Origin of the sequence: Streptomyces sp. NPDC005820 (genome assembly GCF_040630255.1) — a bacterium.
GTDB lineage: Bacteria > Actinomycetota > Actinomycetes > Streptomycetales > Streptomycetaceae > Streptomyces.
The window spans coordinates 1-57,275 of sequence record NZ_JBEXXE010000062.1; the positions used below are offsets into that span (position 1 = coordinate 1).

The 57,275-nt window shown below is 70.1% G+C and carries 41 protein-coding genes and 9 pseudogenes; 22 read left to right on the forward strand and 28 right to left on the reverse strand.

Annotated elements, in window-relative coordinates; genetic code table 11:
* Positions 1 to 89 precede the first annotated feature (89 nt).
* Together ABZ464_RS46330 and istA are read right to left on the reverse strand one after the other, a co-directional pair.
* Positions 90 to 626, reverse strand: a pseudogene (locus tag ABZ464_RS46330) (ATP-binding protein); the annotation flags it as partial.
* A gap of 12 nt (positions 627 to 638) precedes the next feature.
* Positions 639 to 2,276 carry an IS21 family transposase gene (istA, locus tag ABZ464_RS46335; protein ID WP_359287984.1) on the reverse strand — a complete coding sequence of 546 codons (1,638 nt, stop codon included), beginning with the start codon at positions 2,274 to 2,276 and terminating at the stop codon, positions 639 to 641.
* 172 nt (positions 2,277 to 2,448) lie between these two features.
* Here istA and ABZ464_RS46340 point away from each other — a divergent pair, with 172 nt between their 5' ends.
* The gene (locus ABZ464_RS46340) at positions 2,449 to 2,646 is read left to right on the forward strand and encodes a hypothetical protein (RefSeq protein ID WP_359287985.1); all 198 of its coding nucleotides are present in this window, start codon (positions 2,449 to 2,451) and stop codon (positions 2,644 to 2,646) included.
* 283 nt (positions 2,647 to 2,929) lie between these two features.
* Here the strand turns inward: ABZ464_RS46340 and ABZ464_RS46345 are convergent, their stop codons facing one another.
* Positions 2,930 to 3,670 carry a hypothetical protein gene (locus ABZ464_RS46345; RefSeq protein ID WP_359287986.1) on the reverse strand — a complete coding sequence of 247 codons (741 nt, stop codon included), beginning with the start codon at positions 3,668 to 3,670 and terminating at the stop codon, positions 2,930 to 2,932.
* Positions 3,671 to 3,809: 139 nt separating this feature from the next.
* Between ABZ464_RS46345 and ABZ464_RS46350 the strand changes: the two genes are divergently transcribed.
* Positions 3,810 to 4,373: a hypothetical protein gene (locus ABZ464_RS46350; RefSeq protein ID WP_359287987.1), complete on the forward strand. Its 564-nt coding sequence runs from the start codon at positions 3,810 to 3,812 to the stop codon at positions 4,371 to 4,373.
* A gap of 12 nt (positions 4,374 to 4,385) precedes the next feature.
* Here the strand turns inward: ABZ464_RS46350 and ABZ464_RS46355 are convergent.
* Both ABZ464_RS46355 and ABZ464_RS46360 read right to left on the reverse strand, forming a co-directional pair.
* Positions 4,386 to 5,000 (reverse strand): annotated as a pseudogene (locus ABZ464_RS46355) (transposase); the annotation flags it as partial.
* Positions 5,001 to 5,050: 50 nt separating this feature from the next.
* Complete coding sequence (locus tag ABZ464_RS46360) at positions 5,051 to 5,653, reverse strand: hypothetical protein (protein WP_359287988.1); 603 nt, start codon at positions 5,651 to 5,653, stop codon at positions 5,051 to 5,053.
* A 387-nt stretch (positions 5,654 to 6,040) separates the two neighbouring features.
* On the opposite strand from ABZ464_RS46360, the gene ABZ464_RS46365 reads away from it, so the two are divergent.
* Both ABZ464_RS46365 and ABZ464_RS46370 read left to right on the forward strand, forming a co-directional pair.
* On the forward strand, positions 6,041 to 7,033 hold the full coding sequence (locus ABZ464_RS46365; RefSeq protein ID WP_359287989.1) for a WD40 repeat domain-containing protein: 993 nt from the start codon (positions 6,041 to 6,043) through the stop codon (positions 7,031 to 7,033).
* Positions 7,034 to 7,073: 40 nt separating this feature from the next.
* Positions 7,074 to 7,317 (forward strand): annotated as a pseudogene (locus ABZ464_RS46370) (transposase); the annotation flags it as partial.
* A gap of 199 nt (positions 7,318 to 7,516) precedes the next feature.
* On the opposite strand, the gene ABZ464_RS46375 reads toward ABZ464_RS46370, so the two are convergent.
* Positions 7,517 to 8,371, reverse strand: a complete 855-nt coding sequence (locus ABZ464_RS46375) for a YwqG family protein (RefSeq protein WP_359287990.1) — start codon at positions 8,369 to 8,371, stop codon at positions 7,517 to 7,519.
* 126 nt (positions 8,372 to 8,497) lie between these two features.
* Between ABZ464_RS46375 and ABZ464_RS46380 the strand changes: the two are divergent.
* Positions 8,498 to 8,635: pseudogene (locus ABZ464_RS46380) on the forward strand (IS630 family transposase); the annotation flags it as partial.
* Between the two features lie 78 nt (positions 8,636 to 8,713).
* On the opposite strand, the gene ABZ464_RS46385 reads toward ABZ464_RS46380, so the two are convergent.
* The 6 genes and pseudogenes from ABZ464_RS46385 to ABZ464_RS46410 all read right to left on the reverse strand — a co-directional run.
* Complete coding sequence (locus tag ABZ464_RS46385) at positions 8,714 to 9,196, reverse strand: NADAR family protein (RefSeq protein WP_359287991.1); 483 nt, start codon at positions 9,194 to 9,196, stop codon at positions 8,714 to 8,716.
* 151 nt (positions 9,197 to 9,347) lie between these two features.
* On the reverse strand, positions 9,348 to 10,007 hold the full coding sequence (locus tag ABZ464_RS46390; RefSeq protein WP_359287992.1) for an SMI1/KNR4 family protein: 660 nt from the start codon (positions 10,005 to 10,007) through the stop codon (positions 9,348 to 9,350).
* Between the two features lie 781 nt (positions 10,008 to 10,788).
* Positions 10,789 to 10,932 (reverse strand): hypothetical protein, encoded by a 144-nt coding sequence (locus ABZ464_RS46395; RefSeq protein ID WP_359287993.1) that lies wholly within the window; start codon positions 10,930 to 10,932, stop codon positions 10,789 to 10,791.
* A 666-nt stretch (positions 10,933 to 11,598) separates the two neighbouring features.
* Positions 11,599 to 12,543: a hypothetical protein gene (locus ABZ464_RS46400; RefSeq protein WP_359287994.1), complete on the reverse strand. Its 945-nt coding sequence runs from the start codon at positions 12,541 to 12,543 to the stop codon at positions 11,599 to 11,601.
* A gap of 11 nt (positions 12,544 to 12,554) precedes the next feature.
* Complete coding sequence (locus ABZ464_RS46405) at positions 12,555 to 14,018, reverse strand: APC family permease (protein WP_359287995.1); 1,464 nt, start codon at positions 14,016 to 14,018, stop codon at positions 12,555 to 12,557.
* A 540-nt stretch (positions 14,019 to 14,558) separates the two neighbouring features.
* Positions 14,559 to 14,807, reverse strand: a pseudogene (locus ABZ464_RS46410) (hypothetical protein); the annotation flags it as partial.
* 76 nt (positions 14,808 to 14,883) lie between these two features.
* Between ABZ464_RS46410 and ABZ464_RS46415 the strand changes: the two are divergent.
* On the forward strand, positions 14,884 to 15,627 hold the full coding sequence (locus ABZ464_RS46415) for a hypothetical protein (protein ID WP_359287996.1): 744 nt from the start codon (positions 14,884 to 14,886) through the stop codon (positions 15,625 to 15,627).
* Here the strand turns inward: ABZ464_RS46415 and ABZ464_RS46420 are convergent.
* Positions 15,624 to 15,958, reverse strand: a pseudogene (locus ABZ464_RS46420) (hypothetical protein); the annotation flags it as partial. The gene ABZ464_RS46415 and the pseudogene ABZ464_RS46420 overlap by 4 nt on opposite strands.
* A 688-nt stretch (positions 15,959 to 16,646) precedes the next feature.
* On the opposite strand from ABZ464_RS46420, the gene ABZ464_RS46425 reads away from it, so the two are divergent.
* From ABZ464_RS46425 to ABZ464_RS46440, 4 genes and pseudogenes are all read left to right on the forward strand, one after another.
* The gene (locus tag ABZ464_RS46425; protein WP_359287997.1) at positions 16,647 to 17,360 is read left to right on the forward strand and encodes a hypothetical protein; all 714 of its coding nucleotides are present in this window, start codon (positions 16,647 to 16,649) and stop codon (positions 17,358 to 17,360) included.
* Between the two features lie 265 nt (positions 17,361 to 17,625).
* Positions 17,626 to 18,432, forward strand: coding sequence for a hypothetical protein (locus ABZ464_RS46430; protein ID WP_359287998.1), 807 nt, complete (start codon positions 17,626 to 17,628; stop codon positions 18,430 to 18,432).
* A 23-nt stretch (positions 18,433 to 18,455) separates the two neighbouring features.
* A pseudogene (locus ABZ464_RS46435) lies at positions 18,456 to 18,837 on the forward strand (hypothetical protein); the annotation flags it as partial.
* A 159-nt stretch (positions 18,838 to 18,996) separates the two neighbouring features.
* Positions 18,997 to 20,247, forward strand: coding sequence for a WD40 repeat domain-containing protein (locus ABZ464_RS46440; protein ID WP_359287999.1), 1,251 nt, complete (start codon positions 18,997 to 18,999; stop codon positions 20,245 to 20,247).
* A gap of 78 nt (positions 20,248 to 20,325) precedes the next feature.
* Here ABZ464_RS46440 and ABZ464_RS46445 read toward each other — a convergent pair.
* Positions 20,326 to 21,160 (reverse strand): annotated as a pseudogene (locus ABZ464_RS46445) (IS5 family transposase).
* Between the two features lie 143 nt (positions 21,161 to 21,303).
* On the opposite strand from ABZ464_RS46445, the gene ABZ464_RS46450 reads away from it, so the two are divergent.
* The 3 genes from ABZ464_RS46450 to ABZ464_RS46460 all read left to right on the forward strand — a co-directional run bounded on the left by ABZ464_RS46450 (position 21,304) and on the right by ABZ464_RS46460 (position 24,334).
* Positions 21,304 to 22,121 (forward strand): IS5 family transposase gene (locus ABZ464_RS46450; RefSeq protein WP_359288000.1). Its coding sequence is split into 2 segments (ribosomal slippage): positions 21,304 to 21,646 and positions 21,646 to 22,121, totalling 819 coding nucleotides; the frame shifts between segments, so codons are not numbered across the junction.
* Between the two features lie 65 nt (positions 22,122 to 22,186).
* Positions 22,187 to 23,371, forward strand: coding sequence for an IS701 family transposase (locus ABZ464_RS46455; protein ID WP_359288001.1), 1,185 nt, complete (start codon positions 22,187 to 22,189; stop codon positions 23,369 to 23,371).
* A gap of 384 nt (positions 23,372 to 23,755) precedes the next feature.
* Entirely contained in the window at positions 23,756 to 24,334 is a 579-nt protein-coding gene (locus tag ABZ464_RS46460) for a DUF4240 domain-containing protein (RefSeq protein WP_359288002.1), read from the forward strand.
* A gap of 515 nt (positions 24,335 to 24,849) precedes the next feature.
* Here ABZ464_RS46460 and ABZ464_RS46465 read toward each other — a convergent pair.
* Positions 24,850 to 25,323: a hypothetical protein gene (locus ABZ464_RS46465; RefSeq protein ID WP_359288003.1), complete on the reverse strand. Its 474-nt coding sequence runs from the start codon at positions 25,321 to 25,323 to the stop codon at positions 24,850 to 24,852.
* Between the two features lie 106 nt (positions 25,324 to 25,429).
* Positions 25,430 to 25,909 carry a hypothetical protein gene (locus tag ABZ464_RS46470; protein ID WP_359288004.1) on the reverse strand — a complete coding sequence of 160 codons (480 nt, stop codon included), beginning with the start codon at positions 25,907 to 25,909 and terminating at the stop codon, positions 25,430 to 25,432.
* A 184-nt stretch (positions 25,910 to 26,093) separates the two neighbouring features.
* Here ABZ464_RS46470 and ABZ464_RS46475 point away from each other — a divergent pair, with 184 nt between their 5' ends.
* The gene (locus ABZ464_RS46475) at positions 26,094 to 26,681 is read left to right on the forward strand and encodes a 3'-5' exonuclease (RefSeq protein ID WP_359288005.1); all 588 of its coding nucleotides are present in this window, start codon (positions 26,094 to 26,096) and stop codon (positions 26,679 to 26,681) included.
* A 467-nt stretch (positions 26,682 to 27,148) separates the two neighbouring features.
* Positions 27,149 to 28,111, forward strand: a complete 963-nt coding sequence (locus tag ABZ464_RS46480) for a hypothetical protein (protein WP_359288006.1) — start codon at positions 27,149 to 27,151, stop codon at positions 28,109 to 28,111.
* Between the two features lie 69 nt (positions 28,112 to 28,180).
* Here ABZ464_RS46480 and ABZ464_RS46485 read toward each other — a convergent pair whose 3' ends face one another.
* The 8 genes and pseudogenes from ABZ464_RS46485 to ABZ464_RS46520 form a co-directional block, all read right to left on the reverse strand.
* Entirely contained in the window at positions 28,181 to 30,004 is a 1,824-nt protein-coding gene (locus ABZ464_RS46485) for a hypothetical protein (RefSeq protein WP_359288022.1), read from the reverse strand.
* Between the two features lie 5 nt (positions 30,005 to 30,009).
* Positions 30,010 to 33,735: a DUF5682 family protein gene (locus ABZ464_RS46490; protein ID WP_359288007.1), complete on the reverse strand. Its 3,726-nt coding sequence runs from the start codon at positions 33,733 to 33,735 to the stop codon at positions 30,010 to 30,012.
* Positions 33,732 to 34,871: an AAA family ATPase gene (locus tag ABZ464_RS46495; protein ID WP_359288008.1), complete on the reverse strand. Its 1,140-nt coding sequence runs from the start codon at positions 34,869 to 34,871 to the stop codon at positions 33,732 to 33,734. Before ABZ464_RS46495 ends, ABZ464_RS46490 begins: the two co-directional genes overlap by 4 nt.
* Positions 34,872 to 34,914: 43 nt before the next feature.
* Positions 34,915 to 39,870: a DNA-binding protein gene (locus tag ABZ464_RS46500; protein ID WP_359288009.1), complete on the reverse strand. Its 4,956-nt coding sequence runs from the start codon at positions 39,868 to 39,870 to the stop codon at positions 34,915 to 34,917.
* The gene (locus tag ABZ464_RS46505) at positions 39,867 to 40,730 is read right to left on the reverse strand and encodes a DUF4132 domain-containing protein (RefSeq protein ID WP_359288010.1); all 864 of its coding nucleotides are present in this window, start codon (positions 40,728 to 40,730) and stop codon (positions 39,867 to 39,869) included. Before ABZ464_RS46505 ends, ABZ464_RS46500 begins: the two co-directional genes overlap by 4 nt.
* A 286-nt stretch (positions 40,731 to 41,016) precedes the next feature.
* The gene (locus tag ABZ464_RS46510; RefSeq protein WP_359288011.1) at positions 41,017 to 42,069 is read right to left on the reverse strand and encodes a Fic family protein; all 1,053 of its coding nucleotides are present in this window, start codon (positions 42,067 to 42,069) and stop codon (positions 41,017 to 41,019) included.
* A 40-nt stretch (positions 42,070 to 42,109) separates the two neighbouring features.
* A complete protein-coding gene (locus ABZ464_RS46515; protein ID WP_359288012.1) occupies positions 42,110 to 42,877 on the reverse strand; it encodes a DUF6426 family protein in 768 nt (255 codons plus the stop codon).
* A gap of 556 nt (positions 42,878 to 43,433) precedes the next feature.
* Positions 43,434 to 43,793, reverse strand: a pseudogene (locus ABZ464_RS46520) (IS110 family transposase); the annotation flags it as partial.
* A gap of 234 nt (positions 43,794 to 44,027) precedes the next feature.
* Between ABZ464_RS46520 and ABZ464_RS46525 the strand changes: the two are divergent.
* Positions 44,028 to 45,830 (forward strand): BTAD domain-containing putative transcriptional regulator, encoded by a 1,803-nt coding sequence (locus tag ABZ464_RS46525; RefSeq protein WP_359288013.1) that lies wholly within the window; start codon positions 44,028 to 44,030, stop codon positions 45,828 to 45,830.
* 73 nt (positions 45,831 to 45,903) lie between these two features.
* Here ABZ464_RS46525 and ABZ464_RS46530 read toward each other — a convergent pair whose 3' ends face one another.
* From ABZ464_RS46530 to ABZ464_RS46545, 4 genes are all read right to left on the reverse strand, one after another.
* Positions 45,904 to 47,163 (reverse strand): MFS transporter, encoded by a 1,260-nt coding sequence (locus ABZ464_RS46530; protein WP_359288014.1) that lies wholly within the window; start codon positions 47,161 to 47,163, stop codon positions 45,904 to 45,906.
* A gap of 72 nt (positions 47,164 to 47,235) precedes the next feature.
* Positions 47,236 to 49,833: a class III lanthionine synthetase LanKC gene (lanKC, locus tag ABZ464_RS46535; protein ID WP_359288015.1), complete on the reverse strand. Its 2,598-nt coding sequence runs from the start codon at positions 49,831 to 49,833 to the stop codon at positions 47,236 to 47,238.
* Positions 49,834 to 50,049: 216 nt separating this feature from the next.
* Positions 50,050 to 50,202 carry a hypothetical protein gene (locus ABZ464_RS46540; protein WP_359288016.1) on the reverse strand — a complete coding sequence of 51 codons (153 nt, stop codon included), beginning with the start codon at positions 50,200 to 50,202 and terminating at the stop codon, positions 50,050 to 50,052.
* 54 nt (positions 50,203 to 50,256) lie between these two features.
* Positions 50,257 to 50,409, reverse strand: a complete 153-nt coding sequence (locus tag ABZ464_RS46545; protein ID WP_359288017.1) for a hypothetical protein — start codon at positions 50,407 to 50,409, stop codon at positions 50,257 to 50,259.
* 344 nt (positions 50,410 to 50,753) lie between these two features.
* Between ABZ464_RS46545 and ABZ464_RS46550 the strand changes: the two genes are divergently transcribed.
* From ABZ464_RS46550 to ABZ464_RS46575, 6 genes are read left to right on the forward strand one after another with little or no spacing between them, the layout of a single operon-like run.
* On the forward strand, positions 50,754 to 51,833 hold the full coding sequence (locus ABZ464_RS46550) for a radical SAM protein (RefSeq protein WP_359288018.1): 1,080 nt from the start codon (positions 50,754 to 50,756) through the stop codon (positions 51,831 to 51,833).
* 56 nt (positions 51,834 to 51,889) lie between these two features.
* Positions 51,890 to 52,519 (forward strand): iron-containing redox enzyme family protein, encoded by a 630-nt coding sequence (locus ABZ464_RS46555; protein WP_359288023.1) that lies wholly within the window; start codon positions 51,890 to 51,892, stop codon positions 52,517 to 52,519.
* Positions 52,516 to 52,716, forward strand: a complete 201-nt coding sequence (locus ABZ464_RS46560) for an aroma-sacti cluster domain-containing protein (protein ID WP_359288019.1) — start codon at positions 52,516 to 52,518, stop codon at positions 52,714 to 52,716. Before ABZ464_RS46555 ends, ABZ464_RS46560 begins: the two co-directional genes overlap by 4 nt.
* Before the next feature lie 32 nt (positions 52,717 to 52,748).
* On the forward strand, positions 52,749 to 55,787 hold the full coding sequence (locus ABZ464_RS46565) for an adenylate/guanylate cyclase domain-containing protein (protein WP_359288020.1): 3,039 nt from the start codon (positions 52,749 to 52,751) through the stop codon (positions 55,785 to 55,787).
* Positions 55,784 to 56,590: a S8 family serine peptidase gene (locus ABZ464_RS46570; RefSeq protein ID WP_359288021.1), complete on the forward strand. Its 807-nt coding sequence runs from the start codon at positions 55,784 to 55,786 to the stop codon at positions 56,588 to 56,590. The genes ABZ464_RS46565 and ABZ464_RS46570 overlap by 4 nt, the downstream gene beginning before the upstream one ends.
* 55 nt (positions 56,591 to 56,645) lie before the next feature.
* Entirely contained in the window at positions 56,646 to 57,179 is a 534-nt protein-coding gene (locus ABZ464_RS46575) for a GAF domain-containing protein (protein WP_359288024.1), read from the forward strand.
* Positions 57,180 to 57,275 lie beyond the last annotated feature (96 nt).

A 57,275-nucleotide genomic window follows, 5' to 3' on the forward strand; every position in this document is an offset into this window, starting at 1 on the left:
GGAAACTATGCAGAGCCACACACAGCCGAAACCCCACGAAGGAGCGGAACTACACGCACCGCTTCCGCATAGTCGCGGTCTCGGCATAGGTCAATACAGAGAAGATCGACCCGTCCGTAGCGGGCGATGGTCTTGGTCAGCAGCTTCTCGTCGGCGGCCTCCACGAGTTCGTTGACGAGTTTGGTGGCCAGGACGTACTTGACCCGGAAGCCGGCCATCGCGGCCTCGGTGCCCAGCGCGATCAGCAGGTGTGACTTGCCGGTGCCGCTGTCGCCGATCAGACACAGCGGTAGCCCTTTGCGGACCCAGTCGCACGAAGCCAGGGTGTGGATGGCGGCTGGGTCGATGGCGGGGTTCGCGTCGAACTCGAAGGTGTGCAGTGCCTTCTCCCGGGGGAAGCCCGCGGCTTTGATCCGGCGCTCGGAGCGGCGGCGGTTGCGGTCGTCGCACTCGGCCATCAGCAGCTCGGCCAGGAACCCGCGATAGGTCATCTGGTCGCGGGCCGCTGCGTCGGCGAGCTCGGAGAACTGGCCGCGCATGGTGGGCAGCCGCAGGTTGCGGCAGGCGGCGTCGTTGGCCGCGTCGGCAGCCGGTTCGGTCAGGCCGCGGTGGCGGGTGACACTCATGGCGGGACTCCTTTAGCTGGTGGGGCGCTCGGCCGGTGGCCGGGTGTGACGAAGCAGCTGGTCGTAGGCAGCCACCGAGGGCAGCGGGCGCGAGTCGGGCGGCAGCGCGGCCAGACGGCGTACGGCCAGCGACACCACGGGGGACGCGATCCGCCCCGGTGTCGCCTGCGGGCCGGCCTCGCCGGAGGTGTCGCGTTCGGCAGCTCGGCGTGCTTCCAGGGCCACCGCGTCCGAGGTCAGGGCCCCGGCCCTCAGAGCGGCGGCGATTCCGGCGACGACGTGGTCGTGGCTCATGTGCCGGTGCAGCAGCAGGACCTCGATCAGCGCGTGGGTGCCGGCCGCGTCACCGTGTGCGCGGCGGGTGGCCTCCCACCAGGCGTCGTGCACCGGGGTGAACTTCCCCGCCGCCCGGGCCTGGTCCAGCGCGGTGGCGCCGGGCAGTGCTCCGGGTTTGCGCAGCAGTCCTTCCAGGTAGTGGTCCAGGTCCAGGCGGCTGCCGCCGCGGGTGGCCAGGCGCTCGTGCCGGGCGACTTCGGTGCGGCCGTCGTAAACCACCAGTTCGCTGGCGTGCAGCAGGACGCGGACCTGGCGGCCGATCAGCCGTACCGGCACCGAGTAGTGGTTCATCCGCACGGTGATCTGCGCGTAGCGGTCCACTCGCGGTGTCAGGAGCCTGCCGGTCTCGAAGTGGTCCTCGGGCATCGGCAGCAGCAGGGGTTTCTCGATGGCGAAGTACTCACCCACAGTGCGAGGGCGCTCGCCGATCCGGCGCTGGTCGTCCTGCCGGTCCCACGCGTCGATCTGGGCGTTGAGCTCGGCCAGGCTGGTGACGTCGGGGACCGGGACCAGGTGGTTGCGGCGGAACCGGCCGACCTCACCTTCGACGCCGCCCTTCTCGTGGGCGCCGTCGATGCCCGGCGCGCAGTAGAAGACCTCCAGGCCGGCCCAGGAACGGAAGGCTGTCCAGCGGTCGGTCTCCACCCGGGCGCGGGTGAAGCCGAGGACCCGCGCGACCGCGGAGGTCAGGTTGTCGTAGCGAACTTTCCCCCGCGGCACGCCCCCCAGCACTTCAAACGCGTGGAGGTGGCCTTCGAAGAAGGCTTCCTGTCCCTGCGAGAGGAAGATGCGGTGGACGGCCTTCCCGGAGAAAGACAGCCGGAAGACGAACAGGTAGCACAGGGTGCGCACGCCGTTGAGGGTGATGTAGACGTCGCCGAAGTCGACCTCGGCCTCCTCGCCGGGCCGGTGGGTCTGCGGAATGAACACCGCGGGTGGGCCGCGGCCCTCCTCGACCCACATCTCAGGCTTGCGGCGCCTGATGTAGTCCCGCACCCGGCCGTAGGAGACGTCCTCCATACCGTGCTCGTCCACCAGCCGGTCGAAGACCCGCTTGGCGGTGTGCCGCTGCTTTCGCGGCGCGTCCAGGTCGGCGCGCAGGATCGAGTCGATCAGATGCTTGTACGGGTCCAGAACCGACACGCGTGGCGGCATCGGCTTACGCGCAGTCGGCCACGGCGACGTCAGAGCCTCGCGGACCAGTCGCCGGTGGACCCCGTAGCGGCGAGAGAGTTCGCGGATCGACAGCTTCTCCATACGCGCATCCCGGCGGATCGCCGCGAAGAGCTCAACCTTGGTTCTCGGGCCGTCCATCCGGGCCCCCTGACTGTCGGAGCACAACGATGCTCCCACCGCAAGACCGCCCCTGGGGCCACTTCTGACGAACACTCATTTCCCGATCAAGTCCCTGGGGCCACCGAACTCGTTCCACCGGGGCCAGAGAAGCCGTTCAGAGCCACTCATCTGGAGCGCGAAGACCGCGAGCATGGACGCCGCCTGCTCGATCGATGTCCAACTGCTGTGCGGTCGGGGACTGGCCGAGACAAAGGCGTATCTCTCGCTGCTTCGTACACCTGAAGCGGAAGCGGCCCGTCAGCGGCTGCTCGAGTGCGAAGCGGCGGGCGACTTCGAGGGCTTCCGCGTCGACGAGTACTCGGCCCAGTACGCCGACTACTACGAGTGAGACAGCAGGTCGCAATCCGGTTTTCCCGTCAGGAACTGCTCCCGGGCGGGCACGAAGTTGCCGGAGGCCAGGTCGTGCAGGTCGAGCAGCGGCAGCATCTCGCTGATCTTCGGGGACTCGCGGCACCACGGCGGCTGGGGGCATCTCCCCGCCGAAGGCTGGGGGAGATCGCCGAGGATCCTGAAGCCCGCTCCTCCACAACGGCACGGGCCTGGGGCAACACGCAGGCCGTCCGCTTCGGGCGGTGCCGGCCGTCCGGTCGTGTGCCCCGGCACCGATCAGCTCACGGAGCCGTTCGCATCCTGGTGCCGAACTCAGGACGGACCGGCCGCCCCGCCCGCAGGGGAAGCGGATCGCGCAGCCTGGCCACATACCGTCGGTACGCCTGTGCCTCGGCCGAGGTGCCCTCGACCGTGACGAGGCGGTCGGGGAACATCACTCCTCCCGCGTGCGGTTGGGTACTCGTCCCGAACTGGTTGCCGTCCAGGCGGCCGGTTACCAGCCGGCCCCGGTTCCAGGTCGGCTTGGACCGGCCGGCCACCACCGGGCCGCGGTTGACCTGGAACCAGACCTCGCGCTGGTTGCCGAACAGCACGACGCTCTCGCGGAGATCGCGCACGTCGGTGAACACGTCGAAGTCCCAGTCACCCGAGGCTCCCCCCGAGGCGTACTGCCCACGGAAGTGGTGCAGGAACCGGGGCAGGTCGACCGTCGCGCCGAACGGAACCACCGCGTCGGCGTAGGGCTCACCGGCGATGAAATAGATTCTGAACTCCAATCCGTACAGCCGCCCGCGGACCCTCCTCTTGACATGAAGTGAGAACGTGTCCGCGTCGTCATGGTGCCAGCGGCCCACGGCACCGACATGCTTACTCAGGTACTCGAACGACAGCGTCTCCCGGTCCATCAGCAGGCCAGGGATACCTTCGACCGAGCCGTGCAGCAGATAGAGACACATCAGGTCCACCGGATGCGTGTCGTGTGCCAGCCGCGTAAAGAATCCGTCGGAAAAACTGTCCCGCAAAGGTGTCTCCAGCCGTCCCGCCCTCTGCCGTGTCGTGGGCTCAGGGCAAATCTACGGCCCTCTTGGACCAGCACAACAGCCGAATGGATCAGTAGGGTCGAGCCGCGACGGGTGTCGCGCGAGGACTGGAGAGGGTGCCATGTTGTTCGGGTCGCGGGCCGGATTCGGTTTGGAGTTCCACGTCGAACGGGATCCGTCTCTGTTGTGCGTCGACGTCTTCGTCGGCGGGCTCCATGTGAACGCGTGGGACAACGCTTTCTACGGGCCACTGCTGGTCAAGAAGCTCAAGGACGAGCTCGATCGCTTTCGCGCGCCGACCGCGCCGCCGGTGAGTTTCGGCTCGCCGTTCGAGGCGTTTCGCCTTGCCGAGGACTGGATGCTCGACGACGCCGGTACAGGAACGGCATCCGAGGCCGGGGCGGAGCTCGCGAGGTGCCGGTTCCTGGACTGGGGCGAGTGCACCGATCGGGTGCTGGCGTTCGCCTTCCCCGACGGGGACACAATCCACCTCGCCTGCCGGGTACACGGTGACGAGGGTCCGCAGGCGTCAACGGTGGTTTCGGTGAGCCGGACGTTGTTCGTCGAGACACTGGAGCGCGGTCTCGTCATCGCCGAACGCGAGTTGTCTGCCCGTCTTGCCGTCCTGAAGGCCCGCAGGCACACCTGTGACGGTGGGGACGTGCCCAGCGCGCGTCCTCTCTGACGCTTGTAGGTGGGCGTTGCTGCCGTAGGCGGCGTCGGCCATCCGACCGGCGGCGTCATGTCCCAGCGGGCCAGAGTGTCGAGCATGTCCAGAGCAAGGCGCCACTTCTCGCGGTACGTGACCTCGGGCGGGACGCGGGCGACGGCCCGGCGGCAGGCGTCCGACGCTCACTCCTCGGTCAGGAGTAGCCGCCATTGCAGGGGACACGAGGTGGTGTCGGTCGCGGCGTGGACGCCGACCGCGGCCTGACAGTTCGCCCTTTGCCCGACGATCTGCAGTATTGCGGGACGACGGCGACCGGCAGCTGTCCGCCCTTGGGCACCGACACGTCCTCGATCGCCCAGGCCGTCGGGTGGGTGAGGGGCGGCACCCGCTCACAGATCCGCCACTGTGCCGGCATTGGATCCAGGTCGACTGGTTCACGAACTGCTGCGGGTTCTGCTCGTTGCCGTCCGGTAGTCGCGAGGCGATGGCCTGGATCGATTTGCGGCGTCCGTCCAGCACGAGCCCCCGCAGTAGGCGGCTTCCGGTCTGGGTACTTGTGCTTCCTACCGCGCTCGGCCCACTGCCGCCCGCGGTGCGGCTGGATATCGAGGGGGCAAGAACGCGGAATGGTTCGGGTTCCAACCAGGCCGACGAGACCTGTCCGCGGTCGAGGGGCCCGCTGCGGGTACCGCTCAGGCCAGTTCCTCCGACACGACGTCGGTGGCCCGGCCCCGAGCGTTCGTGGCGGTTATCGAGACAGCGTCGAAGGCGGCGTGCCGGGCGACCTCCAACGGAATACGACGACCGTCGACGAGCGTGACGAAGTCGGGATCGTCGGCGTCCGCGAAGGACTGGCGTTCGTCCTCCCAGTCGATGTTGTAGCCGGCCCAGACGACCAGCTCGAAGGTGTCCTCGCCATCAGCATCGACATATACCTGGTCGGCGCGGCGGGTGCGCAGTCCGTCCTCGTCCCAGCTCTCGCAGAACATCGCGTCATAGCCATGCGCCGCGCCGTCGAACAGCAGAATCTGCTGCCCCGACTCGGTGACCGCATACAGCAGCGCGGGCAAGTCGTCACCGACGATCAGCCCTTCGAACAGCTCCCCGTAGTAGCGCAGCTGGAATCGAGTCCGGCCGTCCTTGGATCGCAACCGTGCCGCCCAGCCGGCCTCCAGCAGTCCGGCCCAGAAATTCCCGGTCACGTTACCGGGACGGTCAGCCGACTCGGTCAGGCCGACCAGGTGAGGCGGCCCAGGGCGCATGGCCGTTCCGGACACGGATATGTCATTCGTCATGTGCTCAATCATCGAGTATCCGACCCGTACAGGCCAATGGCCACAGGGGTTCCACGCATGCCTTCGATCCCGTCCGCGGTACCTGACCCGGTAGAATTCTCGCCTGCCACACAGATGTCTAATACAGGTCGTGACAGCTGCCCGAAACGGTTATGTGGCGATCAGTTCTGTATCGCCGTGTCACGGCCGGTGAGTGGCTGCGCGGAAGGGTGCAGTCGGGGACACCGGTAGTAGAACGGTCATGGGTCCGGGTGATCATGGAGTGGCAACGTTCTGTGATCGTTGGGGAGACTGGTGTCTGTTCTGTCGTCAGGGCAGCTCAAACCGCTGTGGGAGCAGTTCCCGGGCTCTATCGTGTCGTTCATGTCCGGTGGTGCGCGTGCTGATATGACTTCCCGACTCCGATCCACCCTGACCGGCCACGAACACGGCATCTGGTCGCTCGCGACAGCCGTGGTGGACGGCCGGCCCGTCGCCGTCACCGGCAGCCACGACGAGACGGTCCGTATCTGGGACCTCAGAGATGGCCGACCCGTGGGCGGCCCCCTGGTCGGCCACAACGGCCTCATCTGCAACGGCGAAGTATGGTCGCTGGCAACAGCCGTGGTCGACGGTCGTCCCGTCGCCATATCCGGCGGCGGGAGCAATCTCATACAGATATGGGACCTGGCCACGGGCCGACATGCGGGTCAGCCACTGGATCAGAGCATCGGCCGCATGTGCGCGGTGGCGACGACTGTGGTGAACAGGCGCCCCGTGGCCGTCTCTGGTCATGTCGATGGCACGGTACGGGTGTGGGACCTGGCCGGCCGCCGACAGATCGGTGAGCCCCTGACGGGCCACAGAGACTGGGTGGAGGCGGTGGCGACGACCGTGGTGGACGGCCGACCCGTCGCCGTCACCGGCAGCAACGACGGGACGGTACGAGTGTGGGACCTGGCCGACCGGAAACAGATCGGTGAGCCTATGGCAGGCCACACCAACGAGGTACGCGCAGCGGCGACGGCCGTGGTCAGTGGTCGTCCCTGCGCCGTCACCGGCGACTTCGACGGGACGGTACGAGTATGGGACCTGGCCACACGTCGGCCCGCTGTCGAGCCCCTGGAAGCGTGCCGCGAGGTGGGAGCGGTAACGACGGCGGTGATGGGAAGCCGCCTCATCGCCCTGGTCGGTAGTGGGGACGGGACGGTACGGATGTGGGACCTGGTCACCGGTCGGCCACTCGGCGAACCCCTGGAAGGCCACAAGGGCATGGTCTGGGGTGCGGCGACGACTGTGGTGGACGGCCGGCCCGTCGCCGTCACCGGCGGCAACGACAGGACAGTGCGGGTGTGGGACCTGACCGGGCTCGACACACCCGCCCGCGGACACACCGGCTGAACACACATCAGGTCCAGCGGATCGGATGCGTGTCGGGTGTGTGGACGCACATCAAGCAGACCGTGTCCGGGCGACGTTGGCGTTGTACGGCGCTGACGTGTTCGCCTCGGTGCCGCGCGAGGACCGGCGGGCCAAGTCGACTGCTGTCTACGGGAACTGATGCTGGACGGCAGCCGCGAACCGATCCAGGCCCTGGCCTTGCGGTTGCCGGACGGCGACGAGCAGGACCTGCAGCAGTTCGTGAACCAGTCCACGGGGGTCCGGTGCCGGTGCAGCGGTGGATCCGCACGGGTTTCTTGCGGGCAGTTGCCCGCGTTCGTACTACCGCCGACCTTACTGTCTCCGACGTCAACCGGCCGACCGACGGATGCGCCGCCGGCACGGGAGGTCCGACTCTGTCGACGCCTGAGCCGCCACCCGGACGGCCGCTTCCGGCCGCGCGACGATCACTCCCAAGACCCACGGCGGAGACCGGCCGGCCGGCTAACCCTGCACCGTGAGCCGAGCCAGGTCGAATCGGCGGGCGGCGAGGTCTTCGGAGCGGATGAGCCAGTAGAGAGCGCCCTCGTCGCCCCAGGTCATCTTCGCGTCGCTGTCGCTGCCGAACTGGGCGAGCAGGACCCAGCGTTCGGCTTCCTGGTCCAGCGGTTGGTCTCCCCACACATGCATGCCCCCGAGTGCCGCGTTCGCGATCTCGTACTCCACAGGGCCCTGGACGGGCACGGCGTGGCCGCCGACCTGGTGGTCGATCCGGGTGCGCAGGTGCCCGAAGGCGCGAACGAAGGGTTTGAGTCCGGCCGGGGTGTCGCGGGGCCGGGGCCAGTGCCGGGTGTCGCCGAGCAGGGCTTGCCGGGCCTGGGGCAGCCACAGGTCCGGGGCGCTTTGCTCGGTGTCCGCCCCGAGTTCCACGCGCGGGAACGCCTCCAGAACAGGGGGTGTTTCCACCGGGAAGACGGGGGTGCTCTCCGGGATGTACAGCACCTGGGCCCCGGCCCAGGTCTCGGGGTCGTCGGCGGACACGACGGCGTCTTCGTCCACCTGACCGTCGAAGTGGAAGAAGAGCAGGGTTCCGTCCTTTGGGAACTCCTCAGCAAGTCCGTCTCTGGGCAGTGCGCCACACCGCACCGAAGCGACGAAGGACAAGGGCCCGTATCCGGGCCACCCGGGCCAGCCGACCCCGGCGGGAAGCTCCGGGGCCCCGCCGAGGACGGCCACGGTCCGCTCGGCGGCTTCGGCGTGGCGCAGGCGTACGCATGGGCGCAGCAGCGCTGTCCAGCGCTGAACAAGGTCACCGGGAAGATGCTCTGCGGCGAGCCGCGAGTATCGCTTGTCAGTCATGGCATCCATCATTTCCGGCCCCACCGACACTCACCCTCCGGAACCGGGCCCCCAACTGTTGGATTACGTAGCCGGTTACGTGGTTCTTCTGAGCGCCTCAGCAGACAACAGCCACTGCCACCCCAACACCGCCCCAACCGTACCCGCCGGACTCGGGCCCTGCACGCCTACCCGAGCCGGCGCAACAGCAACGCCGGCCACTCCGACGTTCTCGCCGCACGACGTCGAGAACGGGTCCGCGTACGCAGCGAGAAAGGCACCCGCCGGCGAGGGAGCCCCATCGTCGAGCCCATGGCCCGACCGAACCGTCCTGCGCATGCGGCACACCGCACGTTTCCCGGATCACCGCCTTTGTCGGCGGCCATCGCCTTCGAGGCCTTCGGCGAGTTCGGCGCACAACTGGTTACGGGTGCGCACCAGAATCCGGCCGAGCATGTTCTTGCCGTTCCCGGTCCTGCCCCGACCCCAGTAGTGATCGGTGGTGGTGTCCTCGACGATCTCTTCCTCACCGGTGGACAGCAGGATGTCACGGATATCTGCGTGCGCACGGAATTTGGCCGCCACCGCACGGCGCATCACGTCGTCCTTGACCCGCTCCCAGTCCCTCCGTAGGGGCTTGGACGAGTCGCGGCCCAGCTCCGCTGCCCGCAGCGGCGTACGCGCGCGCCGGATGAGTTCCGCGTGGCGGGTGCCCTTGAACTTCTGCGCCTGGAAGTAGTGTTCCGAGGTCGGCCACCAGACCCCGTCGAGGTCGAAGCCGTGATCGGAGAAGTTCGAGAAGCATCCATAGGGGACTTCATCGGCGCCATAGAAGTAAATCGTCATGAGAACCTCACATGTGTTACGGAAACCCGCGCGGTGTCAGGCATACCCCAACCCCGGCAATGGTTCTTCCGCGCCAGGCGGACAGCCGACCGCCACGACTACCCGCAGCCCACCCAACCGCCCATCAACGGGCGGTGGCCACTTCCGCGCTTCACGCCGGTCCGAGTGGGAGTCCTGAACACTCACGCAGGGATTCGAGTGCGCCGGGGACCACCGCCCCAATACGCAGTGTCGAGGTGATGTAGGAATAGTGGGCCACTACGCGGCTCGATCGGTCGACAAAGCTCAGCCAGTGACCGCCCTTCTGCATCTCGCGAGATCCGATGAAGCCCAGCAGCGGCTCTACAGCCACCAATTGGTCCTCACGCAGCCGGCACGCGGCTTGGTACGGAGCCGCCCACACTGCCTGCCTGCCGGCGACATTGATCAGGAAGGCCGACAGTCTCCGGGCTTCGCTGTACCACTTCCCGCCCGGCTCGGCCCGTCCGTGGACCCTGGGGTCGGGCCAGCCGGCATCGGCCGGGCGCACACTCCACGCCGCGGGCCCCTGGTTCTCCCCGCAGAAGACCAGTTGTCCGTCTGCAAGGCTCAGGTCCCGGGGAGCGCTCAGCCGGAGCGTGTGCTCGCGACCGTCCATACCCATCAGTTCCGGGTGCCTGCCGGCCACGGTGCAGTAGTCACGCAAGGCGTCCGGCAGGCTGATCCCCAAGCGGTCCTCAGCAGCCGTGATCTCGTCATCAGCACATCCGTCGATGGGAGCCCACGCACCGAACATGGCCGACATGAGGTCCTGGAGCCCCTCCTTGATCACTGCGAGCCCCCATCCGGACGCGCGTCTCCCTCACCGTCGGTTCCAGGGGCGGACGGTGAGGCGTGGTGGGTGTCGAGCGGCCGTTGCCCGTCCGCGCGGGCGGCGTGCCAGTCGGCCCCTCGTCCTCCAGGCACAGCGGTCATCGAGTCGAAGACTTCGTCGGCCTCGCCGACCGCGACAGCCGGATCGCACACGCGGTCGACCAGTTCCGTGGTCGAATCGCCGTCGGTAGCCGTCGCGTGCGGGGGCCGTACCCGGGTGCCTCTGGGCGTACCGCAGTCCAAGTTGGATATGGCGGTGGTGGACGGCCCGATCGCCTGCGCTGTGCCGGCCGGCGCGGGAGTCCCCGCTGTTGGACATGTTCGAGCGGGCGCAACGGTGACTTCACCCGTCACTACCATGTCCCCCTCCGACCAGCCATGACTGTGCAACCAGACATGATCGAAATGCTAGATGCCCCACGAACGCCAGCCCACCCCTCACCGGCCCACTGCCGCACACTTCCGTGGAGAGTTGCGTAGTTCCACTGACGCTGTGCCCGCTTGCCGCGTCCGCACTCCAACCGGAAGGGGCTCTATGCGGCGTCCGCGTCGGACTCCACCGACCTCGTCGCCGCAGCCGGTCACGCTAACCAGCAGCCCGGACAACAGCCACGGGTCCGGTTCGACGTGAGACTTCAAGCCGAATACGGTCGAGAGGTCGTCAAGAGCGGACCGAGCATGACTTACCGTCAGCGGCGGGTCCGTGCGCAGAACGCGTTGGTGGGGTTGACTCACAAAGGTCAGAACAGCCGGACAAGGTTGTCGACGACGTAGGTCGGCTCGCGCTGGGTGAACAGGTTGGGTGCTGGTGTCCCATCGAGATATGCGATGTTGGCCCTGATGCGGAGTTTGACAGCGGAAAAGGTCGACTCGATCGGGTTCATGGTCCCCAGGTGGATTCAGTGCTCGGCCAGAAAGTCGTAGAACGCGCGCATTTCCTCCGCGTCGTCGGCGATCTTCGCGACGACCTCAGGGAAATCGGTCGTCGTCATCGACGAGTGGCTGTTGCGCGCCCGGCGAGAAGGCCGTCAGACCCGGTAGGTGAACCGGCCGCCGTAGCGCAGGGACGTGCCGTGCGGGTTTGCGACCACGTTGGGAGCGAAGACGCAGATCGCAGCGTCGGCCGGCTCGGTCGACTCCACTTGCGGTAGCCACTGGTCAGCATACGAAGCCCCCCGAAGAAGTACCTCGGGGACAACCGGAACGACGTGGCGCCTGGGCGTGGATGGCTTCGACACACATCGGTTCGAGGTCGGCGATCCCTGCCTCACCCATAAATGCCGAGGGCTCCGCATCCCCGTTCTCCGACCACGTTTCATCGACGTAGTCGCGGATGTCTGCACACGAGGAGAACCGGCCGCGCGAGAGGAAAACGTGTACCACGCTCGCTTCAGTCACCCGACGATTGTCGCCCGCTGCTACACCCACGCGCGACCCACCATCGTTCACGCATCGAACCGGCATCAACGAGGCCGCTGCGGTCGCTTCTGCATCGCGTGACAGTTTCTCCCGCGTGATCATCAGGCCTGTGCCTGCCCCATCGCGCGGGTTCAACGTACGACGGTGCGGTGCCACTTGGTGATGACGGCGTCGGGGTCGCCGAAGTAGGACCAAGGCGCCGAGGTGGCCCGGCCGTCGATCAGTTCGAAGAGGTGCACGGCTTCGGAGTGGAGGCCGCCTTCACACGCCGCGTGCAGCAGGTGGTTGAGGTCGGCCACGTCCTGCGCCCGGTCGACACCGTCCCAGTCGACAATCCATGAATTCCAGGTGCGACGGGTCTCGGCGATTGCCAAGTCGCTGCTCCAGTGACGACGCAGGAACAGCGCCATGTCTCCCTCGTGATCGAGGCGGTAGCGGTATTCCTCGGCCCGTGCGACCTGCAGGAGTACGGCGAGTGGCGAGCCGGCCGGAGTGCTGCTCGCCACGTCCCGAGCGAAGTCGTACATGGTTCCGTGCGAGCCGTGCCAGCGCGCGGAGAGGTGGCGCAGCATCTGGTTGTGCGCTTCCCGGTTGTCCCGGTGGCGGAATTGCAGCTGCTGCCACCAGCGGTTGATCTGGGGGTGGCCGCCCGGATAGAGCCGGGCGACGGTGAGGAGGGACACCCAGGGCACAGGGTCGTGCGGGTACGCGTCGGCCGCTCGGAGGCAGGTCCGTACGGCCGTGTCCCGTCGGCCCTGTTCGACATCGCCGGCGTTGCCGGTGGCGACCGCCAGGTTGAAGCATCGCATGACCTCTGTAGCTGCGCGCAGCACCAGTGCGTCCGGGTCGCGCGGTTGGGCGGTGTGCCATTCCTCGGCGACGGTGGTGCCGGCCGCTGCGTGGGCGAGCAGGCGGATCCGGTGGGTACGGCGATCCCAGTCGTGCCCGGTGGCGTGGAGCAGCTCGGGAAGGCCCTGCCAACGGCCGATGGCGATGTCCTCGCGCGCCCTTGCGAGGCTCCGGTCGCCGAGCGTCACATCGAATTCGGGAGTGAAAGTCGTGCTTCCAGATGTCATCCCCGCGCGCCTCAGAAGTCCGTGGCTACGGTGTCGTCGGCGGACGACGCGGACACGGGCTCCAGCCTTTCGTACTCTCTCGCGACTTGTTCGGTCCTGGCGGCGTCGAGCCTGTCCGGGCGGTAGTAGGTGCTGCGCCGATACCAGAACATCGGAACCAGGCCCAGGGCGAGAGCGCCGATGCCGATCCCGATGGCGGTGGGGTCGAGTTCGCCCAGCGACTCGAAGAGGATCCAGAACATAAAGAGCGCCCCGGCCAGCGGCCACAGCCCGCCGAAGAAGAAGTTCGCCCGGGACTTCAGCAGCACCTTGCGGTAGGCGACGACAACCGCGAGTCCGGCCAGCCCGTAGTAGACGGCGATCTGGAGTCCGATGGCGGCGACCGCACTGTCCAGGATGTCGCCGACCGAACCGAGCGAGTTGGAGGCCACAAAGAGAGCGAGGGCGACCGCACCGACGGCCACGAGCGCGACCCAGGGCGTGTGGTAGCGGCGGTGGGAGGTGCCGAGAGCGGCCGGCATGGTGCGATCGCGGCCCATCGCGAAGAGGGAACGGGTCACCTGGATGAGGGTGGTCTCCAGGGTGGCGATGGTGGACAGCATGACGGCGACGATCAACAGCTTGCCTCCCCAGCCGGGCCAGATGCGATCGCCGAGCACGGCCAGGACGTTGGCGCTGTTGGCCTCGATCTCATCGGCGGTGAGCAGCATGTTCACCGAGATCGTGAAAACCTCGAACAGGACGAAGACGACGGCGAGGCCGATGAGGCCGGCCAGCCCCGACGTCTTGCGGCTGTTGCGGGTTTCCTCGCTGAGGTTGCTGGTGACGTCCCATCCCCAGTAGTAGAACGCCGCGATCAACGCGCCGGCCGCGAAGCCCTGTAGGCCGTCGAAGTGACTGAAGCCCAGCCAGGACCAGGAGAAGTGCTCGACCGCGTTGTCGTGAGACAAGGCCGCCGTGGCGAAGCCGAGCAGGATGAGCAGTTCGATGCCGGACATGATCATCTGGGCGTGGACCGTCAGTCGCGCCCCCATGAGCACAACGACGAGCATCACCAGGAACCAGGCCGCGCCGACCGCGGTCGCCAGTGCGGTGTTGTCCGCCAGGTCCGGGGCGAACAGGGACAGCGTCATGCTGCCCGCCGGCAGCGAGCCTGCGACCATGAAGATCGTGGCCGAGACCACCAGCGCCCAGCCGCTGAGGAAGCCCAGGGAGGGGTGGAGGGCGCGGGCCACCCAGGAGTAGCTGGCGCCGGCGTTGACGTCGAGCCGACCCAGGTAGTTGAACGCCCATGCGATGCCGAACATGGGTATCGCGCAGTAGAGCAGTGCGGCAGGAGCGGCGAAGCCGACCGTGCCGACGAGCACGGCTGTGGTCGCCGCGAGCGAGTACGCGGGGGCACTGCCCGCCACGGCCATGACGATGCTGTCGAAAGTGCCGAGGACGTTCGCCTGGAGCCCTTTGGGTGTACTCATGAGGTTAAGCGGTGCCTTCCGATACAGCTGCTGTTTGTTGGTGCCCCGGCGGTGGTGGGGGCCGGCCCCCCACCCAGCCGCTGGGACGGCTGACTGGAAGCCCCGTGGCCTACCGGAAGACGGCAGCCGAATCGAGGGGGTGAAGGATTTACTCAGTCGACAACTCATCCACGACAGCGGGTTCAGCCTTGGTCCGTCGATGACTGGTTGTCAGACATGGTCTGCACAGTAAACCGCCCCACCGGCGAAAACGCCCTCGGGAATCCTCCTGCAGCGAAGTTGTGTAGCGGATTGCGTAGTTGTACTGAAACCTGGGAAACGGCGCTGAGGGTGCCTTCCCGTGCCTGGCACGCTGTCCGGCGAGTGACAGTTACCGAGCCTTTCCCAACTCCTGCCGCGAGCCCGGCAGTCGGCCTGACGGAGGGATGAAGCCCCTGGTGGATGGGTTTTCGACCAAGAGAACCTTCTCCACCAGAGGCGTCGCATGCTTGTCCACCCGCCCGGCGCCGACGTGGCTACTTCCTCCTACGTTGTCGCTCACACCAGGTCAAGGGGAAGCGTGTCCAGCGCCGGGCTGTGAGCCGGATTGAGCCACACCGGCAGCGGCTTCACCGGCTGGTTCGGCAACCCCCATCCAATCAGCCGACGCCGCTCGGCGGCCTGACAGCGAGGCGTCAGCAGTCTGTGGGTTTGATAGCCCTCGGGACGACGGTGCGGCTTCGCGGCGTACGGCTTCAGCGGCCCGTCGACTGGCCGGTGACGAGACCCGCCCGGCAAACGACGGACCATAACCACTGCGACACCGCAAGACTCTAGGCGGGAAGCCAGTCCAACGGTGCGATTGTCCTGTGCAAGACTCGCGTTCATGAGTGGCGATTTCGCACCCCTGCGCGAACTGGTTGAAGTGTCGGCATCGATCGCCACCAGGCCCGGCAGCGGGAAATCGGAGGCGGCCATTCGAGCCGCGGAAGGCTGGGTGGGGCCGCTGTCACAGTCCTACCGATGGTGGCTGGCCGAGTATGGCGAGGGCACGATCGACATGATGGAGGTTGCATCAGTCGCTCCGCTCACCAACTTGCACACGATAGACGTCACCACCCAACTTGATGGGGATCGGCTCTGCTTCTACCGAGAGCCTGAGGGAGGCGACAGCTTCTGGTTTGCGCTCGACCGGTGGGACGGCGAGGAGCATCCCGTGATCCGGCGGGATCACCTCACCGGGGATGATCAGGAGTTCGCTGATTCCTTCACGGGTTTCCTGGCGGTCAAAGTGGCGCTCCTGTCCGGACTCGGCGAAGGTCCGAACCCCACGATCACCCGTCTTTGGCGGTCCAGGCCGGGTGTCCTTCTTCCCAACGGCGTGTCGTTGTACGGGCCGCATGTCATCCGTGAACGCAACGACACCTACGAAGTCCGCGAGTACGCGCCGGACTGGGTGCTCGTCGGCGATGACAGCGGCGGGAGGGGGCTGTTCATGCGACTTCACGGTCCGGATCGCGGCTCTGTGTACGGCCTGGATCTCGGCGCCGTCGAGCATGACATCGAAGGCAGTGGTGAGCTGCTGACTGGTGACCTTATCGGTTGGCTCGCCGAAGGCGCGGGTGGCTAGTGCCGCATCAGGACGACGTTCGCCCTGTCGGTGACGGCGCGTAGGCGCTGGTCGACGGCATGGAGGTTTCGCCAGACGACGTAGCGGCGGATCATGCCGCCCCGTTCCTTGCGGCTGGTGTGGTCGCGGGCGCGAGCGCAGCGCGGTGAACTATGCCTCGATGCGGTTGAGCCGGAGCTGTTGGTGGAGGTGTAGGCGATCTCGGCGTCGTCCGCCGCCCAGGTGCCGACCCGGTGGCACCTCTTCGTGGCCATATGCGGGGAGCAGCTGCCGCAGACGATCGCGATGGCGACGTTGTGCGGTGCAGGCTGCGTAGGCAGCGGCAGAACTTCGGTTGCCGCGGCGGATGATCCGCAGCAACCGCCTACCCTTGGCGTCGTCAGTCTCGCGAACGCGTACTCACTCCGCTACGCGCGCCGCATGCCCTCGCTCCGCGCGTAGTGTGGCCGGCTCGCGTAGACCTACTGCCGTCGACTACCTGCATGACCTGCCCCGGTGGACTGACCACCCTTGATGAGACGGTGTCAGCGACGCGCGAACCCGCTCAGGTTCCGACGCTTGTCCACTTTTCAGCCGTCGCCGACAAGATGGAACTGCGCCCCCGGATGCGCGGGCATCCACCCCTGGCCCAAGGCACTGCGGACACAAGCCCGGACTACTGCCGGCACAATCGGGGACATCGTGTGCGACGACTCCACCACAAGAACTGAGCCCTGCGGATCCACCTGCTGAACCACGAAGGAAGCCCCCAGCCCGCCCTTGCAGTACACGCACTCCGAATCTCTCCGCACCTGCCACCGGTAATCGGTGCCGTCCAGCGTGATGAGCCGTGAGTGCCGTCGGTTGAGCGCCATCACCGACCTCCCCGTCAGAACTGGGGCCCCAATAGATCTCGCCTGTCATGTGCAGGCTGATGGCATGCTGGACGTTTCGCACCGATAGGCGCTGACCGTCTCGTGGGAGACATAGGCTCTCTTGCCACTCGTGGTGCATCGTCGGCTCGAAGGAAGAAGGACCTGATGTCCGAGCATGTGATCGAGGACCTGGTCGCGGACTCGGTCCGCGTCCTTGACGGCCATGCCGAGGCGGGCGACCCGCGTGTGCGGGACTGGTTCGCGGTCTTGTACGACTTCGAGAGCGGCTACGACTGCTCGTTCACGCGGTTTCGTGTGATGGACATCCTGCTGCGTCGCGGGTATACGTACCGGTTCCCGGTCGACCGGCACCCTGACTATGCCGAGCGGTCTGCGTACTTCGACGCGCTGACGGAGTTCACCGGCCTGTGCACGTTCGACGAGGACGCTCCCGACTTCGACGGCTACGAGTCCTGGCTTGAGGACGGCTACGTCGACCCGCCGTTCCTGTACTGCGACGCCGGCACCGCGCTGTGGCGGCGTATGGTCGCGGTCGGTGAACTCCACGGTCCCGACGCCGCCCCGCTCCGCCCCACCCGGGTGATCGAGGTGGTCCGTGAGGTCGCCGTCGCCGCCGAGAAGGAGCACGATCGCGAACTCATCGGCCTCTGGTACGCGTTCGGCTGCGCAACCCTCGTCGGCGGCCCGGCAGGCTGCCCCTTCGATGTCGACGAACTCGCTGAGATGCCCCCGGTGCAAGACCTGCGTGCCGTGGTCCGCCGCACCGACGCCCTGCCCATGGCACAGCAGTCGCCCTACGGATGCCCCGTGGAGTACGCCGATGACCACGACCTCGAAACCTGGTGGTGGCAGCTGTAGCTCTCGACGAGAAGATCACGTCGGCTCAGTTCACCTCATCATGTGGTTCCGGCACGGTACGGCGAAGCATCGAGGAGCGCAGCCAGGCGTGGGTTTCTGCCCTGCCTGTCCGTCGCGGTCGTCACACTGCGTATGCTCGTCCGCTGTGCGGCCCTGTGCCACCACTGGGACGGCCACCCCACCGGCAGGCGCCTGAGGTGACGCCTACCGCACGGCGCTGCGAAACCGAAATTCCTTGCGGAGGCTGTGCGGTTAACCTATGGGAATGCCGTACGAGCTCAACGCCGTCATCGGAAGTTTCGACCTGCTCAAGAGCCAGACCGCCGGGATTCGGGAAGCGGTTGTCGCCCCGCTCCGTCAGCGCATGGGGCTGGTGCCTGTCACCGCACAGCTCCTTGAGGAGCCGACCGGTCTGCTCACCCGTCAGGATGGCGCCGAGCCCGAAAGTCGACCGTTCACGGTGATGTCCCCAGCCTTCGAGCAGACCTTGAGTCACTGGTCCAGGGGCGGGCCGATCTCCTACGTGGAGGCGGACTTCCACGGAGGAGACGGATACCAGACCGCCGCTGTGTGGCGATCCGGCGCGAAGGTGTGGGGCCCGGTCCGTACCCGGGACTTCACCGGTCCACGGGAAGACTGGCCGATCAACGCCGCGCTCGCCCTGCTCGACGTCCTTCCGAGCGGCTCCGAAGAAGCGAACCACCATGACCTGTTCCTGGAGGTAGGGCTTGGCGGGGAACAGGACTTGGACGGCTGGCAGTCGGCCGGCCGGACTGCTCGATGGGCGGCGACCTACGACGAGTGGGAACAGGAGCGGCTGGCGGAGCAGGAGCGAACGGCGCGCGCCGCTGCGGAGTTCGAGAAGTACCGGAGGCTCCCCGACGTCCCGGTGACTCTGGACGGTAGGGCGATCATGGAGCTGCTCGGCATACCTCCAGGCCCACTGATCGGTGCGGCCACTCGCCATCTGCAAGATCTGCATCTCGAACGCGGCCCGCTGCCACGGGAAGAGGCGGTAGCCCGGCTGCGGACCTGGGCCGCGGAGCAGGACATGGGGCGCCGCAGCCGGTGATCGGTCAAGTAGTCGTTTCACTCGAACCGGCTCCGGACGGAGTCGTCGACCAACTGGTCCAGGAATTGGGTCAGTTATGTGAAACAGGTCAGCTGAGGAAGCGAGGAGGGTGAGCGCCGTGCTCGCGGCGCGGGGGCCAAGGGCGAGCCGACGGCCGCTGGCAGAGTCCTGGCCACCGTGCGCCGGCTGCGCGAACTCGGAACCCGCGACCTGCTCACCCAGCTCATCGGAGTCGACGGCAGCACCGTCACCTGGGCCGCCCGCCAGGTCCAGCCCCTTCTGGCCGACGACGGCTACACCATTCCCCACTCGACAGACTGGTTCCGCACTCCCGCTGGCTGTGTAGCTGTCCAGGGATTTCGTTGCGACGCGTGTTTGGGACTCGCTGCGGGGACATCTGCATGACCAATTCCTAAGTGACCGCGCGGATTGGTGAGGCGCCGACGGGCTGCGGATCTGGGGTCGCCGGGCAACTGGCGGCTTCATCGGTGACGTTACGTAAATGGTGCGGTGGGGGCATCGGGTTGGCGGTGGCGTGTCGGTGAGGGCTGCTTGGATGCAGGTATGTCTGATGATCTGCACGTTGACGGGGCCGGGGAGGTGCCTTCCGGGGTGGATGGGCGGTTGGCGGATCCAGGGTTCCTGGTGCATGCCGATCCGGCGGAGGTGCTTGGGCTGGTGGATGCGGCGTCGGGGCCTGCTGCGCGGTTGGCGGCGGCGGTGTACCGGGCGTCGGCGCATCTGTACCGGGGTGCGACGGCGGGGGTACGGCGGCAGTTGCTGGCCTTGGATGCTGCTCGGTACGGGGATCTGGAGCTGTCAGCGCGGATCAACGCCACACCGGTGGAGGGAGTGTCGACTGGGCCGTGGGGTGTGGAGTGGGCCGCTGGCATGGTCGACCACTGCCTCTGGCAGCCTCTCGCCGGCCACACCAGTGGGGTCTCGGCGGTGTCGACGGGGTTGGTGGACGGTCGTCCCGTCGTCGTCACCGGCAGCTACGACATGACAGTGAGGGTGTGGGACCTGACTACCGGCCAGCCCGTCTGTGAACCCCTTGGCCACACTGATGAAGTGAACGCGGTGGCGGTGGTGGAGGGGTGGTCCGTTGCTGTTACCGGCAGCGACGACTTCACGGTACGCGTCTGGGACCTGGCCACCGGCCGGCTCATCGGCGAACCCTTCAGCCACGCTGACAAGGTGTTGGCGGTGGCGACGGGGATGGTGGCCGGTCTTCCCGTCGTCGTCGCCGGCGGCTGGGACGGGGCCGTGCGGGTATGGGACCTGGCCAGGTACCAGCCTGTGGGCGAACCGCTCACCGGGCACACCGGCCCGGTGTTGGCGGTGGCGACGGGGGTGGTGGAGGGACGTTCGGTCGCCGTCAGCGGCAGCGACGACTTCACGGTGAGGGTGTGGGACCTGGCCACCGGCCGGCCTGTCGGCGAACCGTTCACCGGGCACGCCGACTGGGTGTTGGCGGTGGCGACGGGGGTGGTGGAGGGACGTTCGGTCGCTGTCACCGGCAGCGACGACTTCACGGTGAGGGTGTGGGACCTGGCCACCGGCAGGCCCGTCGGCGAACCGCTCACCGGGCACACCGACGCGGTGTGGGCGGTGGCGACGGGCGTCGTGGACAGTTGTCCGGTCGCGGTTACCGGCGGCAGAGACGGGACGGTGCGGGTGTGGGATCTGACCACCGGCCAGCAAGTGGGGTCGGAGTTGGTGTTTCCCGCGCCCGTGGCGGCGGTGGCCGTCGCCGCGGACAGTCGGCTGGTAGTGGGGTTCGGCCCGGAGACGGCCGTGCTGGCCCGCTGCTGACCATGTCTCCCGCGAGACGCTCTGGGGGTGTCCTGCCTGGTAGAGGCCGGTACTCGGGATGGTGTCGGCGTCGGCATTTCAGGAGCGACGGTGGGGTCGCGTCTGCCAGCGGTGGGTGGCCCACGCCCGGCGGATCAGGCTCCGTACGGTGATGATGGTGTCGGCGAGGTCGAAGAAGGCATCGATGACGGTGGCCTGGCGCTCGTAGCAACGGGCGAGGCGCTGGAAAGGGTTCTGCCAGGCGTGGGTGCGCTCCACGTGCCACCTCTGGCTTGCCTGGATGGGCGCCTTCTCGCCCTTGTGCGCGATCCGGCCGTGGAGGCCGCGTCCATCGAGCAGGGCGCGGGTGTTGGCACTGTCGTAGCCGGCGTGGAGGTGCACCGTGATGTCGTCCGGCAGGGGGCCGAGGTCGTCCAGGCGGTCCAGGGTCGGGGCGAGCAGTGGGGAGTCATGGCGGTTGGCTCCGGCCAGAACGCGGCCCAGGGGAATGCCGTAACCGTCCGTCATGCCAGAGCGTTTCAGGCCCTGTTTGCCGCGGTCGACTGGGGAACGTCCCGCCACCTCCGGGGGCCTTGGTGATGCAGCCATCCACAGCGATCTGGTCGAGGACGAGGCCGACGATCCGATCGTAGGACTCCAGCGCGATCCGATTGAACGCGGCGAAGACCCTCAGGCGTATCCACTCATCGCGACGGCTGCGGATCGTGGTGGCCGAGCACGTCGTATCCGCTATCGCCTCATACGAGCAGCCGAAACGCAGCAGTTGCAGCATCTTGTCGAAAACGATCCGGTCACTGATCCGCCGACGGTGACAGCTCAGCGGATGGTCCGGATGGTACTCAGACCGCGCGGGCAGCAGGACCGCGAACTGGTCCCAAAGCGGCTCGGTTAGCCACGATGGCAGGACGGGCACAGGTCTCCTCCGCGATCACAGAGCGTTGCAACTCCATGATCACCAGGACTTGCACCCGTTCATGCCACCCGGTGCCCAAACCGCCCCTATTCGCGGAAGGTCTAAGACCGTGTCCTACGTGGTGAGGCGTCGTTGAACACGGTATGGGGCGGGGTACGTGGAGTTGGATTGTTCCGGACGGGCTGTGGGAGATCGCGAAGCCGCTGATCCCGCCGTCGAGGGTGCGGCCGCAGGGCGGCGGAACGCAGGACACACCTGATGAGACGCTGTTCGCGGCGATCATCTATGTCCTGGTCAGCGGTTGCGCCTGGCGCCAACTGCCGCCCTGTTTCGGAATATCGAAGTCGACGGCTCACCGCCGGTTCCTGATCTGGTCGAGAGCCGGTGTCTGGGGCCGTCTGCACGAGGCCGTGCTGCACCGGCTCGACGACGTCGGCTTCATCGACGTCACCCGCATTGTCCTCGACACCGCCCACGTCAGGGCTAAAAAGGGGGCGAACACACAGGTCCGAGCCCCGTGGACCGGGGCAAGCCGGGTTCCAAGATGCACGTCCTGTCGGACGCGAACGGACTGCCCCTTCTCGTCGGCGTCTCGGCCGGCAACACCCACGACAGCGAAGGGCTGAAGCCCATGGTGGAGGGCCACCAAACGAGACACGACCCCCACCGCGGCCGCCACTTCAAGCCCCAGCGCCTGCACGCGGACAAAGCCTACGACCGCGCCGACCTGCGGAAATGGTTACGCGGCAAGCGCATCGGAGTCCGGATTGCACGCAAAGGAATCGAGTCCAGCGAACGATTGGGCCGCCGCCGCTGGGTGATCGAACGCACCATGTCGTGGCTGTCCGGCTACCGCCGACTCAGCCCACGCTACGAACGCAACCCCCGCAACTACCTGGCCTTTCTCGGCCTCGCCGCCGCCATCTGCTGCTACAAACGACTCGTCCGCCTCACCACGTAGGACACGGTCTAATACTGCAACGGTGCTTGCCGTGACTGCTGGCCAGTTCGGTCGTTGGTGCGGTCATGGGTGGGGACCTTGCCGAAGTCAGACTGTGGGCCGGAGAGCTGGACGTACTGCATGACAGGTTCGTGCACCGGTTCAACCGGGAGGAGCCGCGTCAGTCGGCGCTGGCGTATATGCGGGGGCTGGTTGCGCCGCTGGAGCGGAAGAACGGCTGGACGCTGGCGGAGGAGGCCGGACATGCCGGGCCGGACCGCATCCACCGGTTGCTGAACCGGATCGAGTGGGACGCCGACGAGGTCCTGGACGACGTACGCGACTACGTCGTCGAACACCTCGGAGACCGTGATGCCGTCCTGATCGTCGATGACACCGGGTTTTTGAAGAAGGGCATCCGTTCGGCCGGCGTGCAACGGCAGTACTCCGGCACCGCCGGACGCACCGAGAACAGCCAGATCGGTGTGTTCCTCGCCTACGCCACCGGCCGTGGACGCACTCTGATCGACCGCCGTCTGTATCTGCCCACCTCCTGGACGGATGACCGGGACCGCTGCCGCCGGGCCGGCATCGACGACAGCGTCGCCTTCGAGACGAAGGTGGCCATGGCCAAGGCGATGGTCCGCCGGGCCATCGCCGACAAGGTCCCGTTCAGCTGGGTGACGGCGGACGCCGCCTACGGCTACAGCAAGGGCTGGCGGTTCGAGCTGGAGCAGGCCGACGTCTTCCACGTCATGGCCACCACGAGACATGACACGGTCGTCACCCGCTGGTCCATCGACCACCCCGTCCACGAACTGTTTCCCGGCCTGCCGCGGCAGAAATGGAAGCGCCGTTCCTGCGGTGAAGGAGCCCATGGCCGGCGGATCTTCGACTGGGCCCGCGTCGAAGTGCGGCCCTGGCACCGCGACGACCGCCGTCACTGGGTTCTCGCCCGCCGCAGTGTCAGCAGGCCCGAGGAGATCTCCTACTACATCGCCTACTGCCCCGCCGACACGACGCTGGACGAGCTGATCCGCATCGCGGGCAGCAGATGGGCCGTGGAGGAATGCTTCCAGACCGCCAAGCAGGAATGCGGCCTGGACGACTACCAGGTCCGCCGCTACCCCGGCTGGCACCGCCACATGACCCTCGCCATGGCCGCCCACGCCTGCCTGACCGTCCTGCGGGCCCGACAGCTGGACACCAACAAAGCAGAAACGGATCCTCCCAGCTCATCCACCTCAGCCTCGCCGAGATCAGACGCCTGATCCACCGCCTCACCGACCGCCGACCAGCACCGGTCGAGCACATTCTGCGATGGTCAACCTGGCGCCGACGACGCCAGTATCAGGCCCGCCTGAGTCACTACAAACAACGCGGACACAGCCCCTGAAAACTGCGCAGCACTCAGAACAAGCACCGTTGCAGTACTAAGAGGATTGATGTCACTGGGTCCCCGAGACAGTCGGCCGACCGTTGACTTTGGCGTCTCTGTCATTACTGCGTGTGATCGGCAGCGGCGGGTGAGCCAGGGGCAGGCCGAGTCGGAGGTGCGATGGGTCGGTGGAACTACGTAATTTGCTACTCAGGTTCCGGGCAGGGTTGCCTGCCCGGGCATGTGAGTGCGGATAGGCGAGTTTATGATCGCTGGTATGGAGATGGACACTTGGTGGCGCCTTGTCGACACGGCTCGTGTCGCAGTCGGTGACCGTGCCGACGATCGTGAAGATCCAGATGATCCGCTGCCTGAGGCCCTGGTCAACGTTCTTTCCAAGCTGGAGCCCGCCGAGATCGTCGACTTCTACGCCAAGCATGTCGAGGTGAGCGACTTGGCATACACGTATCCCTTGTGCATGGCCGCCTATCTGATCGAGGGCAGCTGGTCCAACGATGGCTTCATGGACTTCCGTGGCGGGCTGATTCTTCTCGGGCGTGACACGTTCAGCCGTGCCGTGAAAAATCCCGACAGCCTTGCCACCGTGCCTACCGTTGTCCGAATGTGCCGTGAGGAAGGCGGCTGGATCGGCTACGAGAGTCTGAGTTATCTGATTGAGGACGCATACCAAAAATCCCAAGGAGAGACCGACTCGTTCGGTGCAGCAGTCGAGGCCGCGGTTAAGGGAATGGCGCGTCCAGGCAAGCCGTTGGGTGAGGAATGGGATCCTGGCAATGCCGAGCAGATACGGCTCCGCCTCCCCCTACTTGCAGCGCTTTCCCCCGTCCTCGACTGAGTTCAGGAATCGAGCTCGGCGCAAGGGCGCCAATTGATTCGAGTTGGCACATCCATCCGGCTGGGAACTAATCGGCTTGGGTGTCGGTGTCGGCGAGCACATCGAAACGAATCCCACAGTCACGCGCAAAGCCACGTTGCCCGCGTTCCTGTCGACCGACAGCCCCACGGAGTCCGCCACGTTGAGCAAGCTGCCGTCTTGAGCGGCCGGATCCGGCGGACCAGGGCTCCGCCGGTCGGCTCGTCGAACGGACCGCTCAGGTCCTCGGCCGCGAGCCGGCGATCGTCCGTGAGAACCGGGTCGGCGCGGGTTCCAGGTCCCAGCGCGAACAGCTGGGTGATCGGGCGGTCGTCATCGTGGGTCACCGCCCACCGGTGCCTGGCGGGAGGATGCGAGACAGTCCCGGCCCACTCGGAGACGATGATCCGCCGGGTGATGATCGGCGTGACGGTTCGCCGGCTCAGCTGGGGCCGAGCGGCAACCCTGGAAGGTCCGCGACCGTTCGTGCGCTCGGCTCAGGTGTCGTAACAACCGTCCCAGGGTGGATAGAAGCCCAGGCCGTCCGGATGGAGCTCGGCACCCATGTCACTGGCGTCTTCATCCTGCTCCTCCAGGACCAGACCGAACAGGGCCCCCTCGAAGCGAACGGCGAAGGGTGCGATCGCGATGTCCCGATACTGCCGCTCAGGCAGGGTATCCAGCCACGTGCCGAGCAGTTGCTCGGCCGCGGTGATCGCCTTCTGTTCACCGTCCGCCGTGGTGCCAGTGAACTGAATGCGTGAGTCCAGGTGGCGGCCGGCCTCGTCGAACCGATGGAGCACAGCGCACCAGCGTTTCTTGGCCTGCCAGTCGTCGCTGCTCCAGTCACTCCAGCCTTCGGGAAAGGCCGCAGTGACCGAGGCGAAGAATTGGCCGCCGTGACATCGCCCGATGGTGCTGGTGTGGTAGTCGGGCTCGTGCCTGATCGGTATGACATCGGGAACGTTCATGGCCGAATCGTAGTCTCCTTCTCAGGTAAGGGTGATGATGGCCTCAGCCGATGTGGAAAAGGTCCCGGACGCCCTCTCGGGCCGGCGGGTAATGGTCTCAATACGGCTACCCGTTCCGCCGGGCTCTGGTGTCGACGAACTGCTGGACGCGAGCCGCGAGGGCGTCGGTGTCGATGGGCGGCCCGATACGTTCACGTCGCTGTCCCCAGAGAGCTTGTGCGGGCAAAAGGCCTGCAAGGCATTCGACGACGTCGATGAAGTGGGTGATCAGGCCCGAGCTGTCCAGTTCAGGGTCATAGTGCAGTCGCAGGCCTTCGAACGGTCCCGGATGGTGGTGCACAACAGACCCCCGGGCCAGGGGATAGAGCCAGATGACGGGTTCGTCCGTGTCTTCGTCGAGAACCGCGAAGTGGTCGTCGACCTGTTCGAAGCGCAAGTGGTCCAGGGATCCCCAACGAGCATCCGTGGGCGGGAAGTTCGGATTGTCGTCGCCGCAGAGAAGAAAGACATCACCGAAGCTGGGCCGCTGCGGCCCGGTGAACATGACATCGATCACGCAGTCCTGCTCGGCGTTGACAGGTTCCATGTTCTCAAGTCTTCCCTTTCCATGTTGGCTTCCTTTTGCAGCCTGTACTGTAGACGTCACCGCGGACGTGCCCACTCTCCATCACTTGCCCAGCGGAATTCCGTTACAAAGGCTGACGACGGTGTGGACGTGCGGAAGGAAATTGAGTTGTCGAAGCTGAAGGAGCTTTCCTATGCTCAGTTCCATGCGCCACGAATCCTCTCTGCTGAACGTCATTGACGTGGAAGCCACCTGCTGGGACGGCCAGCCGCCGCCCGGCTCGGTGAACGAGATCATCGAGATCGGTCTCACCGTCGTGGACGTGGCGGCAGGCCGCCGCGTGTCCCGACACCGTGTCCTGGTCCGCCCTGTCCGGTCGACGGTGAGCGACTTCTGCACTGAACTGACCGGCCTGACTCAAGCAGAGGTGGAACGGGGCGTCACCTTCGCCGAGGCGTGCCGGATCCTCGTCGAGGAGTACGAGGCCGGGGAGCGCCCCTGGGCGAGCTGGGGCGAGTACGACCGTCGGCAGTTCGCTCGGCAGAGCCAGGCCGACGGGGTGGCCTACCCGTTCGGCTATCCGACGGAGCGGACCCACACCAATGCCAAGGCCGTATTCGCCGCGGCCTACGGGCTGCGCAGGAAACCCGGCATGGACCACGCTCTGCAGATCGCCGGACTGCCGCTCGAAGGACGCCATCACCGCGGTGAGGACGACGCGTGGAACATCGCCGCACTCGTCCTCGATCTGCTGGGCCGGGGAGCATGGCCGGTCACGGCCGCGATCGCCTGACTTCGTGCTTTCACGAGGTGTGTGTCCCTTTCGCTGCCGACGAGAAGGCGTTGGCCAGCTCACGCGTCCGCACCTCAGGATCAGGGACCGCAGTGGGAACGGACACCGCGGGTACTCCTCGTGCGACATGCATCTGGGAAAGCCAGTCCGTTCCAAGAGTCGAAGGGGGCAAGGAGCCTCCGGGCGGCCCGATTCTCGCTGTTGATGTACTGCTTAGGCGTCCGTGATCGTACGTAACAGGTCACGTATTTCGAGTGCAGGCGCACACTGTTTGTGCCACGGAGACGATCTACTGGACCCGTGCGGGGACGGGCACTCGGTTCGAGTGGCGCGATCTCCCGAAGGAGGCGTTCGGCAGCCCGGACGAGACCGAGTACACATTGCAGCCGGGGCCCTCGGCGCTGCCCGGTTCGCCGGAGGCAGTGAGGTCGTTCCGTCCCCGCGGCGCGTAGAGGTGAGGAGGGTCCATGTCGGACGAGAGCGACGTGCGGGAAGACATCCTGTACATCCACGAGGAGCAGGGGACGACCTACTTCCTGCTGATCGCCTACAGGCCCGGCGACGAGGCCCAGGCCGCCGGTTATGTTTTCCGGCGCCCGGTGGGCAGCGACGACCCCGCCGAGAACATCCTGGCGACCAACGACACGCTGCGCGAGCTGTGGTGTTCGCCGCAGGGGAGTCTCTGGCTGACGAGCACCACGGGTCTGGTCTGGACGACGGCACCGGTGGCCTGGCCGGACGAGGAGGAGATCGCCGACCTCGAGTTCGATGTGCCTGAGGGGGACCTCACCTGGCGTCATACGGAGCTGCCGGCACAGAGTTCCAACGGCCTGCGGCCGCGGCCGTGGGCGATCTGGGGGACTTCGGATCGGGACGTGCACATCGGCACTTTCGGCGGCGTGCTCTACCACTGGGACGGCGAGGTCTGGGCTCAGCACGATCCCGGTCGCGAGCGCCCCATCGGCTGCATCCGCGGACGGGCCGCCGACGACGTGTACGCGGTGGGGTACGGCAGCACCATCCTGCATTTCGACGGAGAGCGGTGGCATGCGATCGAGGACCCGGACGGGGCGGCCACCGAGGACGTACTCACCGGTATCGCGTTTCCGCCAGGCGGTGACGTGCTGATCAGCGGCAAGAGGGGCGGCCGCCTGCTGCGTGGAACGGCGGAGCAGGGCTTCACCGTCACAGGCCGGTATGGACTGTCCTTGAGCGATATGGCACTGGTGGACGGTCGGCTGTTCCTCGCCGCGGCCAAGAGCGGTGCGGCGGAACTGACCGCGGACGGCGTGCGGGTCCTGCGCGACGACCTGCAGCCCTGGTCGGTCGCCGAGGGCGACGAGCGGGTTTACTTCACCATCGCCACCGGTGACGCCGCCTATGCCGAATTGAACCTCGCCACCGGCGGGTGGCGGAACCTCAGTTACTGAGGTCTTGGCCGGGGTGCTCCCAGGTCGCCGACCGGGCGGGGACCGCCCTCGGCGCCCGGGGGACGCTGTTCACCATGCCGATCTCGCCAAAGACCGCTCGGCGCCCGCGAGATGGACCGCCGCGGTGAGCCAGACCAGTGCGTAGCGGTCGGCGTCGGGGGCGTCGAGGCGGCCGAAGACGTCGCGGGTGCGGCGGTCGGCCTCGGCGGTGAGGGCGGTGGTCAGCTCGGCCATGACACCGAAGCCGCTGCGGCGCAGCGCGGCCGCGTGCCCCTGCCGGTCGCCGTCCCGGGCCGGTTCGGCGACCGCCCGGCGGCCTCCGGCGACGGCCAGTTCCACCAGACGGCGCATCCGCCACAGCGGGGAGCCGGCCAGCGGGTCCGGGTCGTCCTGGCAGAGCCCTGCCACGGGCGGGAGGGCGTCAGGCGGCGGGAAGTGCGAGCCGGTGAGACGGTCGTAGCCCAGATCCGCCCGGCCCAGCCAGTCCGCGGGCAGCCGCAGGGTGGCCTCGGTGTCCGGCACCGGGCCGACGGCGAGGGGGCGGATGGTGGCGGCGTGGTCGGGGTCGAGTCGGCCGATCACGCGGATGCGGATGCCTGGGCGGGCCGCGAGCTGGGCGAAGTTGGCGGTATGGGCGAGGTCGGGGTGGCTGTTCGCGGACAGGAGGCGGATCAGCGGGCCGGTTCCCGGGGTGTGCGGCAGCAGTTCGCGGGCCAGCAGGCGGTCACCGGCGGTGCCTACGACGACGAGGTCGCAGCCGATCGGTGTGCGTGCCGCCTCGTCGTCCGTCGCCCCGGGAACCGTGGCGAGGCGGGTGGCGACACTCTCAAGCAGCGGGCGCTCGAAGAGTGCGGCCAGTGGACCGGAGGTCAGCGGCAGTCCGGTGACGGGGGTGGCCCGGACGCCCTTGCCGGCGCCGAGGCGGCCCTCCGGGGAGATCGTGGCGCCGGAGATCAGCAGACCGGCACGGGCGAGCCGGGCGTGGTCGAGGGCGCCGGAGCCGAGCGCGACGGTGGCTGTGGCGGCGGCCCGGGCGCGGGCGGGGCCGCCGGGCTGGACGTCGGCGACGGAGAACCAGCGGCCGTCCTCGGTGACCAGATGGGTGACGACACCCCCGTAGCCGGTGGCGCTGAGCACCGGCTCGCGGCAGACACCGAACACCTTCAGCGCGCCACCGGCACGGTAACCGCGGCGGGCCGTGCCGATGAGGGCCGGGTCGGGGTCGGCCGCGGCCAACCGGTGTGTGGTCAGGAGGAGTTCGCGCAGAGCCGTGACCAGGTCGGCCAGGCGGTGCTGGTTGTCGCGGGCACGGGCGCCGCGCAGCCCGCGTACGACACGCAGGGCCGCCGCCTCCGCGCGGTGTAGTCCGGCCAGCCTGGCGGCGTGCGCGGCCCGGAGCAGTTCCGCCTGGGACACGGCCCCGGCGGCGGGCACTCCCGCGGCGAGTACGGTCGCTGCGGCTGTCCGGAGTTCGGTTGCCGCCCGGATCTGGGCGGGGCTGGGGCCCGAAGGCACCTCGACGGCCGGGGGCTCGTTCTCCCCGGCGGCTCCGGCGGCTCCGTCTGTGTCAGCGGCTTCGGGCTCCACGGGGGCGGGGGCCTGTTCGGTCACCGGACATGCACTCAGGATCGCGGCGCGGTGCAGGCAGCGAGGGGCCAACAGACAGCCGCACACAGCCTGTTCGGCGGTGGTGAGCGCACCCGACGGACTCGGCGTGAGCACGACCTCCGCATCCTCCGCGCAGCGGATGCGGAGGACACCGTCGTCATCGGCGACCGGAAGAGCCGCGTAGGACTCGATCGCGGCGTCCAGCTTCCTGCGGAGCCGGGAGGTCAGGGACTCGACGGCGGTGGCGACCACATCGGGCGCCACCGGGGGCAGTTGGGGCTTCATGGGGATCATCGGGGTTCTCCGCGCAGGCGGTCGCCCACCCAGCGGGCGAGGGCGAGAGGGCTGAGGGCGGCGACGGGCATGCCGGCTGCCACGAGCTGCCGGGCGATCGGCACGGAGTAGCGCGGGGTGCCGGTGTCGTCCAGGGCGGCGCAACCCATCAGGTGCACGCCGGAGGCGGCGAGGGCGCGCACCTCGTCCAGGAGCCCGGCGAGCGGGTAGCCCTCCTCGAAGTCGCTGACCACCGCCACGAGCGTCCGGCTGGGCACCGTCACGAGCGAGCGGGCGTGGGCCAGGCCGGCCGCGATGTGGGTGCCGCCGCCGACCTGGACCTCCAGCAGCAGCGACAGCGGATCGTCGACCCGGTCCGTCAGGTCGATCACGTCGGTGGAGAAGGCGAGGAAGTGGGTGGAGAGGGTGGGCACCCCGCCGAGTACGGCCGCGGTGAGCGCGGACCAGATGACGGACGCCTCCATCGACCCGGACACGTCGACCACGAGGATCAGCCGCCAGTCCGCTTCCCGGCGCGACCGGGTGCGGAACACCGGCCGCTCGGGAACGACGACCGTCCGGCCGTCGTCCAGGCGCCGGGCCTGCGCGAGGTTGGCCCGCAGGGTGCGGGGCAGGTCGAGCGGGCCGCCGGGGCGGCGGGTCGGGCGGGGGGTGGCCAGTCCGGTGAGAGCCGGCCGCAGGCGGGTGGCCAGCTCCCGGGCCAGCTCGTCGACCAGGCGGCGCACCAGGGGGCGCAGCCGGGCGAGTTGCTGCTCGGGCAGGGCACCGGCGAGGGAGAGCACGGACGTGAGCAGTTCGACCGAGGGGCGTACGGCGGCCGGGTCCAGCTCGGCGAGGACGTCGCCGCGGCCGCGCTCGGCGGCCTGCGCCAGCACCTCCTCGCGGACGTCCGGGCCGAACAGGGCGGTGAGTTCCTCGCTCCATTCCCGGGCGGTCGGGAAGGACGCCTCCTGACCGCCCCCACCGCCTCTGCCACCGCCTCCGCTCGTCGCGAGGTCGTCGGATCCCTCGCCGCGGCCGGAGCCGTACAGCTCGTCGAGGGCGTGCGCGTAGCGGCGGGCGTGGTCGGGGAGCCGGCCTGCCTCCCTGCCGAGGAGCAGCCGCCAGCGGTCGGCGGGGGTGAGGCGGGAGGCCGGCGCTGGTCGGAGTGCCGGTGTGGGCCGTGGTGGCGGGGCGGGGGGTGGCTGCTCGGCCGCCGGGCCGGTGCCGGGCGTCGGGAGCCGGAGTGCGGTCGGTTCGGCCGTCGGGCCGGTGGGGGGCAGCGGGAGCCCGAGTGCCGTCAGTGCCGCGAGACCGGCCGCGTCCGCCGCCGTCCACATCGCCAGGAGTTCGGGCGGGGCGGTGAGGGACAGGTCGAGGCGGTCGCCGAGGCGTTCCGTGACGGTGCTGAGGAGCCGGTCGCGTCCGGCCGGGGTGAGGCTGTCGAAGCCGCCGCGCAGAGCGGGCAGCCGGTCCAGGAAGTCCTGGTCGGTGAGCGTGTCGATGCGGTCGAGGAGCGGGTCCAGGGCGGCGGGGGCCGATTCGAGGAGGGGCGCGGTGGCGCCGAGCAGTCCGGTGAGGAGCCTGGCCAGGCGGCGACGTCCGTCCGGGGCGGTGGCGGTGTCGATCCAGCCGGCGGCGCGGGCTCCCAAGGTGTCGGTGCTGTCGAGGTCGAGCAGGACCCGGGCGGCCAGGGCAGCGCCCTGGACGAGCGGGGAGCCGGTGCGGGCGAGGATGGTCAGGGCGTCGTCGATGCGCAGGCCGAGGCGGTGTTCGCCGGTCCGGGCGGACAGCGCGACCAGGGCGGCGGCGTCCTCGGGCCGGTCGCTGCCGGCCAGTCCGGGCAGGGCGCGGACGGCTGCTTCGAGCAGGGTGTCGGTCAGTGCGGCGGCTTCCCGGACGGCCTCGGGGGTGGCACCGGGCAGGTGTCCGCGGCCCAGCGCCTCCAACAGGTCCAGCGCTTCGAGCAGTTCGGGCAGCGTGGCGGCCGTCGGCAGCAGCGCGGCGGCGTCGGCGAGGCGGTCGGTGACCAGGGTGGGCAGGTCGCAGCGGGCGGCGGCCCGGAGCCCGCCGATGACGTGGGCGCAGGTGGCAGCGGTCTCGTGGCGGTAGGCCTCGCGGAGGGTTCCCTCGGCGGCCTGGGCGGCGGTGACTCCGCGTATTCCGGCCAGGTCGAGTCGTACCGGAACGGCCGGGGTCCACTGCAGTTTCCACCGGGAGGTGAGCGCGGTGCCGTCACCGGTGCCGGTCACCGAGACGGATTCGCCGTAGCTGACGTGGCACACCGCGAGGCGCTGCAACAGCACTTCGCGGCGGCGGTCGAGGCCAGAACGGATCGGGTCGAGGCGGACCTCGCGCGGCCCGGGGTCGTCCGGACCGGGCAGCCGCAGCGCGGCCAGTTCGGCCTCCACCGCCGGACCGAGCCCGGAGCGCGGGGTACCGGGGGCGACCCTGCCCCAGCCGCTGCCGACCAGGATCTCCTCCATGGCCCGGGCAAGGGCCCGGCCACGGCCGAGCGGCTCCCCCTGGCCCAGTACGGTCGTCAGGGCCTCCAGCAGCTCGCCCCGCCCGGGCGCGGGAAGCCCGCGCAGCCCGGCCAGGTCGCAGGCCAGCCGGAGGGTCTCGATGGCCTCGCCGGTGCCCGCGGTGTGTCCGGCCCTGCGCAGCGCACGGCACACGTCGGTGATCGCGCAGGCCGCCGCCTCACGGACCCGGTCCGGATCGCCCGCGGCGGCGTACACCGCCTGCTGCCAGCGGGGGTCCCGGATGCCGGCGGGGTAGCCGGACCGGGAGTCGAGCAGATCGAAGGCGTACGGAACGAACGAGGTGACAGCGGACGGGCCGTGGCCGGGGAGGGGCGCTGGGCTGGGTGGGGTGTGGCCGTCCAGGGGCGCTGAACCGGGTGGGGTGTGGGTGGTGAGGAGTGCGGGATCGGGCGTAGCCTGGCCGTCGAGGAGTGCCGGGCCGCGCGGGGTGTGGCCGTCGAGAAGCAGGGGGTCGGCCTTGGGCACGGCCTCGCCGTCAGGGCCGCCTTCCCTCGTGACATCCGCCAGCGCCGGGGCGTGGAACGCCCCGACCACCGCGGCGACGCGCCGACCACCCGCACAGGCCTGCTCCAGCACGGACCGCATGTACGTCTCGCGGGCCAGGTCCACGGCCGCCAGCGCCCCGGACGCCTCGGCGTCCCGGCGCAGCGCCCAGCCGACGCCGAGTGCGGCACGGCGGACAGCGTCCGGGGTGCTGCCCGGAGCGAGCACCTCCACCGCCCGGTCCCACACATCGTCACCGTCCCGTCCGGTGCCGGCCGCGGTGAGGGCGTTGGCGAAGACGGTCCGGGAGCCGCCCGCCCTGGCGGGTTCGACAGCGCCCCAGCCGGGGTCGGACAACGGCAGGTCGCAGCACAGGACCTGGGCCCCTCGCGCGCGGGCCCAGCGGACGGCGGCCAGCTCCGGGGAGAAGTCCGCGAAGGGGTAGAAGCCGAGCCGTCCGTCCTCCCGGGCGCCGGCGAGGGCGACGGGTGCGACCGTGCCGGGGTCGGCGAGGTGGACCAGCCAGGGCTGGAAGTCGGCGGGCAGTTCGACGCAGACGACCTCGGCGCCGGACGCGTCCAGCAGCGCGGGCACGGCGGCGGCGAGAGCGGGGCTGTGATGACGTACGCCGAGCAGGTACGGCCGTACGCAGTCCGCGAGGGCGGAGACGGCTGCCCGGGGTTCGTCCTGAGTGGTGCTGTGAAGGACCGTCAACGGAGGTTCTCCCGCAGGTCCCACAGACGGCGCCAGAGGGCCGAACCGTCCTCGGCGCGGCGGCGGACGGGGCCGTCCCAGTAGCCGAGGAGGCGGGCGTGGTCGGTGGGGTCGTCCTTGCGGACCACGCCGAGGAGATGGCCGGGGACGAGGTCGAGGGTGTCCCCGGCGGGCAGGTAGGCGGTGGCGACCCCGAGGGAGGTGGCGACCTGTACGGCCTCGGCGGTGGACATCACCGTGCCGGGCCGCTCGACGTCCCAGCCCTCGGCACAGCGGCCGGTGCGCAGGTCGCGGAAGACGGTGACGAGGACGTCGAGGACGGCGTCGTCCACCCCGAAGGCCGCCCCCGCGCGCTGTACGGCGGCGACCGCCTGGCCGCGGACGAGTGCCAACTCGGTCCCGGCGTCGGCGATCGGCTGCACGGTCTCGAAGTTGAAGCGGCGCTTGAGGGCGGCGGACATCTCGGAGACACCCCGGTCGCGGAGATTGGCGGTGGCGATGACGGTGAAGCCGGGGGCCGCCGCGACCTGGGCGTCGTCAGTGCCGGACAGTTCGGGGACGCTGACCCTCCGATCGGACAGGATGGACACCAGGGCGTCCTGCACCTCGGGCAGACAGCGGGTGATCTCCTCGACCCGGGCCACCCGCCCGGTGCGCATGGCACCGAGCACCGGAGAGTCGACGAGGGCCTGGCGGCTCGGGCCCTGGGCGAGCAGCAGGGCATAGTTCCAGCCGTAGCGGAAGGCGTCCTCGGTGGTGCCGGCGGTGCCCTGCACGGTGAGCGCGCTGGTGCCGCAGACTGCGGCGGACAGCAGTTCGGAGAGCATGGACTTGGCCGTGCCGGGCTCGCCGACGAGCAGCAGTCCCCGCTCACCGGCGAGGGTGACCACGCACCGCTCGACCAGGGCGCGTTCGCCGACGAACTTGGGTGCGATGACGAGGCGTTGTCCCTGCCGGTCCAGGGTCTTGCCGTCGCTGCCGCAGATGAACGTGACCACGGAACGCGGGGTCAGGGCCCAGCCGGGCGGCCGCGGCCCCTCGTCGTGGGCGGCCAGGAAAGCGAGTTCGGCGGCGTGCCGCTCCTCGGCGGGCAGGATCTGCCGGGCCGGGGCGGCGGCCGTCAAGGTGGTGCTCACGGATGTCCTCAGCGGTTCGGTACGGGTGCGTGGGAGTTCTGCTTCAGCGGCGGGGTCCGCGCTTGGTCTTGAGTTCCGCGAAGCGCGGTACGTCGCCCTCCCGGACGCGTTGCCAGGCCCTGCGGTACAGGTCGGGGGCCGGTTCCACGTTCAGCGGAAGGTACTGGCCGGTGACCAGCACCCCGTACAAGGGCAGCTTCCACTGCTCCAGCGGCAGATGCGGAAACGTGAGGGCCTCCCAGCCGCCGGGCAGGAACAGCGAGCGCCCGGCGCGGGACCGGCTGCCCCCGACCACCAGGCCGGAGGTGGCGGCCAGTTCGGCCCGGGCCGCCTTGAGCCGGGCGGGCTTCCAGCCGGTCCAGCGGGCCGTGTTGCGGTCGGTGGGGTCGGGCATCGCGAGCAGCATCAGATACAGGGCGGCGGCGTCCTCACCGATGCCGTACTCCTTCGCGGCCTCGGCGACCAGTTCCGGTACGGACCGGGTGGGGTCCTGCGGATACCAGGTGCCGTCCTTGCCGCGCTCGCCCGCGACCGGGTCGCCCGGGTCGGCGAGGAAGGCCGCGAAGCGCGGGTCGCGGGCGACCCGTAGCGCCGCCTCGGCCGGGAAGAGCGCTCCGTCCTGCCCGAGGCGCAGGGCGGGCAGGTACGGGTCGTGGCCGGCCGCGTCCAGGAGAGCGACGCACAGGGCGGGGGCGGGCATGTTGTCGTGGGTGGCCATGATGATCGCGCCGTACCGCTCGAATCCGCTGCCGACCTCGGTGGGCCGGCCGACCGCCTCGCGGAAGCGGGGCAGGTCGACGTAGGTGACGAGGTCGAGCATGAGCCCGGGGTGGGCCAGCCGGTCGTGTATCGCGCCGAGAGCGGCGGGCAGCGCGGCGCGGACCGGGTCGCCGACGGGCAGCCGGTGCGCGAGCCAGGCGGCCAGGACGACCGAGTCGATCAGCGTGGCCGCGGTGAACCCGACGGCGTCCTCGTCGAGCGGGGCGACCCGGTCTCCGGTGACCGCCCATTCCAGGTCTCGGCTGAGGCGGGGCTCGGAGGCGGGGTCGAGCAGTGCGGCCAGCGTCGCGGGCTCTGCATGCAACGCGCGCTGCACCTCTCCCAGCAGCGCCTCGGGCAGCATCCTGCGCCTGCCGACCTCGCTGTTCCAGACCTCCGCGGCGGCCGCTGTGTCGGGGCCGTCCGTCCACAGTCCGGCCGGGTCCCGGGGCAGGAGGGCGGCGACGACGGCGCGAAGGACCGAGGAATCGGTCTTGTGCAGTTCGTCCTTGGCCAGGGCGGCGTCCGTCACCTTCACACCGAGCACGCCCCGTGCCTCGGCCGTCAGGAACGACCGGTCGTCGCTGTCCACCTGCGGCAGTCCCGCGACGATCAGCCGGGCCATGGTATCGGTGACCCCGGTCAGCCGGGCGAACTCCTCGGCCGCCGCCGGCATCCACGCGGCCGGTCCCCGCTCGGCCAGCTCGGTGAGGAACGCCGTGACCCAGCTGGCCTCGCGGTCCTCGTCCCCGACCGGGGAGGAGGATTCGACCGTGTAGGGGGCAGGCGCCTCGAAGCGGCCGGACGGGTCATGGAAGAGCGCCTCGAAGTCGCAGCCCTCCTTCTCGTCGAGCATGGTGCACGCGGTGACCGCGAGGAAGGCTCCGCCGGTCAGCGGCAGCACGCCCTTCAGATTCCCCTCCCGCCACTCGCCGTCCGGGGTTCGAAGATGACTCGCGTCGACATGGAGGGAGACCCGGCGCCAGCGCGCGAGCTCGGCGGCCGAGGTCAGCCCGAGCGCGTCGAACTCGCGCAGCAGCGCCACCAGGGTCTCCCGGTGGTCCGGCGAGGTGGTGGGCGAGGCGACCCGGAACGCCGTCGCGGTGAGGAGGTCGGGCAGGGGCGCCGCGTCCAGGTAGCCGCCAGGCAGTTCGGGACCGTCGAGGTGGAGGCGTACGGCCGGGGCGGGGCCGTCGGCCGGGAGTGAGTAAGACGGGTGGGCTTCGGCCGGGAGTGAGTCCGACATGGGAACGTCGGCCGGGAGCGAGTGAGTCGCGGGAGTTTCGGTCGCGCGCAGTGCTCGCCTGAGGACCCGCATTCGCCGGAAGACGTTGTCACGGTCGGTCGCGTGGTGGTGCCAGCCGCCGCGGCAGCCGTCGAGGCCGCTGAGCGCCTCGCGCAGCAGCCCGTCAGACGGTCCGGCGGGGCCCTCGTCCTCCTGGGCGCCGGCGAGTCGTGCGGTCAGCCGGGTCGCCGCCGCGTCGAGGACCTTCTGCTGCTCGGCGGCGTACCGCACCACGCCCGCGATGCCCGCCAGGAGTGCCTCGTCGGTGACCTGATGCAGCAACTCCACCACGTCATGCGTGAGTTCGGCCTTCAGCAGGGCCCGGGCGGTGTCGTCGTCGATGCGGCGCAGTACGGCGGAGCCCTGCGGGTCCCGGGGCCGCAGGCAATGCCAGTACCGCAGTGGCGGAAGGATGGGGGTGCCCGCGGCGAAGTCCCCCGGGGCTCCGTCCGTCTTCGCGGTGGCCGTGACCACCGCGTCCGGGTCGACGAGATGGATGCTCCAGCCGTATTCGCGGGCGGCGGCCACCAGCCGGTCGGCGCCGGGGAACCGCACCGCGGCGTACGGCATCCCGAACTCCTCCGGGACGGTGACCTGGCGTCCGGCGAGGTCCTCGCCGAGCCAGGTGCGGTCGGAATGGCGCAGCACCGCTCGCCAGCCGAGCAGCCCGTCCACCGGCATGCCCGCGGGAGTGGCCTCGTCGAACGGGTAGGGCGCCAACGACCCCGGCGCCCTGGTGCCCTCCCCGTACGCGTCGGCGAGAAAGGCCGGCGTGCTCTCGCGGCCGAGCCGCCCGGTCGCCGGGTCGTACTCCAACCAGGTGTTCCCGCCCCACGCCCAGTAAGAGGCGCCGTCCCCGAGCAGGTTCGCCGCGACGGGCACGGTGGTGTCGCCCCGGTGCAGGACGCCGCCGCCGGTGGCCCGGCCGCCGCCGGGCAGGGGCAGAGTCGGGACGCCGTTGTCCTCCCGGTACCAGTTCATCTGGTTGCCGCGGGGGACGGTGTCGCCCTCCAGGGTCAGGATGCGGTCGGGGGAGTGGTGCCAGTATCCGCGCGCGCCGTGGTCGTGGGTGGGCCAGTGGACGAGGAGTTCGCCGTCCACGAAGTGGAAACCGGGCGAGCCGTAGGTGCCCAGGGCCGGCAGCCGCAGATCGTGGGTGAGCAGGGTGCCCTCGGTGCCGATCACCCGGACCTGCGCGGCACCGGCGACGATGAGATACGGCCAGGCGTCGGTGACGTGGAGATCCTCGACGCGGTCCTCGCGTACGAGGTCCCTGGCTGCCTCGTCCCAGGCGGGCCAACCTAGTTCGTCGAGGATCCCGGCCCTGAGCGTGCGGGCGAGCAGCGGGGCGAGGTCGGTGGCGGCCACCTCCCGGATCTCGTCCTCGGCGAGCCTGAGGGCCTCGCCGGGGAGCCACTTCAGCCGCTTCAGCGCTTCGGGGAGGCCGGGCAGCCCGGTGGCGGTGGAGCGCCGCGCGACCTCGCGCACCCAGTCGGCCAGCATCGGCCGGCCGCCGGGCGACTGGACGAGGGCCCGGATCGTGTCCAGGTCGTCCTCGTCGCCGTCGAACGTGTCGGCCGCCTTGTGGAAGACGTCCCGGAACCGCTCGGCGGCGGCGAAGGCGAGCAGGTCGCGCCGGTTCTCGCCCTTCGCCCACCCATGGAGTTCCACCACATGGAAGACGCCGGCAGGGACGTCAAGGGCGAGCAGCAGGTCCAGTAGGTCCAGATCGTGCCCCGCTTGCAACTCCCCCTTCGACGCCATGAGTTCGGCGCGCAGCCGGTCGGCGGAGCGCTCCACGAGCGGGTACAGGGCGGGCAGATGCGAGGGTTCGTGCCAGCCCTGCGTCCGCTCCTGGAACGCCAGGAAGCGGGCGAACCAGCCCGCGGTGCCGTCCTGTGGCCGCTCCTCGTCGGGCAGCGAGTCGTCCCGGAGTCCCACGAGGGCGCCGGACTCCTCCAGGATGTCCAGCCACATCAGCAGTACGTCCCGCTCGCCGGAGTCCGGCATGAGGTTCAGCAGCGTGCCGCGCACCGCGGGCTCGCGCCGGGCCAGGGCGACGACGCCCGCGCGATGGGCCTTCCACCAGCCGGGTGCCGCCTTCGCCGTCGTGGGTAGCGCGAGCAGGTCGGCCAGGTAGTCCTGCTCGGCCGTGCCCCCGTCCTGGCCGGCCGCGCGGGCCAGCCTGCGCACGTCCCGCGCCAACTGGGCCGACGGCACGAGCCCGCCCGCGGTGCGCCGTACACACAACCGGGTGAAGCGCTCCAGGGCCTCGCCCGCCGGCACCCGGGCGGCCAGGTCCTTCGCATAGCCCGACAGCACGGTCGCCGACAGCGCCCCGGCCAGGGCGAACTCGAGGAAGACGGCGTCCGTCCGCTCCTCGTCCACGGCAAGCCCATGCTCGGCCTCCGCCTGCCGGGCCCGGTTGAACAGCTGGGCCGCGTACGTGGGGTTCTCCGCCAGCAGGAAGACGCGCGCGGCCTGTTCGTAGAAGGTCGGCAGGAAGTGCGGCACGGCGGCGGCCAGTCGCACGGCCACCTCCCGGTAGGCGTCCAGGGCCGCCTGCGGCCGGGACTTCGCCAGGCGCGCGATCCGCTCCAGCTCCGGTACGACACCCAGCGCGTGATGCCCGTCCTCCGGGTGGTGCACCAGCACCCACTCCGGGAAGCCGAGCGCCTGCCGCGCCCCCAGCCCGACCTCGACCGGCGCCGCCTCCGGTTCGAGCCCGAGGTAACCGGCGGCCAGGTCCTCCGCCGCGCCCAGCTCCCCGGCGACCAGCCGCACCACCACGCGGTCGTCCAGTCCCGGGTGCGTGTACGACCGCGCCGTCAGCGGCACCGCCCGCTCGCCGGCACCCTCCGTGCCACGCGGCAGCACCGCACCGGCCGCCAGCAGTTCCTGGTACTCCTCGTACTTCTCGTACTCCCCGTACGACACCTGCGTTCCCCCGCTCACGCGCCCGTCACCTCGTCGATCACTCGTCCGGCGTACAGCGCCGCCGCCATCCGCATCCCCTCCGACCAGGCCACCGGGCCGACATCCGCGATCCGCAGGGTCCGCCCGTCGGGGTCGTGCCAGGACAGCGGACCGGTCGACACCTGGTACTCCCAGGGCTCCCCGATCCACACCGCGGCCTCCACGGTGCGCGCCCCGTCGCGCACCCGGCACACAGCCCGGGAACCCGACACCCGGTAGCCCAGCGAGGTGACCCGCCCGGCGAGCGCGGAGCGCGTCGGGAACCAACCGCCGGCGAACTCGGAGACCCACGTCGCCTTGCCGTCCGCATCAGCCGGCTGCTGCCAGGTCGCCCGGTGGATCTGCTCGACGCGCTGCACGATCCCCAGTTCCGCCGCGAACTCCCGCAGGTCCTCCAGGTCCGGCAGCAGCACGGGGTGCGGCAGCCTCACGGTCCGCGGGGACAGCCGTACGGTCTCGCCGTCGAGGTCGACCACGCGCAGCTCGCCCGACTCGGTGGCGTCCCGCAGGAAGCCCACGGCATCCGGGTCGTCGCCGACCACCACGAGGTCGCGCAGCGCCGACTGCCAGGCCGCGTCGCGCCACACCCGGGCGAGGAGGTCCGTGGGCACCGGCAGGGCCGACACCATCCAGGTGTCGACCTGCGCCACGCACGCCGTCTCATGCCTCGCCAGCCACTCGGCGAAACGGCGCAGCCGCTCCACCTCCGGATGGTCCTTGAGCGTCTTCGGCAGCGACTTCAACTGCCGCCCCGCCGCCCGTCCGGCCGTGGCCCTGGCCGTCACCCGGCCCTCCACCAGGGCGACTTCATACCCGTCACCCGCCGTCAGCCAGCCCACTGGCCCCCGCCTTCCGCGTCAAGAGAACTCGAGATCGTCACAGCGCTGCCGGGGATCCGGCACTCGGAGTGACGATGAGCGGAACGCTAGGTGCAGCCACTGACAGTCGTCCGGGCGAATCTCTCCGGCGCACGACGACTCAAGCCCACCGGAGGTCACCGGCACATCCGCAGAACCACGTAACCGCGTCACGTAACGGACGCCAGACAGGGCACGACCCCGCCGGGCGGCTCGGTCCCAGGGGCCGGCGACGTGCCGGCGGGAGGCCCACCGGGAAGCGGGCACATCACGCGAAGAGGTCTCCGTAGGGTGTGTCCAGGATCGCCAGTGACCCGGGGTGCACCAGGGCTCCCGGAAGGCGTGGGTGGGGGGCGAGAACACCCTCCGCCAGCAGGCGTTCGAGGACCGGCTCCGGGTCGTGGGGGACGCGTTCGCGCAGCCAGGCCGCGGAGACCGCCGGGCTGGAGCGAAAGCAGGCCAGGACGGCGGAGGTGGCCGCGTCGCGCCCGGCGTGGTCGGCCGCCTCGTCGATCAGGGCGCCGTAGGCCTCGATGGTCGCGGTCCGGTGGCGGGCGGTGTCGGTGACCGTCCGGGCGAACAGCTCGCCCCAGACGGTCCACAGGCCCTCCGCCGCGGCGACCACCGCCTTGTCGTGTTCGGCCCGGTGGTGCTCGATCCACCCTTCGATGTCGAGCATGAGGCCCGGCATGAGGCCGGCGGCCACCAGGTCGCACTCGGCGAGCAGGCGTGCGGTCCGGCCGTTGGCGTCGGGGAAGGGGTGGATGGTCAGCAGCCGCACCATGCTGAGCGCCGCCGCGTCCAGGGGCGGCGAGGTGGTCCGGATGCCCCACTCGTACCAGCGCCGCATGTGGTCGCGCAGTTCCTCGCCGGCACCGACGGCGATGACGAAGCGCCGTCCGTCCGGCCAGGTCACCCTGGCGGTGGCGCGCCGGAAGCCGCCGGCGCCGGGGATGCTGGGGTCCGCGGTCACGAGCATGCCGTGCAGTTCGGCGAGTGCGTCCGGGGTGAAGCAGGGGCGGCGGCGGGGGTGTTCGGCGCGTTCCGCGCGAACCGAGTGCACGGCCAGCAGGCCGGCCTCGGCCCGGTTCTCCGCGGCCTCGGCGACTTGAGCGGTCACCTGCTCGTCCGTCATCCGGGCGAGGTGGCGGTGGTGCATCTTCAGGCGGTAGCGGGGACGGTGGAACAGGTCGGGGTCGCCGAGATGCCGACGCGCGGTCTCGGTGAGCGCGGCCAGGGCGGCCAGCGCCGAAGCGCGGGCCGCCGCGGGGACCACCTCGGCGTGGAGCGGTGGCACGACGGGGGTGATCCGTCGTGCCACCGGTGCGGAGGGGGGAAGCGCCATCAGGAGGGGACGGGTCTCAGCAGGAGCGCCCGGTCACGACACCGGTCGGGGCGGTGACGTTCACGTACTCGATCCGGTACTTGAGAGCGGTCCAGTCCCACGACGTGATCTTGTAGATGTTGGTCTGGTACTCGACGTACAGCGCCCAGCTCTCACCCTGGTTGAGGGTGACGTCGATGGTCGTGCTGTGGCTGACGGTCGTGTTGATCTGGGCTCCGAGGGAGGCGGAGAGCACCTCGCCCGCCTTCGCCGTGATGTTCCCGCTGGCCTGGTACGAGACGTCGTACTTGACGGTGTCCGAGACCTTGTACTGGGCGGCGTTGGGGTTGCGGTAGCAGTTCTGCCGCTTCTCGAACTTCTCCCCCGGGCTGTAGAGAACCACTCGATCCCCGCTGTCGCCGCCCCCGCCGCCGTCCGAGTCGGGGTCCTCGGTGGCGGTGGGGATCCCCGGGTCCGCCGGGGCGGAGGGCTGCGTGGAGACGCCGTCGGTCACGACCGTGGGCAGGGTGGCGTCCGCCGGCGCCGGGTCCGGTGCTTCGCTGACGTTGGTGTCATCGACCACGCCCGTGGGCGTTCCGTCCCCGTAACCGGGGTTGTCGTTACCCGGGTCGTTGTTACCCGGGTCGTCGGGGACGGAGTCGTCGTACGGGGGATCGTCGTCGCCGCACGAGGAGTGGTCGTCGTTGCAGGAAGCGTAGGCCGTGAACGGGGTGGTGATCGCCGGCACCGTGGTGAGGACGGTGGCGCCGAGTGCGGCGGCCACCGCCATGCGTCTGAGTTTCATGTCTTTCTCAGGGGCGGACTGGAGCGGACGGCCGAATCGCTCGGTTGGGTTGTGATGGTTCGGACGGTCTGAGCCCCCAGCACCGGCCGAGGTGTCAGGAATCGGGCGGCGCGCGCGTAGCGAGCCGGAACGCCGCGCGGCCATGGCCCTGGTCCGTCGCGAGTCTGCGTTCAGGGTGTGCGGAACCGCGGGGGATGTTCGGCCCCGCACACCTGTTCCTGTGGACGACGCCAAGTCTTCGCGTCGGCGACCACCGCAGCATTGGGGAAATCCCCACAACCGTCCGGCAAATCGCCGGAACGGGCATGTCGTCCGCCGTCCGAGGGGCCGCGACGCCCTGGCCCGGCGCGGACGCGATGAGAAGCCGCTTCCGTACCACCGCGCGACCGTTGCCGAACCCGCCGTCCCTGGCCTGCTGTCCGCCGCGGCGCCGGAACGACTTGGGCGGCTTCTCCGGCACCGACCACCGACACGAGGATGATGCGGGGCCCGCAGTCTCTTTCAGGGCCTCGATGGGCCGGGGCGGGCTTGGCGGTGCCCCGCACCACTGCCCATGGGGGTTGGCCTCCAGCAGGGCGTTGATCTGGGCTTCTGTGGCCCAGCGTTGTTCGTGGACGGTGCCGAGCGAGTGAGCCGGCGACGGGATGACGATGTCGAGGGTGCCGGTGCCGGGGACGACGACGGTCTGTTCGTCGAGCGCGTCGAAGACGTCGTCGATCAGCCGCGCGGCCATGCGCGGGGCCTTGGGCCGGATCACCTCAACGAGCCTGCGTCATCCGGCTTTTCGCAGGGCGGCCGGAGACCCGTGGCGTTCGAGGAGCCAGGTGACGGCCTGGTGGTCGAGCCGAGGGCCGAGGACGCGTTCCATGGACGGGTGGAACTGGGTGAGCAGGCCGCGGATCCGGTTGCTGGTGCGGGCGGGGCGCGTCCTCCACCCCCTCGGCCACCCGCCCGGGATCGCCGGTAAAGGGTTGGTATGCAGGGGGTCCCCCAATGCTGCCCGCGTCTGCACGAGACACAGTCGAAGGGTCGGATCCGCAGGTCTCGGCGCCGCCGGACTCTGTGCTCTCTGCCCGTCCCTGACCGAAAGGTTGCTCAGCCATGCTCGCTCAGCGTCGCCGCCGGGTCCGTGTCTCGGGGGGCGTGGACTGTGCGTGAGACACCGGAGACCGCAGGAGGCGCGGCGCCGGTGCGGATCCGCGTCCTCGGGCCGTTGTCGGTCCGGGTCGGCGACGAGGTCCTTCCCCTCGGCCCCCTCAAGCAGCGCGTCGTCCTCGCCACGCTGCTGTGCACGCCCAACAGGTTCGTCTCCGTTGACCAGCTCACCGAGGCCGTATGGGCGGACGAGCCTCCCAGGACTGCCCGGAAGAACATCCAGGTCTACGTTTCCGCGCTCCGTAGGACCCTGGCCCCCACGGGGGACAGGCTTGTGCACGGGCCGGGGGGCTATCTGCTCCGGTCGGCCGAGTCCGAACTGGACTCGCTCGCCTTCCAGGCCTGTGTCCGGACGGCCCGGCAGGCCGCCGTGGAGGCCTCGTACGAAAGAGCGGCCGGGCTTCTCGACAGGGCCAGGCGGCTCTGGGGCGGCCCACCGCTTCCCGAACTGCGCTGTTCCGAACTCCTCCGCGCCCACGCCGACCAGCTGACCAGCCGTTACCTCACGGTCAGTGAGGACTGGGCCGAGGCGGCGCTCTCGGTGGGGCGGGCCCGTGAGGTCGTGGAGGCCGTCGGTGAGCTGATCGAGGAGCATCCCCTGCGGGAGAGGCTGCGGGCCGTACAGATGACCGCCCTGCACCGCGCGGGGCGCCGTACCGAGGCACTGGCGGTGTTCGACGACGTCAGGCAGTGCCTCTCCCGCGAGCTGGGACTCTCGCCGAGCCCGGTCCTGGTGGCGCTCCATCGCTCCATCCTCGACGGAAAGGAAGCCGACGCCCCCACACCCGCCCGGCGCCCACCGACCGTCACGGCGCTGCCGGCCGACGTCCCCGACTTCGAAGGGCGCTCCGAACTGCTCTCCGAACTGCTGGACCAGGCAGTGCGGGGCGGCTCCGTCACGGTCGTGGCCGGCTCGGCGGGAGCCGGGAAGACTGCTCTCGCCCTGCACGCGGCGCACCGGTTGAAGGACGAGTTCCCGGGCGGCAGGATCTTCGTACGGCTGCACGCGGACGACGGATCGATACGCCCGGTCGCGTCCGTTCTCTCGGAGTTGCTCGCCCACGCCGGTCTGCGGAAGGTCTCGTCCGACGATCCGGAACGGTCTGCCGCGCACTGGCGGGGCTGGCTGGCGGACCGCAGGGTGCTGCTGGTTCTCGACGACGCCGCGCACGAGGCAGGTCTTCGCCCTATCCTGCCGGGCGAGGGACGCAGCGCGGTGATCGTCACCTCCCGCGGCCTGCTGGCGGGGCTCGCTCCCGCGTTTCGCCTCCAGATACCGCCGATGGCGGTCGGCGAAGCGCTCGGCCTGCTCGGCCGGCTGATCGGTGTCGGCCGTGTGCTCTGCGACCGGGCGGCCGCCGAACGCATCGTCATGGCGTGTGGGCTGCTGCCGCTGGCTGTACGCGCGGCGGGACTCAAACTCGCCGTGCTGCGTCATCTCCCGCTGGCCGAGTACGCCGACCGCCTCGCCGATCCGCGGATGGTGCTCGACGAACTCATCGTGGGCGACATCCTGGTGCGCGACCGGGTGAGTTCGGAGTGGGGCGAGCTGGACGAACGGCATCGTTGCGTGCTCCTCGGCCTCGCGGGCCTGCCGCTGGCCGGCCGGTTCACGGTGGACGAGGCCGCGGCGGCCCTCGGGTACGGGCTGGAACGCACGCTGCGGACACTGGAGTTGATGATCGAGGCCGGTGCCGTGGTCTCACCCGCGAGCGAGGTGACGGTGCACGCGGCCGAGTACTGCGTGCCGTACCTGACGCACCTGTACGCGCGTGAAACCGTCGGTCACCGGGCATGAGACGGCGGGCGGCGGCAACGGCCCGTTCCGCGGCGGTTGTCGCGGCCGTCGCGGACCTCGCCGGTCAGCGGGTTCAGCGGGGGAGTCCCACGGCCGTATCCGTGCGATCGGCCTCGTGGAGGGTGCGCGCCGACCGGAGGGCGGCCGGGCCGGCCAGACCCGCCGCCGTGAGGGAGATCGCGCACAGAGCCCACATCGCGGGGCGTACTCCGAGCCAGTCGCCGAGGGCACCGCCCGCCAGTGCGCCGATCATGGCCGTACCGGCGGTGATGACCTGAAGCGCCGCCGTGATGCGCCCCATCTCGTCCTCGGCTACATCCACCGCGAAGACCGAGATGAGCGCGACATTCGCGATCGCTCCGAAGAAGACGGGGACGCCGATGCCCACGGCGGCACAGGCCGTCGCCAGGGGAAGGGGACCCGAGGCCACGGGCAGCAGCACATAGCACGTGGTGCCGGCGGCGAACGCGAGGACCGTCGTCCGGCGCGGGTCACGGTCGGGAGCGAGGACACGTGCGGAGACGGCGGAGCCGGCCAGGCCCATGACTCCCGACAGGACGAACGCGAGGCCGTACCAGCCGGTCGGCAGATGGATCACGCGGAGCAGGAAAGGGCCCGTCAGCGCGGAGAGCCCGGCCGCCGCCGCGGCCGGGACGACGATGAAGACGAGGAGCGACCGGTGGAACGCGTGTCCGGTGAAGAACCGCAGTCCGGCGGCGGCCTCGCGGAAGGTGCCCGTGCCGGCCCCGCGAGCCCGCGCGGGCATGCTGTCGGCCGCGCGCATGCACAGCAGGGCGGTTGCGCTGAGAAGGTAGCTGAGGACGTCGACGGCGAGCGCCGCCGACGTGCCGAACGCGACGATCAGTGGGCCCGCGAGGACCCTCCCGAGCAGTGCCGCCCCGTACTGCCCGGCCTGGAGCCGGGCCCGGACCGGTCCGATCCGCTGGGCGTCGACGAGTTGTCGCAGGTGCACGAAGTACAGGGACCCGGCCAGGATCGACAGAACGCCTTGCAGCGTCCCGAGGCAGATCAGCCAGCCGATGGCGGCGAGGTGGGTCCAGACGCCCAGCGCGAGCATGCCCACGCCGAGCGCGGCGACGGTGTCCAGCGCCATCAGCGTCCTGCGCGGGCGTCTGATCCGGTCGGCCAGCGCGCCGGCCGGCAGCCCCAGCACGATCGCGGGCACACTGGCCGCCGCCGCGATGACGCCCATCTCCCCCGGGGAGGCCCCGAAGTGGACGATGGCGACGACGGGCATGGCCACGGCGGTGCAGACAGAGCCGAAGGCTGAGGCGGTCTGGCCCCACCAGTAGAGTCGGAGATCACGTCTCACGGCACGCTCCTGAGCGAATGGCAGCGGCGGACGCCGGGATCCGGAGGAGCCCGCGCCCGCCGGACGGGACGGTCAGCGGTCGGTTCGGGCGTTCCCCGTGGCCAGGTGCGCGTCGATGGTGAAGAGCGCGTCCGGGCGCGGGTGGAGGAGCTGGGTGAGGAACAGGAGGATGCCCGCGGATCCGCTCCACAGGTCCGCGCTGTGGCGCAGCAACTGGTCGCCGGGGAAACGCACTCCCGTGGGGTGCGGCACGGTGTACTTGAACAGCGCTCGCCCCACGCGCACGGCGGCCTGGTGGTCGTCCTGGTCTCCGGTGAGCGCCGCGCGGTCGGCCAGGGCGAAGCCGAGGCTCGACAGCCCGTTGCAGAGGCCGGGCATGACGGTGTAGGTCGTGCGCAGCGGCCGTAGCAGCCGGGGCATGGCGGCGGCGAGCCGTTCGTCCTCGGCCGCCAGCAGATAGCGGGTGGCGACGTGGACCACGCCGGCGGATCCGCAGTACAGGTAGGGCATGATCCGCTTGTCGGTCGTGGAGACCGGGAAGCTCATTCCGGAGCTTTCCGGGTCGCACTCGCGGTCGAGTTCGGCGTGCAGGAGCCGCAGCCCCCGGTCCAGCAGCGTGGTGTCGCCGGTGACGGTGGCGAGCTGGTGGAGCGTCAACGCGACACCGGTGCGGCCGTGAAAGAGGCCGGTCGCGTCATCGGCGCCCAACCGCGCCACCAGGTCGTCGTCCGCCGGTATGCCGCGGGCGAGCGCCGCGGCGCGGTCGAGGTGATGCTCGTCCCGGGTGTGCCGGTAGAGCGCGAGGTGGGCGAGGGCCACTCCGGCGGCACCGCCGAACAGGGTCGCGCTGCGGTCGACGAGGGGGTGCCGATCGCCGCTGTCGAGGAGCGCGCGGGCCTCGTCCAGGTGTCCCTGCTCCGCCAGGACCCACGCGATGCCCGCGGTCCCGACGTGCAGGCCCGGCGGCAGGGAGCCGGCCGTCGCGAGAGCGTCGCGGCGCAGCCGCTCCACTGTTCCCGCGGGTATCTCGCGGCCGGCCCGGTGCAGGGCGTGGACAACACCGGCGGCGCCGTACGCCACACACAGGGTGTTGGTGTGGTAACCCTGAGGCACCGTGGGGAAGATCCGCGCCGGGTGCTGCGGGTCGGCCATCGCCACCAGCGCGTCCCCGACCCGGTCCCGGAGCTCCTGGAGACGTGCGAGGGGAGCCTCCGCGACCATCTGCGCCGAGGGCAGGACGGGACGCGGACCAGGCGCGTGGAACGCGGTGACCCGCTTCCACAACGCCGGCGGGACGGGGGCGAGCTCGGTCAGGTCGTGGTGCAGGTGAGCCAGCGCGTCCGGGTTGCGACGCACCACATGGTGCAGGGGCGCCACGAGCAACTGGGCCAGCGCGGCAAGCCCGTACGCGTCGTAGACGGACGGGTCCTCACCCACCAGGGCCCGCGGCGGCATGTACCCGGGCGTACCGGCCGCGAAGAAGGGCTCTCCCCGGCGGTGGGCGGCCTCGAAGTCCACCAGACGGACACCGTCCTCCTCGTCGACGAGCACGTTGTCCGGGCTGATGTCGACGAAGAGGTAGCCACACGCGTGCAGCTGCTCGACCGCCGCCTCCACACGGGAGATCAGCTTCTCGCAGCGGTCGTAATAGGCGGAGAAGTCCTGCTCGGTCGCGTCGATCCTCACCAGAGGGGTGTGGGTGACCATCCACTTCTGCAGGGTGACGCCTTCGACGAACTCGGTGACCAGGAAGTCGTGCTCCCACTCGGCGAAGTACGCGATCGGTTCGGGAGCGAGCCCGGGAGCCGCTCGGTGAAGGGCGTTCAGCGTGTCCCACTCGCCCCGCAGGCGTCCCCGGGCGTCCAGGCCGTCCTGTTCCACCGCGGTGTGCGCGCGGGCCTCCTTGACGAACACCGTCCGGCCGGTCGCCGGTTGCCGGCCCCGGTAGGTGCCGCCCGCGTTGCTGTGCCGGATCGACTTCTCGAACACGATGCCGCCGAAGGACGGCTCCCTCGCGGTGGCCGAAGGGGCGGCAGGCGGGGGCGCGGTCGGCGCGAACGGGTCGACGACGCCCTCCGGCAGATGGAAAGCGGCGTCCCTGCGGTCCTCCACCAGGTCGCCATGGCCGTTCCTGACCATGAAGACGCGGGTCCCGTCCGGCCTGTCCCGTGGCACCGGGGCGAAGCCGCCGTAGCGGTAGTGGACGACCCGTGACCCCGGGAACCGGCGATCTGAGAGGATGTACGGCCCTTCCTCGTCCTTCAGCGCCTCGGTGAGCCGTTCCATGAGTGCGCGTGCCGTGTCCACATCAGGGGGATAGGCGGCGATGAACTTGCCGCCCTGGGGACGGGAGGCGTGCTTCTGGTGTGTCCACTGGTAAAAAAGGCGCGCGGAAAGGTGCTTGAACGGCACGTCTCGTTCGAAACAGATTCCGGCGACGACATCCAGTACCTCCGCCAGCCGGTCGGAGCGAGCGGATACATGGACTTTCCAGCCGTCCACGGCCGTATTCACCCCCGCGCGCTGCCACGCCGTCCAGATCCCCAAATCGGATTCCTGCCAGGAATCGGGGACCTGGCTGGGCCGGTACACCTCGCCCCGGTCCCTGGCGCTTTCCAGCGGGGCGTAGAAGTCCGGGTCCGCCACCACGAAACCCATCAGCGCGTTCATGAGAATTCTCCGCAATCGAGAAGGCGGGCCGGCCGCGGTGTGCAACGGCCGGCCCGCCGTCGGGGCTATTCGAGTACGGCGCCGCAGCGGTACGCACTCAGTGTGCTGATGTGGGCCTCGACCTCGGGCCCCGCATCGGCGCCCTCGAGGTTCTGCAGCGACAGAACCGAATCGTGCCCATCCGCACCGGGGGACTCGCTGTCCTCTTCCACGGCGTCACTCCGAGACGACGCCGCAGATCGCGACGCTCAGGCGGCTCGCGTGGGCCTCGATCTCGGCCTCCTCGTCCGCGCCCTCGAGGTTCTGCAGGGACAGGACCGACTCGTCCTCGGCCTTGTCCCCACCCGCGGGCTCGACGTTCTCCGACATGCCGCAACTCCTTTCGAGATGTTCTGGGTTCAGGAGATCCGGATCAGCGGTCAACTACTCCGCCACGACACCACAGACCGCGACGCTCAGGCGGCTCTCGTGCGCCTCGACGTCGGCCTCCTCGTCCGCGCCCTCGAGGTTCTGCAGGGACAGGACCGATTCGTCCTCGACCTTGCCCGCACCCGTGGACTCGATGTTCTCCGACATGGTTCTTCTCCTTGCGTCCATGACTGGAATACGGATACTCACCGTTCAACCGGCACGAAGCCGACGGCGGTTCGAGAGCGCTTGACCGCTTCGACATCCACAACGCTAGGCAGCCCACGTTCGGCATCGGTGGTCACTTGGTATGCAAGCGGTTTTGGCCTTGCGCAGCCGGGCCTCCGACCGCGGCACCGCCCTTCCGGGCCCCCGTCGGGGGTCCTGAATCTCCGCTCCGAGCTGGGCGCATACCGGTGCCCTACCGGAAAGCAGCCATATCCGCACCGCGTCCCCGCACAGTCGTAGGCGTCCAAAGCGACCACGTACGGACAGCGACGGAGGAGGAGACCATGCGGCTGGCCGAACTCATCGCCCTGCGGCCTGTCCCGTGCGCGGGACTGCTCCTCACGCTGACCCGGCGCTGCCCGCTCAACTGCGCACACTGCTCGACCTCGTCCACCACGGCCGGTGAGGAGCCGGTGGCGGAGCAACTCCTGCGGTTCACCGAATCGTTCACCGACGCCGATCGCCCGGAAGCCGTGCTGCTGACCGGCGGGGAACCGCTGCTGCTGCCCGGCCTGGTGGGTGAACTGGCAGCCCGCGTCAGGGCGGCCGGCTCCCGCACGGCGCTGCTGAGCGGGATGTTCTTCGCCCGGGGCGGGCGGATACCGCGGCCGGTCATGCGGGCGATCACCGCCGTCGAGCACTTCTCGGCGAGCCTGGACGTCTTCCACGAACGGGAGATCGCGCGCCGTGACGTGTTCCGGGCGGTGCGTCAGGTGCTCGACTCGGGCGTCCCCGCCAGCTTTCACCTCACCGGCTCCGGGCCGCGCGATCCCTACCTGGCCGAACTGACCTCCGAGATCAGGCGCGAGTTCGACGACCGGGTGCCGATGCTCGTCAACCACGTGCGGGCGGTGGGCCGGGCCGCCGCGTGGGCGGGCGTCGGCGCACGGACCGGCGCAGGCCACCAAGCCCTGCCGTGCGCCATGGCAGCCTGGCCGGTCGTGGCTTTCGACGGCGCCGTACTGGCCTGCTGCAACCAGCGGACGGTGGACCTCAGACCGGTCCCCGACCACCTGGCGCTCGGCCACATCGCCACGGACGACTGGGCGACCGTACGACGACGCTCGCTGTCCTCTCCGATCCTGCGGATGGTACGCGCCCTCGGGCCGGCCCGGCTGTACGAGCGGTACGCCCCCGAGGCGGCCGGAGCCGGGTACTGCGACGGATGCCGGGGCCTCACCGAGCAGACCGGCCTGGTGGCCGCGGTCACCAGGGACGCGTCGGGACCGGTCGGTGAGCTGCTGGACCAGGAGGCTGCCAGGACGCAGGCCGCGGCCGGGCCGGCCGCCCTCCTGAAGCGCTACGGCTGCGCTCCGTACGCCCCTCTGGTGACCCTGCCCGACCTCACCGGGAACCGGCGGTGAGCGCGCTCAGCGCGTCGGAGGCACTGCGCGTCAAGCTCGATCTCGCCGCCCCCGCGCTGCACGCCGCCACCACGGCGCTGTGGGACACCGACCCGGGCCGCCTGCGCGCACGGTACGTCGAGTACCTCCACGCGATGCACATGCTGATCCGGGCCTCGGTACCCCTGATGGAGGCGGCCGCCCAGCGCTGCCGCGAACTGTCCGGACCGGACCCGCTCGCCGCCCCTCTCGGCCGGTTCCTCGACGAGCACGCGCGAGGCGAGCGCGGCCACGACGCATGGCTGCTGGAAGATCTCGCCGCCGCCGGCGGCGATCCCGAGGCGGCCGTGCACCGGCTGCCTTTCCCGGTCGTCGCCGACCTGGCCGGAGCCCAGTACTACTGGCTCCGGCACCACCACCCCGTCGCGCTCCTGGGCTACATACGGGTGCTGGAAGGCAACGCCCCAGCCTCCTGGCTGGCCGGCCGGCTCGCGGGGCTCACCGGTCTGCCCGCCGCGGCGTTCCGGACGCTGCGCGAGCACGCCGCACTGGACACCGGGCACACCGCCGAGGTCGACGCTCTCCTCGACCGGCTCGCGCCGACCCACGCGCAGCAGGCGGCGATCGGTGTCAGCGCACTTCGTACGGCCGACGGGATCGCTCGGCTGTTCTCTCAGCTCACCACGGTTCCGGGAGGCCCGGCATGACGGACGATCAGATGGCGCTCGAACGGCTGAGCGCGGCGGGGTTCACGGTTGCCGCCCTCACCGCCGAGCAGCTCGACGTGCTGGCGCGGCTCACCCGGCACGAGCTGGACCTGCTGGTCGATATCAAGGGCCGGCTGGACGAGGCGGGGCCCGAGGTGCAGGCCCACGGCGAGATCGCCGGCGGCGCGCTCTTCTGAGCGTGACCATGGCCCGGGAGGACCCGAACACCATGCCTTGCTCCGAGTGCGGAGGCGATCTGCCGGAGAACGCCCGGTACTGCCCGTCCTGCGGGGCCCGCCGCCACGCTCCGGCCGTCGCGGTACCCGAGTCCCGCAAAGTCGTCACCGTGCTGTTCTGCGACCTCGTCGGCTCCACCGCGCTCTCCGGCGGACTGGATCCCGAGACACTGCGCGCGGTGACACTGCGCTACTTCGACCTGATGAGTCGTCAGATCGAGTTCTGCGGAGGCACGGTCGAGAAGTTCATCGGGGACGCCGTCATGGCCGTGTTCGGGGTCCCCGTGGTGCACGAGGACGACGCCCGGCGCGCGCTGGCCGCGGCACTGTCGATGACGGCCGCCCTGGCAGAGCTCAATGCCGAGCTCGAAACCACCCTGGGTATCCGCCTCGACGTGCGGATCGGAGTCAACACCGGTCAGGTGGTGTCCGGTTCGGACGCGTCGGCCCGCCAGGCGCTGGTCTCCGGAGAGACCGTGAACGTTGCTGCCCGGCTGGAGCAGCATGCGGGGCCGGGCGGCATCCTCATCGGACCCGACACCCTGCGATCGGCCGGACCCGCCGTACGCGCCGAACCCGTCGGCCCGCTCTCGCTCAAGGGCAAGGCCGATCCCGTTCAGGCCTACCGGCTGCTGGGACTCGACGAGGACGACCCCGGACTCCAGCGCCGCTTCGATCTGCGCTTCGTCGGTCGGCTTCCCGAACTGGCCGCCCTGGACGCCGCCTTCGACGAGGTGACCGCCCTGCGCGGGGCGCGCCGCGTCCTGGTGCACGGCGAGGCCGGGATGGGCAAGACCCGGCTGGTCCGGGAGTGGCTCCACACCCGTACGCCGCGTCACGGCGCCGGCCGTTGTCGGCAGTACGGCGCACAGGGCAGCCTCGGCCCGCTCGGCGAGGCCGTGACCGCCCTGCTGACGACGGACCGGACCGGTGAGGATTCGGGGGAGGCCCTGCGGGTGCTCGCGGGCGGCATCCTCCTCGACGGCACCCCCAACCCGTCGGTCGAGGACACCTGCGCCGCACTCGTGCAGGTGCTCAGCCTGCTCTCCGCGCCACGGCCGGCTGTCCTGGTCATCGACGACTGCCACTGGGCCGGCGGTCTGCTGCTGGACGTCCTGGACCGTCTCCTCGCCGAACTGGACCGGGCCGCGGTCCTGCTCATCTGTGTCGCCAGGCCGGAACTGCTGGAGAGCCGGCCCGGCCTGACGGCGGACCCGCGCGTCCGGGATCTCGGCCTGGGGGGCCTGTCGTACGACGACTCCGCGGCCCTGGCCGCGCAGCTGGCGGATGTCGCCGCCCACCGGAACGACACTCCGACCCGGCTTCTGGAGCGGGCCGGCGGCAATCCCCTGCATCTGGAACAGCTGCTGGCCGGCACCGAGACCGGTTCACAGGACGAGCTGCCGCACACCGTGCAGGCACTGCTCGGAGCGCGGATCGATGCCCTGCCCGCGAGGGAGCGGCGGACCCTCGATCACGCGTCGGTGATCGGACGGGAGTTCGCCGTCGGCGACGTCGCCGGGCTGTGCGGTGATCACGACGAGATCAGGACCGCCCTGCTCGGGCTCAGTCGGCGGCGCCTCGTCGAGCCCGTACGGCAGGCCTCGTTCCGGTTCACCAGCGGACTGGTCCAGGAGGTGACGTACGCGTGCATGTCGAAGCGCGCGCGGGCCGAAGGGCACGAGAGGGCGGCGGCCCTGCCCGCGGTCCGCGCGGCCGGGCCGGCGGCCGTGGGCGGTCATCTGGAACGCGCCTACGGCTTCCGCCGTGAACTCGGTGTGCTCGACGACTCGGTGCGGACCCTGCGCGGCCGGGCCGCCGACGCCCTCGGCCGGGCCGGCGCCCAGGCACTCACCCGGTCCGACCTGCCCTGGGCCGAGGATCTGCTGAGCCGTGCCGCGGCGTTGCGCGGCGAAGGCGAGCCCGGCGGTGCGGCGGCGCTGCGCAGGCTCGGCGAGGTCCGTGCCGCACTGGGCCGCGCCGACGAGGGACGCCTGCTCCTTCAGCGGGTGCTGGCCACGTCCGCCGACGCGGTGGAGCACGCGCACGCCCGTCTCGCCCTGGCCGCCCTGGCTCCCGGAGGGGAGTCACCGGCCGTTGCCGCAGCCTCCGTGATGCCGGTGTTCGTGGCAGCGGGCGACGATCTCGGCCGGGCCAGGGCGTGTCTCCGGCTCGCTCAGCAGTGCCAGTCCGAGGGACGGTACGGGGAGGCGGACCGATGGCTCACCCAGGCACTCACCCATGCGATCCGGGCGGACGGCGAGCCGGAGCGGGCCGCGGCCCTCGGGGCGATCGGCATCTCCCTGTGGCGGGGCCCGCTGCCCGTACCGGAGGCAGTGAAACGCTGCCAGGCACTGCTCCAGGAGCACGGACCCGGTCGACGGACCGTGCGCGTGACACTGAGCTGCCCCCTGGCCGTTCTGCACGCCCTTCAGCACCGGTGGACGGCTGCCCGGGAGTGCCTGGCCGAGGCCGGACGGCTGGCCGGGGAACTGGGTTATGCCGAGACAAGAGTCGTGATCCCGCTCTTCGCCGCCATGGTCGAGACCCTCGCGGGCCGAGCCGATCAGGCCCGGTCACTGCTGGACACGGCGACCGGATCGGCCCGGGAGCTGGGGACGAGGGCCCTCCTGGAGACCGCCCTCATGGAGTCCGCCAGGCTCAGCCTGGACGGCGCGGACGTGGCGGCGGCCGCCGGCATCCTCGCCAGGCTGTCCCGGGGCGACGCCCGGACCCACGCCGAGGCCGCGGACGCCGACGGTCTGCTGGCCAGGGTCGCCGCCGCCGACGCGCGAGACACCGAGGCGCTCCGGCTCGCCGCGCGCGCCGTCGCCGCGGCCGGCCGGACCGACTCTCCCTTGGTCCGCGCCGTCGCCCGGCTCGACCAGGCGTACGTCCTCAGCTCGCTCGGCATGCGGGACCGGGCCGCGGCGGCCGCCCGCGCGGCCGGTGCCGCCTTCGCCGCGAAGGGGCATCTGCCCGGTGCGCGGAGGGCCCGTGACATCCTCGACGAACGGAACGATCGCCCGTGACCACAGCACCGCCGCACGGCCTCACCTGGCGCCTGCACGGCAAACGCCCCGAGGACATCTCGGTGACCGCCGACGAGGCTCACGTCCCCGCCGCTCTGGAGGAATCCACGGGCCGCGGCGTGCGGGTGTGCGTCGTCGACTCGGGCGTCGAGGACGACCACCCGGCCGTCGGACCGGTGAACGGCTCCTGGGCGGTCCGCAAGGACGAAGCCGGCATCCGGGTCGAGGAGACCGAGGCCAGGGACGTGTGCGGCCACGGCACCGCCTGCGCCAGCATCATCCGCCGGGTGGCCCCGGACTGCGAGGTGTACAGCGTGCGGGTGCTGGGGGAGCGCTTCTCCGGTACGGGCGATGTCCTGCTCGAAGGACTGCGCTGGGCGGTGCGACAGGGCTTCGACGTGATCAATCTCAGCCTCTCGACCACCAGGACGCGCTTCGCCCAGGAGCTGCGCGCCGTCACCGACGAGGCCTACTTCAACCGTACGGTCATCGTCGCCTCCGCCCACAACGCCCAGGTGGAGAGCTTCCCCTGGCGCTTCGCCTCGGTGATCTCGGTGGGCAGCCACGGCGAGGACGACACCGGACTGCATCTCTACAACCCGCAGCCGCCCGTGGAGTTCTTCGCCCCCGGCCAGAACGTGGAGGTCGGCTGGCTAGGCGGCACCACGATCCGCTCCACCGGAAACAGCTTCGCCACACCGTTCATCAGCGGTCTCTGCGCACGCGTGCTCTCGACGAGTCCTCGGATGACGCCCTTCCAGTTGAAAAGCGCGCTCTACGCCTCCGCCGCCAACGTCCGTTAGCAAAGGTGCCGTCGTGTCCCTCGATGTACAGCCCTCGACCGCGTCCCACGACCGGATGGCCCTCGAACTCCTGCAATCCGTCGTCGACGTCGCTCGGGCGATCTTCGACGCCCAGGCCAGTTCCGTGTTCCTCCTCGACGAGGAGGTGGACGAACTGGTCTTCCAGGCCGTCTCCGGGCAGGGCGAGGACTTCCTTGTCGGCCGGCGCTTTCCGGCCGGCCGGGGCATCGCCGGCTGGGTGGCGGTCTCCGGGGAGCCGCTCGTGGTCGACGATCTCGCCGCGCACCCGTCCTTCGACCGTTCGATGGCCGAGTCCACCCGGTACGTGCCCAGCGCTCTGATGGCGGTGCCCCTGGTCCACGGCGGCCAGGTCCTCGGCGTACTGGAGGTACTGGATCCGGCCCAGCAGGCCAGGTCCAGTCTGCCGGAGCTCGACCTCCTCGCCCTGTTCGCCCGGCAGGCCTCGGTCGCGCTGCGGTTCCTGACGACGACGGACACCACGGCAGGCCGTACCACCGGACTGCCGTCCCGCAGCCGTGCGGAGGCGGGCCGGCTGATCCGCGAACTGGAGAACCTGCTCCTGGGGTGACACGAGGTGTGCAAGGGGGTGTGCCAGGAGGTGTCGTACCGCGGCACGACACCTCCTGGCACAGCGCGAGTGGCCGCCGCCGACCCAGGGTCGGCG

Bases quoted from the DNA above. Each gene is read 5' to 3' on its own strand.
- ABZ464_RS46415 (WP_359287996.1), top strand. From the start codon at position 14,884: ATGAGTGGCGATTTCGCACCCCTGCGCGAACTGGTTGAAGTGTCGGCA.
- ABZ464_RS46425 (WP_359287997.1), top strand. From the start codon at position 16,647: ATGTCCGAGCATGTGATCGAGGACCTGGTCGCGGACTCGGTCCGCGTC.
- ABZ464_RS46545 (WP_359288017.1), bottom strand. From the start codon at position 50,409: ATGTCGGAGAACATCGAGTCCACGGGTGCGGGCAAGGTCGAGGACGAA.
- ABZ464_RS46340 (WP_359287985.1), top strand. From the start codon at position 2,449: ATGGACGCCGCCTGCTCGATCGATGTCCAACTGCTGTGCGGTCGGGGA.
- ABZ464_RS46400 (WP_359287994.1), bottom strand. From the start codon at position 12,543: ATGACATCTGGAAGCACGACTTTCACTCCCGAATTCGATGTGACGCTC.
- ABZ464_RS46395 (WP_359287993.1), bottom strand. From the start codon at position 10,932: ATGAACCCGATCGAGTCGACCTTTTCCGCTGTCAAACTCCGCATCAGG.
- ABZ464_RS46465 (WP_359288003.1), bottom strand. From the start codon at position 25,323: ATGAACGTTCCCGATGTCATACCGATCAGGCACGAGCCCGACTACCAC.
- ABZ464_RS46405 (WP_359287995.1), bottom strand. From the start codon at position 14,018: ATGAGTACACCCAAAGGGCTCCAGGCGAACGTCCTCGGCACTTTCGAC.
- ABZ464_RS46565 (WP_359288020.1), top strand. From the start codon at position 52,749: ATGCCTTGCTCCGAGTGCGGAGGCGATCTGCCGGAGAACGCCCGGTAC.
- ABZ464_RS46515 (WP_359288012.1), bottom strand. From the start codon at position 42,877: ATGAAACTCAGACGCATGGCGGTGGCCGCCGCACTCGGCGCCACCGTC.
- istA (WP_359287984.1), bottom strand. From the start codon at position 2,276: ATGGACGGCCCGAGAACCAAGGTTGAGCTCTTCGCGGCGATCCGCCGG.
- ABZ464_RS46485 (WP_359288022.1), bottom strand. From the start codon at position 30,004: ATGAAGCCCCAACTGCCCCCGGTGGCGCCCGATGTGGTCGCCACCGCC.
- ABZ464_RS46470 (WP_359288004.1), bottom strand. From the start codon at position 25,909: ATGGAACCTGTCAACGCCGAGCAGGACTGCGTGATCGATGTCATGTTC.
- ABZ464_RS46385 (WP_359287991.1), bottom strand. From the start codon at position 9,196: ATGACGATTTACTTCTATGGCGCCGATGAAGTCCCCTATGGATGCTTC.
- ABZ464_RS46560 (WP_359288019.1), top strand. From the start codon at position 52,516: ATGACGGACGATCAGATGGCGCTCGAACGGCTGAGCGCGGCGGGGTTC.
- lanKC (WP_359288015.1), bottom strand. From the start codon at position 49,833: ATGAACGCGCTGATGGGTTTCGTGGTGGCGGACCCGGACTTCTACGCC.
- ABZ464_RS46460 (WP_359288002.1), top strand. From the start codon at position 23,756: ATGGAGATGGACACTTGGTGGCGCCTTGTCGACACGGCTCGTGTCGCA.
- ABZ464_RS46350 (WP_359287987.1), top strand. From the start codon at position 3,810: ATGTTGTTCGGGTCGCGGGCCGGATTCGGTTTGGAGTTCCACGTCGAA.
- ABZ464_RS46475 (WP_359288005.1), top strand. From the start codon at position 26,094: ATGCGCCACGAATCCTCTCTGCTGAACGTCATTGACGTGGAAGCCACC.
- ABZ464_RS46480 (WP_359288006.1), top strand. From the start codon at position 27,149: ATGTCGGACGAGAGCGACGTGCGGGAAGACATCCTGTACATCCACGAG.
- ABZ464_RS46360 (WP_359287988.1), bottom strand. From the start codon at position 5,653: ATGACGAATGACATATCCGTGTCCGGAACGGCCATGCGCCCTGGGCCG.
- ABZ464_RS46540 (WP_359288016.1), bottom strand. From the start codon at position 50,202: ATGTCGGAGAACGTCGAGCCCGCGGGTGGGGACAAGGCCGAGGACGAG.
- ABZ464_RS46365 (WP_359287989.1), top strand. From the start codon at position 6,041: ATGACTTCCCGACTCCGATCCACCCTGACCGGCCACGAACACGGCATC.
- ABZ464_RS46430 (WP_359287998.1), top strand. From the start codon at position 17,626: ATGCCGTACGAGCTCAACGCCGTCATCGGAAGTTTCGACCTGCTCAAG.
- ABZ464_RS46375 (WP_359287990.1), bottom strand. From the start codon at position 8,371: ATGACTGACAAGCGATACTCGCGGCTCGCCGCAGAGCATCTTCCCGGT.
- ABZ464_RS46455 (WP_359288001.1), top strand. From the start codon at position 22,187: ATGGGTGGGGACCTTGCCGAAGTCAGACTGTGGGCCGGAGAGCTGGAC.
- ABZ464_RS46440 (WP_359287999.1), top strand. From the start codon at position 18,997: ATGTCTGATGATCTGCACGTTGACGGGGCCGGGGAGGTGCCTTCCGGG.
- ABZ464_RS46550 (WP_359288018.1), top strand. From the start codon at position 50,754: ATGCGGCTGGCCGAACTCATCGCCCTGCGGCCTGTCCCGTGCGCGGGA.
- ABZ464_RS46575 (WP_359288024.1), top strand. From the start codon at position 56,646: ATGGCCCTCGAACTCCTGCAATCCGTCGTCGACGTCGCTCGGGCGATC.